The sequence below is a fragment of the Pseudomonas sp. G5001 genome, assembly GCF_013385475.1.
Lineage (GTDB): Bacteria > Pseudomonadota > Gammaproteobacteria > Pseudomonadales > Pseudomonadaceae > Aquipseudomonas.
In genome coordinates this window covers 210,627-268,297 of record NZ_JACAPZ010000017.1, presented here as the reverse complement: position 1 = coordinate 268,297, position 57,671 = coordinate 210,627, and the positions used below count along the sequence as shown (strand labels likewise).

Annotated in this window: 44 protein-coding genes (2 of these 44 cut by a window edge); 18 read left to right on the top strand and 26 right to left on the bottom strand. The window is 62.6% G+C overall.

Going from position 1 to position 57,671, the window contains the following annotated elements:
* From metC to HX805_RS16250, 8 genes are all read left to right on the top strand, one after another.
* On the top strand, nt 1–171 hold the 3' end of the coding sequence (metC, locus tag HX805_RS16285) for a cystathionine beta-lyase (RefSeq protein WP_177117090.1). 2,544 nt of this gene lie to the left of the window's left edge; the window shows 171 of its 2,715 coding nt (coding positions 2,545–2,715); its start codon lies beyond the left edge, outside the window; it ends in the stop codon at nt 169–171.
* Between the two features lie 108 nt (nt 172–279).
* A complete protein-coding gene (gene tpx, locus HX805_RS16280; RefSeq protein ID WP_134326424.1) occupies nt 280–780 on the top strand; it encodes a thiol peroxidase in 501 nt (166 codons plus the stop codon).
* Nucleotides 781–1,010: 230 nt separating this feature from the next.
* Nucleotides 1,011–2,321, top strand: a complete 1,311-nt coding sequence (locus HX805_RS16275) for an MdtA/MuxA family multidrug efflux RND transporter periplasmic adaptor subunit (RefSeq protein WP_003207498.1) — start codon at nt 1,011–1,013, stop codon at nt 2,319–2,321.
* Complete coding sequence (locus tag HX805_RS16270; RefSeq protein ID WP_087692387.1) at nt 2,318–5,419, top strand: MdtB/MuxB family multidrug efflux RND transporter permease subunit; 3,102 nt, start codon at nt 2,318–2,320, stop codon at nt 5,417–5,419. Before HX805_RS16275 ends, HX805_RS16270 begins: the two co-directional genes overlap by 4 nt.
* Nucleotides 5,416–8,523, top strand: a complete 3,108-nt coding sequence (locus HX805_RS16265) for an efflux RND transporter permease subunit (protein WP_003207502.1) — start codon at nt 5,416–5,418, stop codon at nt 8,521–8,523. The genes HX805_RS16270 and HX805_RS16265 overlap by 4 nt, the downstream gene beginning before the upstream one ends.
* Complete coding sequence (locus HX805_RS16260; RefSeq protein WP_003207503.1) at nt 8,520–9,998, top strand: efflux transporter outer membrane subunit; 1,479 nt, start codon at nt 8,520–8,522, stop codon at nt 9,996–9,998. The genes HX805_RS16265 and HX805_RS16260 overlap by 4 nt, the downstream gene beginning before the upstream one ends.
* Before the next feature lie 274 nt (nt 9,999–10,272).
* Complete coding sequence (locus HX805_RS16255; RefSeq protein WP_003207505.1) at nt 10,273–12,366, top strand: bifunctional diguanylate cyclase/phosphodiesterase; 2,094 nt, start codon at nt 10,273–10,275, stop codon at nt 12,364–12,366.
* A 72-nt stretch (nt 12,367–12,438) separates the two neighbouring features.
* A complete protein-coding gene (locus HX805_RS16250) occupies nt 12,439–13,185 on the top strand; it encodes an SDR family oxidoreductase (RefSeq protein WP_008435175.1) in 747 nt (248 codons plus the stop codon).
* A gap of 49 nt (nt 13,186–13,234) precedes the next feature.
* Here the strand turns inward: HX805_RS16250 and HX805_RS16245 are convergent, their stop codons facing one another.
* From HX805_RS16245 to HX805_RS16230, 4 genes are all read right to left on the bottom strand, one after another.
* A complete protein-coding gene (locus HX805_RS16245; RefSeq protein ID WP_008435173.1) occupies nt 13,235–13,606 on the bottom strand; it encodes a hypothetical protein in 372 nt (123 codons plus the stop codon).
* A 188-nt stretch (nt 13,607–13,794) separates the two neighbouring features.
* A complete protein-coding gene (gene mapR / locus HX805_RS16240; protein WP_003207510.1) occupies nt 13,795–15,204 on the bottom strand; it encodes a GntR family transcriptional regulator MpaR in 1,410 nt (469 codons plus the stop codon).
* Between the two features lie 170 nt (nt 15,205–15,374).
* Nucleotides 15,375–16,790, bottom strand: a complete 1,416-nt coding sequence (gene ccoG / locus HX805_RS16235; RefSeq protein WP_177117089.1) for a cytochrome c oxidase accessory protein CcoG — start codon at nt 16,788–16,790, stop codon at nt 15,375–15,377.
* A 184-nt stretch (nt 16,791–16,974) separates the two neighbouring features.
* Nucleotides 16,975–17,214 carry a DUF3203 family protein gene (locus HX805_RS16230; protein WP_003207514.1) on the bottom strand — a complete coding sequence of 80 codons (240 nt, stop codon included), beginning with the start codon at nt 17,212–17,214 and terminating at the stop codon, nt 16,975–16,977.
* A gap of 120 nt (nt 17,215–17,334) precedes the next feature.
* On the opposite strand from HX805_RS16230, the gene HX805_RS16225 reads away from it, so the two are divergent.
* A complete protein-coding gene (locus HX805_RS16225; RefSeq protein WP_087692384.1) occupies nt 17,335–17,829 on the top strand; it encodes an MgtC/SapB family protein in 495 nt (164 codons plus the stop codon).
* 86 nt (nt 17,830–17,915) lie between these two features.
* On the opposite strand, the gene HX805_RS16220 is transcribed toward HX805_RS16225, so the two are convergent.
* Both HX805_RS16220 and HX805_RS16215 read right to left on the bottom strand, forming a co-directional pair.
* Nucleotides 17,916–18,752 (bottom strand): hypothetical protein, encoded by an 837-nt coding sequence (locus HX805_RS16220; RefSeq protein WP_177068294.1) that lies wholly within the window; start codon nt 18,750–18,752, stop codon nt 17,916–17,918.
* Nucleotides 18,753–18,947: 195 nt separating this feature from the next.
* On the bottom strand, nt 18,948–19,106 hold the full coding sequence (locus HX805_RS16215; RefSeq protein ID WP_166742161.1) for a hypothetical protein: 159 nt from the start codon (nt 19,104–19,106) through the stop codon (nt 18,948–18,950).
* A 205-nt stretch (nt 19,107–19,311) separates the two neighbouring features.
* Here HX805_RS16215 and HX805_RS16210 point away from each other — a divergent pair, with 205 nt between their 5' ends.
* The 3 genes from HX805_RS16210 to glgB all read left to right on the top strand — a co-directional run bounded on the left by HX805_RS16210 (nt 19,312) and on the right by glgB (nt 27,055).
* Nucleotides 19,312–21,309 (top strand): alpha-1,4-glucan--maltose-1-phosphate maltosyltransferase, encoded by a 1,998-nt coding sequence (locus tag HX805_RS16210; RefSeq protein WP_177117088.1) that lies wholly within the window; start codon nt 19,312–19,314, stop codon nt 21,307–21,309.
* A gap of 167 nt (nt 21,310–21,476) precedes the next feature.
* The gene (gene treS / locus HX805_RS16205; protein ID WP_177117087.1) at nt 21,477–24,824 is read left to right on the top strand and encodes a maltose alpha-D-glucosyltransferase; all 3,348 of its coding nucleotides are present in this window, start codon (nt 21,477–21,479) and stop codon (nt 24,822–24,824) included.
* Complete coding sequence (gene glgB, locus HX805_RS16200) at nt 24,821–27,055, top strand: 1,4-alpha-glucan branching protein GlgB (protein WP_003207521.1); 2,235 nt, start codon at nt 24,821–24,823, stop codon at nt 27,053–27,055. Before treS ends, glgB begins: the two co-directional genes overlap by 4 nt.
* A 129-nt stretch (nt 27,056–27,184) precedes the next feature.
* Here the strand turns inward: glgB and HX805_RS16195 are convergent, their stop codons facing one another.
* From HX805_RS16195 to HX805_RS16105, 19 genes are all read right to left on the bottom strand, one after another.
* Nucleotides 27,185–29,770 carry an autotransporter outer membrane beta-barrel domain-containing protein gene (locus HX805_RS16195; RefSeq protein ID WP_177117086.1) on the bottom strand — a complete coding sequence of 862 codons (2,586 nt, stop codon included), beginning with the start codon at nt 29,768–29,770 and terminating at the stop codon, nt 27,185–27,187.
* A gap of 95 nt (nt 29,771–29,865) precedes the next feature.
* On the bottom strand, nt 29,866–30,627 hold the full coding sequence (locus HX805_RS16190) for a PIG-L deacetylase family protein (RefSeq protein ID WP_003207524.1): 762 nt from the start codon (nt 30,625–30,627) through the stop codon (nt 29,866–29,868).
* Between the two features lie 187 nt (nt 30,628–30,814).
* The gene (locus HX805_RS16185) at nt 30,815–31,474 is read right to left on the bottom strand and encodes a glycosyltransferase family 2 protein (RefSeq protein ID WP_003207526.1); all 660 of its coding nucleotides are present in this window, start codon (nt 31,472–31,474) and stop codon (nt 30,815–30,817) included.
* Nucleotides 31,471–32,070 (bottom strand): SAM-dependent methyltransferase, encoded by a 600-nt coding sequence (locus HX805_RS16180; protein ID WP_177021957.1) that lies wholly within the window; start codon nt 32,068–32,070, stop codon nt 31,471–31,473. Before HX805_RS16180 ends, HX805_RS16185 begins: the two co-directional genes overlap by 4 nt.
* A complete protein-coding gene (locus tag HX805_RS16175; RefSeq protein ID WP_003207531.1) occupies nt 32,067–32,825 on the bottom strand; it encodes a PIG-L deacetylase family protein in 759 nt (252 codons plus the stop codon). The genes HX805_RS16180 and HX805_RS16175 overlap by 4 nt, the downstream gene beginning before the upstream one ends.
* Nucleotides 32,822–33,820, bottom strand: coding sequence for an acyl-CoA dehydrogenase family protein (locus HX805_RS16170; RefSeq protein ID WP_177117085.1), 999 nt, complete (start codon nt 33,818–33,820; stop codon nt 32,822–32,824). The genes HX805_RS16175 and HX805_RS16170 overlap by 4 nt, the downstream gene beginning before the upstream one ends.
* Nucleotide 33,821: 1 nt before the next feature.
* On the bottom strand, nt 33,822–35,981 hold the full coding sequence (gene glgX / locus HX805_RS16165; RefSeq protein ID WP_003207536.1) for a glycogen debranching protein GlgX: 2,160 nt from the start codon (nt 35,979–35,981) through the stop codon (nt 33,822–33,824).
* A 123-nt stretch (nt 35,982–36,104) separates the two neighbouring features.
* A complete protein-coding gene (locus HX805_RS16160; protein ID WP_003207537.1) occupies nt 36,105–36,371 on the bottom strand; it encodes a DUF2934 domain-containing protein in 267 nt (88 codons plus the stop codon).
* Nucleotides 36,372–36,394: 23 nt separating this feature from the next.
* A complete protein-coding gene (locus tag HX805_RS16155) occupies nt 36,395–39,151 on the bottom strand; it encodes a malto-oligosyltrehalose synthase (protein ID WP_177117084.1) in 2,757 nt (918 codons plus the stop codon).
* Nucleotides 39,148–41,232 carry a 4-alpha-glucanotransferase gene (malQ, locus tag HX805_RS16150; protein WP_177117083.1) on the bottom strand — a complete coding sequence of 695 codons (2,085 nt, stop codon included), beginning with the start codon at nt 41,230–41,232 and terminating at the stop codon, nt 39,148–39,150. The genes HX805_RS16155 and malQ overlap by 4 nt, the downstream gene beginning before the upstream one ends.
* Nucleotides 41,229–42,980, bottom strand: a complete 1,752-nt coding sequence (treZ, locus tag HX805_RS16145) for a malto-oligosyltrehalose trehalohydrolase (RefSeq protein ID WP_177117082.1) — start codon at nt 42,978–42,980, stop codon at nt 41,229–41,231. The genes malQ and treZ overlap by 4 nt, the downstream gene beginning before the upstream one ends.
* A gap of 16 nt (nt 42,981–42,996) precedes the next feature.
* Nucleotides 42,997–44,556, bottom strand: coding sequence for a glycogen synthase GlgA (glgA, locus tag HX805_RS16140; RefSeq protein WP_177117081.1), 1,560 nt, complete (start codon nt 44,554–44,556; stop codon nt 42,997–42,999).
* 439 nt (nt 44,557–44,995) lie between these two features.
* On the bottom strand, nt 44,996–45,949 hold the full coding sequence (locus tag HX805_RS16135; RefSeq protein WP_177117080.1) for a D-2-hydroxyacid dehydrogenase family protein: 954 nt from the start codon (nt 45,947–45,949) through the stop codon (nt 44,996–44,998).
* Nucleotides 45,950–45,975: 26 nt separating this feature from the next.
* On the bottom strand, nt 45,976–46,989 hold the full coding sequence (locus HX805_RS16130; RefSeq protein ID WP_177117079.1) for an alpha/beta fold hydrolase: 1,014 nt from the start codon (nt 46,987–46,989) through the stop codon (nt 45,976–45,978).
* A 55-nt stretch (nt 46,990–47,044) separates the two neighbouring features.
* Complete coding sequence (locus tag HX805_RS16125; RefSeq protein ID WP_177117078.1) at nt 47,045–47,476, bottom strand: YqaA family protein; 432 nt, start codon at nt 47,474–47,476, stop codon at nt 47,045–47,047.
* A 3-nt stretch (nt 47,477–47,479) separates the two neighbouring features.
* On the bottom strand, nt 47,480–47,926 hold the full coding sequence (locus tag HX805_RS16120) for a DUF411 domain-containing protein (protein ID WP_177117077.1): 447 nt from the start codon (nt 47,924–47,926) through the stop codon (nt 47,480–47,482).
* Nucleotides 47,927–48,080: 154 nt separating this feature from the next.
* The gene (locus HX805_RS16115; RefSeq protein ID WP_003207553.1) at nt 48,081–48,536 is read right to left on the bottom strand and encodes an SRPBCC family protein; all 456 of its coding nucleotides are present in this window, start codon (nt 48,534–48,536) and stop codon (nt 48,081–48,083) included.
* 81 nt (nt 48,537–48,617) lie between these two features.
* On the bottom strand, nt 48,618–50,612 hold the full coding sequence (locus tag HX805_RS16110) for a methyl-accepting chemotaxis protein (RefSeq protein ID WP_177081491.1): 1,995 nt from the start codon (nt 50,610–50,612) through the stop codon (nt 48,618–48,620).
* A 165-nt stretch (nt 50,613–50,777) separates the two neighbouring features.
* Nucleotides 50,778–51,773: an aldo/keto reductase gene (locus HX805_RS16105; RefSeq protein WP_102605556.1), complete on the bottom strand. Its 996-nt coding sequence runs from the start codon at nt 51,771–51,773 to the stop codon at nt 50,778–50,780.
* A 118-nt stretch (nt 51,774–51,891) separates the two neighbouring features.
* On the opposite strand from HX805_RS16105, the gene HX805_RS16100 reads away from it, so the two are divergent.
* Nucleotides 51,892–52,809, top strand: a complete 918-nt coding sequence (locus HX805_RS16100) for a LysR family transcriptional regulator (RefSeq protein WP_102605555.1) — start codon at nt 51,892–51,894, stop codon at nt 52,807–52,809.
* Here HX805_RS16100 and HX805_RS16095 read toward each other — a convergent pair.
* On the bottom strand, nt 52,800–53,705 hold the full coding sequence (locus HX805_RS16095) for an AraC family transcriptional regulator (RefSeq protein WP_087692364.1): 906 nt from the start codon (nt 53,703–53,705) through the stop codon (nt 52,800–52,802). The two genes, HX805_RS16100 and HX805_RS16095, sit on opposite strands and share 10 nt — an antisense overlap.
* Nucleotides 53,706–53,807: 102 nt before the next feature.
* Here HX805_RS16095 and HX805_RS16090 point away from each other — a divergent pair, with 102 nt between their 5' ends.
* The 5 genes in view from HX805_RS16090 to HX805_RS16070 are tightly spaced (at most 52 nt apart) and all read left to right on the top strand, a layout consistent with a single transcriptional unit that may run on beyond the window.
* A complete protein-coding gene (locus HX805_RS16090; protein ID WP_003207562.1) occupies nt 53,808–54,368 on the top strand; it encodes a carboxymuconolactone decarboxylase family protein in 561 nt (186 codons plus the stop codon).
* A 52-nt stretch (nt 54,369–54,420) separates the two neighbouring features.
* Nucleotides 54,421–55,482: an acyl-CoA dehydrogenase family protein gene (locus HX805_RS16085; RefSeq protein ID WP_003207563.1), complete on the top strand. Its 1,062-nt coding sequence runs from the start codon at nt 54,421–54,423 to the stop codon at nt 55,480–55,482.
* Nucleotides 55,479–56,282 carry an ABC transporter ATP-binding protein gene (locus tag HX805_RS16080; protein ID WP_003207565.1) on the top strand — a complete coding sequence of 268 codons (804 nt, stop codon included), beginning with the start codon at nt 55,479–55,481 and terminating at the stop codon, nt 56,280–56,282. Before HX805_RS16085 ends, HX805_RS16080 begins: the two co-directional genes overlap by 4 nt.
* Complete coding sequence (locus tag HX805_RS16075; RefSeq protein ID WP_010171568.1) at nt 56,269–57,468, top strand: ABC transporter substrate-binding protein; 1,200 nt, start codon at nt 56,269–56,271, stop codon at nt 57,466–57,468. Before HX805_RS16080 ends, HX805_RS16075 begins: the two co-directional genes overlap by 14 nt.
* Before the next feature lie 14 nt (nt 57,469–57,482).
* Nucleotides 57,483–57,671, top strand: the start of a protein-coding gene (locus HX805_RS16070) for an ABC transporter permease (RefSeq protein WP_172834573.1). It continues 564 nt past the right edge of the window; the window shows 189 of its 753 coding nt (coding positions 1–189); the start codon lies at nt 57,483–57,485; its stop codon lies off the right edge, out of view.

Here is a 57,671-nt window from a genome sequence, read left to right as displayed (position 1 = left end):
GGCGCATCCTGGGGCGGCTTTGAAAGCCTGGTGACCCTGGCCGATACACAGGACCGCCAGAACGCCGCCGACCGTGGATTGAACCCGGTGGTGCGCCTGCATGTGGGGCTGGAGGATGTGGAGGCGTTGATCGAGGACCTGCAGCGCGGGTTCGTGGCGGCGGGGCGTTGAGCCTCGCACCATGACAATTTGCGTCCGCCCATAGGTGCCAATCGAACTTTGTGTTTAACTTCGGCACCTGAAATTCGTTTCACTACCACCACTAGAAGGATTCCGTTCATGGCTCAAGTTACCCTCCGAGGCAACCCTGTCCAGGTCGAAGGCGATTTGCCGAAAGTCGGCGCCAAGGCGCCAGACTTCACCCTGACTGCCGGCGACCTGTCTGACGCGACCCTGGCGACTTTCGCCGGCAAGCGCAAAGTGCTGAACATTTTCCCAAGCGTTGATACCCCGACCTGCGCCACTTCGGTTCGCAAGTTCAACGCCCAGGTCAACGACGTGAACAACACCGTAGTGTTGTGCATCTCCACCGACCTGCCATTTGCCCAGGCGCGTTTCTGCGGTGCCGAAGGCCTGGAAAACGTGAAGAACCTGTCGGACTTCCGTGAGGCAGCCTTTGCTGTCGACTACGGTGTAGCGCTTGCTGATGGCCCGCTCCGCGGCCTGACCGCCCGTGCCGTCGTGGTACTGGACGAGAACGACAACGTGCTGCACAGCGAACTGGTCAGCGAAATTGGCCAAGAGCCGAACTACGAGGCAGCCCTGGCTGTTTTGAAGTAACTGTTACTACGCATTACTGTCGTTTTGCAGTAACACGCGTGATGCAGTATTACGGCCTGGCCTAGTCCAGGCCGTTTTTATTTGTGCTTCAGAGGCTTAGCCAGATAGCGAATGGACTAAGCACAGAAGTTAAAAGTTGTAATCCAAGGTAAATAGCCGGTAAAGGCGCTTTTCTTAACGCGCCCCAGTGCTTATCTTTCAGCCTCCCGAAGAAGAAGCTCTCGCACCCAATGGTTGATCACTCCATGCAATCCACCCCTCGTCACTCCCGCCGCTGGCTGTTCGGCCTCCTTGTGCTGCTGGTCATTGCCGGCCTGTGCTGGAAGTTCTGGCCTGGCACCAGCCACAAGGACAGCGCCGAGAAGAAGCCCGCCGGGCATGCCGGCAAGTCGGGGATGATGCGCCCGGGCTTTGGGGGTTCTACTGGCCCGGTGCCGGTGCGTGTGGCGCCGGCGGTGCTGGGCGAGTTCCCGGTGTACTACAAGGCGCTGGGTACGGTGACGGCACTCAACACCATCAATGTGCGCAGCCGGGTTGGCGGAGAGCTGGTCAAGATCGCCTTTGAAGAGGGGCAGATGGTCAAGGCCGGTGACCTGCTGGCGGAAATCGACCCGCGCAGTTACCAGAATGCCTTGCTCCAGGCCCAGGGCACGTTGCTGCAGAACCAGGCCCAGCTGAAAAACGCCCAGGTCGACGTGCAGCGTTATCGCGACCTGTATGCCCAGGACAGTATCGCCAAGCAGACCCTGGACACCGCCGAAGCGCTGGTGTTGCAGTACCAGGGCACGGTCAAGACCAACCAGGGCGCGGTGGATGACGCCAAGCTCAACCTCGAATTCACCAAGATCCGCGCACCGATTACCGGGCGTGTCGGCCTGCGCCAGGTGGACGTGGGCAACCTCGTCGCCGCCAACGACACCACCTTCCTGGCGGTGATCACCCAGACCCAACCCATCAGCGTGGTCTTCACGTTGCCGGAAAACACCCTGGAAACCGTGCTGGCGCGTTATCACGCCGGCAACAAGCTGCCGGTGGAAGCCTGGGACCGTGGCGATGTCGCGGTGAAAGCCACGGGCGTGCTGCAGAGCCTCGATAACCAGATCGACGTCACCACCGGCACCCTGAAATTCAAGGCGCGGTTCGATAACAAGGACCAGGCGCTGTTCCCCAACCAGTTCGTGAACGTGCACTTGCTGGCCGACACCCTGCACAACGTGGTGCTGGCGCCGTCGGCAGCGATTCAGTTCGGCAATACCGGCACCTTCGTCTACGTGCTCGATGGCGACAAGAAGGTCAAGGTGCGTCCGCTGGTGATCGGTGATTCCGACGGCGACAACACCGTGGTCAAGCAAGGCCTGGCCGCCGGCGACCGCGTGGTGCTGGAAGGCACCGACCGCCTGAAGGACGGCAGTGACATTGAAGTGGTCAACGACAGCACTGAAGTGCCGACCACGCCGACCGAACACCTCCAGGGTCAACCGGCAGCCAAGACGCAACAAGGCCCGGCTGATGCCGCCAAGGCGCAAAAGGGCGGCGCATGAACCTCTCGCGGCTGTTCATCCTTCGCCCGGTAGCCACTACCCTGAGCATGCTGGCCATTGTCCTGGCCGGCGTGATCGCTTATCGCCTGCTGCCGGTCTCGGCCTTGCCCCAGGTGGATTACCCGACCATCCGGGTGATGACCCTGTACCCCGGCGCCAGTCCGGACGTAATGACCAGCGCGGTCACGGCGCCCCTTGAGCGTCAGTTCGGGCAGATGCCCGGCCTGACCCAGATGGCGTCCACCAGCTCCGGCGGCGCCTCGGTGCTGACCCTGCGTTTCAACCTCGACATCAACATGGATGTCGCCGAGCAACAGGTGCAGGCCGCGATCAACGCCGCCACCAACCTGCTGCCCAAGGACCTGCCGGCGCCGCCGGTGTACAACAAGGTCAACCCGGCGGACACCCCGGTGCTGACCCTGGCCATCACCTCCAAGACCATGTTGCTGCCCAAGCTCAATGACCTGGTCGACACGCGCATGGCGCAGAAGATCGCGCAGATCAGCGGCGTCGGCATGGTCAGCATCGCCGGCGGCCAGCGCCAGGCGGTGCGGATCAAGGTCAACCCCGAGGCCCTGGCGGCCAACGGCCTGAACCTGTCGGATGTGCGCACCCTGATCGCCGCCTCCAACGTCAACCAGCCCAAGGGTAACTTTGACGGCCCCACGCGGGTGTCGATGCTCGACGCCAACGACCAGTTGGTCTCGCCCAAGGAATACGCCGAACTGATCCTCGCTTACAACAACGGCGCGCCGTTGCGGCTCAAGGATGTGGCGCAGATCGTCGACGGCGCCGAGAACGAACGCCTCGCGGCCTGGGCCAACGAAAACCAGGCGGTCCTGCTGAACATCCAGCGCCAGCCCGGGGCCAACGTCATCGAGGTGGTGGACCGGATCAAGGCGCTGTTGCCAAGCATCACCGACAACCTGCCGGCGGGCCTGGACGTGACGGTGCTTACCGACCGTACCCAGACCATCCGGGCCTCGGTCAAGGATGTACAACACGAATTGCTGATCGCCATTGCCCTGGTGGTGATGGTGACGTTCCTGTTCCTGCGCCGCTTCAGCGCGACCATCATTCCGTCCATCGCCGTGCCGCTGTCCCTGGTGGGCACCTTCGGCGTGATGTACCTCGCCGGTTTCTCCATCAACAACCTGACGCTGATGGCGCTGACCATCGCCACCGGTTTCGTGGTGGACGACGCCATCGTGATGCTGGAGAACATTTCCCGCTACATCGAGGAAGGCGATACACCGCTCAATGCGGCGCTCAAGGGCGCCAAGCAGATCGGCTTCACCCTGATTTCCCTGACCCTGTCGCTGATCGCGGTATTGATCCCGCTGCTGTTCATGGCGGACGTGGTGGGGCGGCTGTTCCGTGAATTCGCGATCACCCTGGCGGTGGCGATCCTGATTTCCCTGGTGGTGTCCCTGACCCTGACGCCGATGATGTGCGCGCGGTTGCTCAAGCGTGAGCCGAAAGAGGACGAGCAGGGCCGTTTCTACAAGGCCAGCGGCGCCTGGATCGACTGGCTGATCGAGGCCTACGGGCGCAAGTTGCAGTGGGTGCTCAGGCATCAGCCGCTGACCCTGCTGGTGGCCATCGCCACCCTGGGCCTGACCGTGGTGTTGTACATGGTGGTGCCCAAGGGCTTCTTCCCGGTGCAGGACACCGGCGTGATCCAGGGCATTTCCGAAGCGCCACAGTCGATTTCCTTTGCGGCGATGAGCCAGCGCCAGCAGGAACTGGCGAAGATCATCCTCGAAGACCCGGCGGTGGAGAGCCTGTCGTCCTATATCGGGGTAGACGGTGATAACGCCACCCTCAACAGTGGTCGCCTGCTGATCAACCTCAAGCCCCACGGCGAACGGGACCTGAGCGCGGCGCAGATCATCACGCGCCTGCAGCCGCAGTTGGACAAGCTGGTGGGGATTCGCCTGTTCATGCAGCCGGTGCAGGACCTGACCATCGAAGACCGCGTCAGCCGTACCCAGTACCAGTTCAGCATGTCCTCGCCGGACGCCGAGCTGCTGGCCTTGTGGAGTGAAAAGCTGGTACACGCCCTCAGCCAGTTGCCGGAACTCTCCGACGTCGCCAGCGACCTGCAGGACAAGGGCCTGCAGGTGTACCTGGTGATCGACCGTGACGCCGCATCGCGCCTTGGTGTGTCGGTGTCGACCATCACCGACGCGCTGTACGACGCGTTCGGCCAGCGGCAGATATCCACCATCTACACCCAGGCCAGCCAGTACCGCGTGGTATTGCAGGCCCAGTCCGGTGAAACCCTCGGCCCGGACGCCCTGAACCAGATCCATGTGAAAACTACCGACGGTGGCCAGGTGCGGCTGTCGAGCCTGGCCCATGTGGAACAGCGCCAGGCCCAGTTGGCAATCGCGCATATCGGTCAGTTCCCGGCGGTGATGATGTCGTTCAACCTGGCCCCCGGCGTGGCGCTGGGCAAGGGCGTCGACCTGATCAACCAGACCCAGAAAGACATCGGCATGCCGGTGGGCGTGCAGACCCAGTTCCAGGGCGCGGCCCAGGCATTCGAGGCTTCGCTGTCGAGCACCTTGCTGCTGATCCTGGCGGCGGTGGTGACCATGTACATCGTGCTCGGGGTGCTCTACGAGAGCTATATCCACCCGATCACCATCCTCTCGACCCTGCCGTCGGCAGCGGTGGGCGCCTTGCTGGCCTTGCTGCTCAGTGGCAACGACCTGGGGATGATCGCGATCATCGGCATCATCCTGCTGATCGGCATCGTGAAGAAGAACGCGATCATGATGATCGACTTTGCCCTCGACGCTGAGCGCAACCAGGGCCTGGACCCGCAAACCGCGATCTACCAGGCGGCGCTGTTGCGCTTCCGGCCGATCCTGATGACCACCCTGGCGGCGCTGTTCGGTGCCGTGCCGTTGATGCTCGCCACCGGCTCGGGCGCCGAGTTGCGCCAGCCGCTGGGCCTGGTGATGGTGGGCGGGTTGCTGGTGAGCCAGGTGTTGACCCTGTTTACCACCCCGGTGATCTACCTGTATTTCGACCGCCTCGGCCGTCGCTGGCGCAAAGAGCCGGTGCGCCTGGAGCCGGTTGAGTCATGAACCTGTCCGGACCTTTCATTCGCCGGCCGGTAGCCACCATGCTGCTGAGCCTGGCGATCATGCTGCTGGGCGGCGTCAGCTTCAACCTGTTGCCGGTGTCGCCATTGCCGCAGATCGATTTCCCGGTGATCGTGGTGTCGGCCAGCTTGCCGGGGGCCAGCCCCGAGGTGATGGCGTCTACGGTGGCCACGCCGCTGGAGCGTTCCTTCGGCGCGATTGCCGGCATTACCACCATGAGCAGTTCGTCGAGCCAGGGTTCGACCCGGGTGATCCTGGCGTTCGACTCCAATCGCGACATCAACGGCGCGGCGCGGGAAGTGCAGGCGGCGATCAACGCCTCGCGTAACCTGCTGCCCAGTGGCATGCGCAGCATGCCCACCTACAAGAAGATCAACCCGTCCCAGGCGCCCATCATGGTGCTGTCCCTGACCTCGGACGTGTTGCCCAAGGGCCAGCTGTACGACCTGGCCTCGACCATCCTGTCCCAGAGCCTGTCCCAGGTGCCGGGCGTGGGTGAAGTGCAGATCGGCGGCAGCTCGTTGCCCGCCGTGCGTATCGAACTGGAACCCAAGGCCCTCGACCAGTACGGCGTGGCCCTGGACGATGTGCGGAATACCATCGCCAATGCCAACGTGCGCCGGCCCAAGGGTTCGCTGGAGGACAGCCAGCGCAACTGGCAGATCCAGGCCAACGACCAGCTGGAAAAAGCCAAGGACTACGAACCGCTGCTGATCCGCTACCAGAATGGCGCGGCCTTGCGCCTGGGGGATGTGGCGAAGATCAGCGACGGCGTCGAGGACCGCTACAACAGCGGCTTCTTCAACAATGACTCGGCGGTGCTGCTGGTGATCAACCGCCAGTCCGGCGCCAACATCATCGAGACGGTGAAGCAGATCAAGGCACAACTGCCGGCCTTGCAGGCGGTGTTGCCGTCCAGCGTCAAGCTGAACCTGGCCATGGACCGTTCGCCAGTGATCACCGCCACCTTGCACGAAGCCGAGATGACCCTGCTGATTGCCGTGGCCCTGGTGATCCTGGTGGTGTACCTGTTCCTCGGCAACTTCCGCGCCTCGCTGATTCCCACCCTGGCGGTGCCGGTGTCGCTGGTGGGCACGTTTGCAGTGATGTACCTGTTCGGCTTTTCCCTGAACAACCTGTCGCTGATGGCGCTGATCCTCGCCACCGGCCTGGTGGTGGACGATGCCATCGTGGTGCTGGAGAACATTTCCCGGCACATCGACGAGGGTGTGCCGCCGATGAAGGCGGCGTACCTGGGGGCCCAGGAAGTCGGCTTCACCTTGCTGTCGATGAACGTCTCGCTGGTGGCGGTGTTCCTCTCGATCCTGTTCATGGGCGGTATCGTTACCAGCCTGTTCCGCGAGTTTTCCATCACCCTCGCAGCGGCGATCATCGTCTCGCTGGTGGTGTCGCTGACCCTGACCCCGATGCTCTGCGCCCGCTGGCTCAAGCCCCATGTCAAAGGCCAGGAGACAGGCTTGCAGCGCTGGAGCCAGAAGATCAACGACCGCATGGTGGCAGGCTATGCCCGCAGCCTGGACTGGGTGCTGCGCCACAAGCGCCTGACGCTGCTCAGCCTGTTGGTGACCATCGGGGTCAACGTCGCGCTGTATGTGGTGGTGCCGAAAACCTTCATGCCCCAGCAGGACACCGGGCAACTGATCGGCTTTGTGCGTGGCGACGACGGGCTGTCATTCAGTGTGATGCAGCCGAAGATGGAAATCTTCCGCAAGGCGGTCCTGCAGGACCCCGCGGTGTTGAGCGTGGCAGGCTTTATTGGCGGCAACAGCGGCACCAACAACGCGGTGATGCTGGTGCGGCTCAAGCCCATCAGCGAACGCAAGATTTCTGCCCAGGCGGTGATCGAGCGCATGCGCAAGAATGTGCCACTGGTGCCCGGCGGGCGCCTGATGCTGATGGCTGACCAGGACCTGCAATTCGGCGGCGGCCGCGACCAGACCACCTCGCAGTATTCCTACATCCTGCAAAGCGGCGACCTGGCGGCCTTGCGCCTGTGGTACCCGAAAGTGGTTGCCGCGTTGCGTGAGCTGCCGGAGCTGACCGCCATCGATGCCCGTGAAGGACGTGGGGCGGCCCAGGTGACGTTGATTGTCGACCGCGACCAGGCCAAGCGCCTGGGCATTGACATGGACATGGTCACTGCCGTGCTCAACAACGCCTACAGTCAGCGGCAGATTTCCACCATCTACGACAGCCTCAACCAGTACCAGGTGGTGATGGAGGTCAATCCGAAGTACGCCCAGGACCCGATCACCCTCAATCAGATGCAGGTGATCACGTCCACCGGTGCGCGCGTGCCGCTGTCGGCCATCGCTCACTATGAGAACAGCCTGGCGGACGACCGGGTCAGCCATGAAGGCCAGTTCGCCTCGGAAAACATTGCGTTTGATATGTCGCCCGGCGTCACGGTGGAGCAGGGCACGGCCGCCATTGAGCGGGCGATTGCCAAGGTCGGCCTGCCGGAAGAGGTGATCGCGAAGATGGCCGGTACGGCCGACGCCTTCGCCGCCACCCAGAAAGGCCAGCCGTTCATGATCCTCGGTGCACTGGTAGCGGTGTACCTGGTATTGGGGATTCTGTATGAGAGCTATATCCACCCGCTGACCATTCTGTCGACCTTGCCGTCGGCGGGGGTGGGCGCCTTGCTTTCGATTTACCTGCTGGGGGGCGAGTTCAGCCTGATCTCGCTGCTGGGGCTGTTCCTGCTGATCGGGGTGGTGAAGAAAAACGCGATCCTGATGATCGACCTTGCGCTGCAACTGGAACGCAAGGACGGCATGAGCCCGCTGGAATCGATCCGCGCCGCCTGCCTGGTGCGGCTGCGCCCGATCCTGATGACCACGCTGGCGGCGATTCTTGGCGCCGTGCCGCTACTGCTCAGCACGGCCGAAGGCGCGGAAATGCGCCAGCCTCTGGGCCTGACGATTATCGGCGGGCTGGTGTTCAGCCAGATCCTGACCCTCTACACCACGCCTGTGGTTTACCTTTATCTCGACCGCCTGCGCCACCGTTTCAACGGTTGGCGCGGAGTGCGTACCGATGCTGCCCTGGACACTGCGCTATGACCGATTCAACGTTTCCCACCGTGCAACGTCTGGCGATGACTCGCGGCTCAAAGCTGCTGAGCCTGGCCCTGTGCGGCGTGATGCTCAGCGCCTGCGCCGTCGGCCCGGACTACAAACGCCCCGAATTGACCGAGCCTGCCCAGTACAAAGAGGCGCAGGGCTGGCGCCAGGCCGCGCCCAGCGACTCGCTGGCCCGGGGCGCCTGGTGGGAGCTGTACGGCGACAAACAACTGAATGAGCTGGTAGAAAAACTCAACAGCTCCAACCAGACCGTGGCCCAGGCCGAGGCGCGTTATCGCCAGGCCGCCTCGCAGGTGCGCAGTGCCCGTGGGGCGTTCTTCCCCACGGTTGACCTGAGTGCCTCGAAAAGCCGGGCCAGCCAGGGTACCGGTAGCAGTAACGCCAGCCTCAGCAGCTCCAGCAGCGGTATTCGCGACACCCTCAACACCCAGTTGGGCGTGAGCTGGGAAGCCGATATCTGGGGCAAACTGCGCCGGGGCCTGGAAGCCAATGAAGCCAGCGCCGAAGCCAGCGCGGCGGATCTTGCGGCGATGCGCCTGAGCCAGCAATCGGAACTGGTGCAGGATTACCTGCAACTGCGGGTCATGGACGAACAGACCCGTTTGCTGCAGGCCACGGTGGACACCTACCAGCGCTCCCTGCAGATGACCCAGAACCAATACCGCGCCGGTGTCTCGGGCAAGGACGCCATCGCCCAGGCCCAGACCCAGCTGAAAAGCACCCAGGCCAGCATGATCGACCTGATCTGGCAGCGGGCGCAGCTGGAAAACGCAATTGCCGTGCTGATCGGTGTGCCGCCGGCCAACTTCAACCTGGCGGTGAGCAAGGACATTCCGGCGCTGCCGCAGATTCCGGTGAGCCTGCCGTCGCAACTGCTGGAGCGCCGCCCGGATATCGCCCAGGCGGAGCGCTCGGTGATCGCGGCCAATGCCAACATCGGCGTGGCCAAGACCGCTTACTACCCGGACCTGACCCTGAGCCTGGCCGGCGGCTATTCCAGCAGCACCTACGCCGACTGGATCAGCCTGCCGAACCGCTTCTGGTCGGTGGGGCCGAAACTCGCCATGACCCTGTTCGACGGGGGCCAGCGTTCGGCCGAAGTTGACCGCGCCGAGGCGTCCTACGATGAAACCGTGGCCAAGTACCGCCAGACCGTACTCGATGGGTTCCGTGAGGTGGAAAACTACATGGTCCAGCTCAAGGTCCTGGAAGACGAGGCGGTCGTGAGTAACGAGGCCCTCGAAGCGGCCCGGGAATCCCTGCGCCTGACCCAGAACCAGTACAAGGCCGGGTTGATCGCCTATCTCGATGTGGTCACCGTGCAAGCCACTGCCCTGAGCAACGAGCGTACGGTGCTGACCCTGCTGCAAACCCGGCTGGTTGCCAGTGTGCAACTGATCGCTGCACTGGGCGGTGGTTGGGATGGCCAAATGCAGCTGAGCGACAAGAAGTAAACCCCGCTCTGGCTGGTGTACGGGCTTGTGTGGGAGCGGGCTTGCTCGCGAAAACGGTGGGTCAGTCAACTGTGTATGAACTGACCCGCCGCTTTCGCGAGCAAGCCCGCTCCCACAAGGGTTCTGCGGTGTTTTTGAGCCAGCAGATTGGCGTCAAATTTTGAATGATGGCTATACGACAATATTTCAGGTGTACAAGATTTATTCTCGCTACAATCCCTGACTTTTCAGCCCGGCACGGATGCCGTTCGGCCCATAGGTCACGAGAAGTCCCATGCTCACCGGTAGTTATTCCCCCGCCCTGGTCCTGATTTCCCTGTTCGTCGCGATCCTCGCATCCTATACGGCGTTGGACCTGACCGGCCGCATCGCCACTGCCAGGGGCCGCGCGGTGTACCTGTGGATGGGCGGCGGCGCGCTGGCGATGGGCGTGGGGATCTGGTCGATGCACTTTATCGGCATGCTCGCCTTCCGCCTGCCCATCAGCCTCGGCTATGACGTCGGCATCACGGCGCTGTCGTTGTTGATCGCGATCCTGTCCAGCGGTTTTGCCTTGTGGCTGGTGAGCCAGCCGCGTTTGCCGGCGTGGCAACTGGCATTTGGCGCATTGATCATGGGCGCCGGCATCAGCGCCATGCACTACACCGGCATGGCCGCCATGCGCATGACCCCCGGCATCGACTACGACCCCACGCTGTTCACCGCCTCGTTGCTGATTGCCGTGGGTGCGTCGGCGGCGGCGTTGTGGATTGCCTTCAACCTGCGGCGCAACACGCCGTATGTGCGGTTGGCCCGAGGCGGGGCGGCGATGGTGATGGGCGTGGCGATTGTCGGCATGCACTACACCGGCATGGCCGCCGCGCGTTTCGCCGATGGCAGCTTCTGCGGCGCGGCCCTGGACGGCTTGAGTGGCAAGGGCCTGGATAACCTGGTGCTGGTTACCACCCTGGCAGTGTTGATCATCGCGCTGCTGACCTCCCTGGCCGATGCCCGCCTGGAAGCCCGCACCGCGGTGTTGGCCGACTCCCTGACCCAGGCCAACCAGGAACTCACCCACCTGGCCCTGCACGACATGCTCACCGGCTTGCCCAATCGCACCCTGCTCGCCGACCGGATCCAGCAGGCGATACAGCGGGTGAACGAAGAGGGCGGCTGCTTCGCGCTGATGTTTATCGACCTGGACGGCTTCAAGCCGGTGAATGACGCTTTTGGTCACCACATGGGCGACCAGCTGTTGCAGCAAGTTGGCCTGCGCCTGCGCGAAGACTTGCGCAGCCAGGACACCCTGGCCCGCATCGGCGGTGACGAGTTTGTATTGCTGGTGCAATTGGGCCAGCCCGACGATGCGTTGCGCCTGGCCGAGCGCCAGGTGGGCATGATCAACCAGGCCTTCCACGTCGCCGAGCATGAGCTGAAAATCTCCGCCAGCATCGGCATCGCACTGTTCCCCGGCAACGGCGCCACGCCCCAGGAACTGCTGATGAACGCCGACGCGGCGATGTATCACGCCAAGGGCATGGGCAAGAACGGCTACAGCTTTTTCGACGTGTCGATGAACACCAATGCGCGCAAGCAACTGCAACTGCTGCAGGACTTGCGCAATGCCGTGGAGCACGAGCAGTTCCGGCTTTATTACCAGCCCAAGTTCGACGCCATCAGCGGCCGCCCGGTCGGTGCCGAGGCGCTGCTGCGCTGGGAGCACCCGCAACAAGGCCTGTTGTTGCCGGACAAGTTTATCGAGCTGGCGGAAAAGACCGGGCTGATCATCCCCATCGGCGAATGGGTACTCAACGAAGCCTGCCGCCAGATGCAGGTGTGGTATGCCCAGGGCTATCACGACTGGCGCATTGCCGTGAACCTGTCGGCGTTGCAGTTCTGCCACGCCGGGCTGGTCAAGAGTGTCGCCGCTGCCCTGGAACGCCACCGCTTGCCAGCCAACAGCCTGACCCTGGAAATCACCGAAACCACCGCCATGAGCGATGCCGACGCGAGCATGACGGTGTTGCAGAAGCTTTCGGACATGGGCGTCGACCTGTCCATCGACGACTTCGGTACCGGCTATTCGAGCCTGATGTACCTCAAGCGCCTGCCGGCCAATGAGTTGAAGATCGACCGGGGATTTGTGCGTGACCTGGAGCACGACAGCGACGATGCCGCCATCGTCTCGGCCATCGTCGCCCTCGGTCAGGCCCTGGGCCTGCGCATTGTGGCCGAGGGTGTAGAGACCGACTCACAGCAGAGCTTCCTCACCCGGCTGGGCTGCGATTCGCTTCAGGGGTATTTGCTGGGGCATCCGTTGCCGGCCGAGGGTTTCATGGCCGACATCCAGCGCGCCGAGCAGGTGGTGAGTGTGCATTCGGTGATGTGAGCCCATGCAAAACCTGCAGGGCGCAGGTAGTATTGGATCCATCAGCTCACGTTGAACCAGGAGACCTTACACATGGACAAAGTCGTCGTCATCACCGGTGGCAGTCGTGGGATCGGCGCCGCCACGGCGCTGCTGGCCGCCGCCCAGGGCTATCGCATCTGTATCAATTACCAGGCCGATGAAGACGCCGCCCACCGCGTACTTGAGCAAGTGCGTGCCCTCGGCGCCCAGGCGATTGCCGTGCGGGCTGATGTCAGCATTGAAGACGAAGTGATTGGCCTGTTCCACCGGGTCGATACCGAATTGGGCCGGGTGACGGCACTGGTCAACAACGCAGGTACCGTCGGGCACAAGTCGCGGGTCGATGAGATGTCCGAGTTCCGCATCCTGAAGACCCTCAGGACCAATGTGTTGGGGCCGATCCTGTGTGCCAAGCATGCGCTGCTGCGCATGTCGCCCAAGCATGGCGGGCAGGGCGGCAGCATCGTCAACGTTTCATCGGCCGCCGCCCGGTTGGGCTCGCCGGGGGAATATGTGGATTACGCCGCGTCCAAGGGCGCGCTGGATACCTTCACTCTCGGGCTCTCCAAGGAAGTGGCGGGCGAGGGGATCCGGGTCAATGGCGTGCGTCCCGGGTTTATTTTCACCGACTTCCACGCCCTGAGCGGCGACCCGGATCGGGTCAGCAAGCTTGAACCGGGCATCCCCATGGCCCGTGGCGGGCGTGCAGAGGAAGTCGCGGAAGGGATTATCTGGCTGCTCTCGGACAAGGCGTCCTATGCGACGGGAACCTTTCTTGACCTGGCGGGCGGTCGGTAGTTTTGTACCGCCTGTGGCGAGGGGCACGCCGCTCGCCACAGCCCAGGTATCAGGCGCCGCGCAGCGCTTCATAGCCCCTGAGGGAAAACGCCTTGAGCAGGCTGGCCTCCGAGTCTGGATGAATGGCGTAGCCGTGATTCGAAAAACCGTCCAGGACACCGTTGCGGCTATGGCTGGCGCTTAATTTGAGATCGTCCACGTTGTCGATAAATCGCAGTACCTTATCCAGGTTGTAGGTGGCGTCGGCGCGAGAGTCCGGGTCTTGGTTGGCCGCGCTCCAGTCACCCACCTGGCGCTTCAGGTCATCGCTCACTTCGTAGTGGTCGCGGTTATCCAGGAAGTTCTTCAGCACAGGGCTTTGTTCGGTAATCTGGTCACTCGATCGATGATCTCCCGCGGGGCGCCCGGTAGCGCCTGTCATTTCGCGCACCTGTTGCTGCTCTGCGGCACGCATATAGTGGGGGGGAACGGGAAGGGGTCGCAGGCCGGCAGCTGAAGAAATAGTCATAAGGCATCTCTGATGTGAACCAAGTGAATGCGCTCTTTCTATCGTAAGAAATAGCGCACTCCTGTGTGGTTCTTAGCCCGGCTACGGTTCCCATCCGTAGGTTAAAACGACCGCACAATCTTCCCCAGCGTCTCCATCGCCTTCTCACACGACTCATCCCACGGGCTGCCGTAGTTCAAGCGAATGCAGTTCCTGAAGCGCTGTGTCGGCGAGAAGATCGGTCCCGGTGCGATGCTGATGCCCTGGGCCAGCGCCATCTGGAACAACTTCAACGAGTCGGTCTGCTCCGGCAATTCCAGCCACAGGAAGTACCCGCCGGCAGGCTGGCTGACCCGTGTCTGCGCCGGGAAATAGCGCGCGATGGCGGCGAGCATGGCGCTTTGCTGTTCTTCCAGCGCGTAACGCAATTTACGCAGATGCCGGTCGTACCCGCCGTGTTGCAGGTAATCGGCAATCGCCGCCTGGGCGGGCATCGAGGCACACAGCGACGTCATCAATTTCAGCCGCTCGATCTTCTGCGCATAACGTCCGGCGGCGACCCAGCCGATGCGGTAGCCCGGAGCCAGGCTCTTGGCGAACGAGCCGCAATGCATCACCAGACCTTCGGTGTCGAACGCCTTCGCCGGTTTGGGCGCCTGTTGACCGTAGTACAACTCGGCGTACACGTCGTCTTCGATCAGCGGCACCTGGTGGCTGCGCAGTAACTCCACCAGTTCCTGTTTCCGGGCCTCGGGCATGGTTGCGCCCATCGGGTTCTGGAAACTGGTCATGCACCAGCAGGCCTTGATCGGGTAACGCTCCAGGCTTTGCGCCAGCACCTTGAGGTCGATGCCATCGCGTGGGTGTACGGGGATTTCCACCGCCTTGAGTTTCAGGCGCTCGAGGATTTGCAGGCTGGCGTAGAACGCCGGTGCTTCGATGGCCACCAGGTCGCCCGGCTCGGTCACGGCTTGCAGGCACAGGTTCAGTGCTTCAAGGGCGCCGTTGGTGATCAACAGTTCTTCCATGGGCAGCATCAGCCCGCCCACCATGTAGCGCAAGGCAATTTGCCGGCGCAGTTGCGGGTTGCCCGGCGACATGTCGGTGACCACCATGCGCGGGTCCATTTCCCGGCTGGCGCTGGCCAGGGAACGGGCCAGGCGTTGCAGCGGGAACAGCGTCGGGCTGGGGAAGGCCGAGCCGAAGGGCACGGTTTGCGGGTCCTTGATGGAATCGAGCACCGAGAACACCAATTCGCTGACGTCCACCTCGGTGGACTCGTGCACATGGGCACTCACCACCGGCTCGGAAAACGGGCTGGGCGCATGGGTGTTGACGAAGTACCCGGAGCGCGGCCGGGCGCGGATCAGCCCGCGTCGCTCCAGCAGGTAGTACGCCTGGAACACCGTGGACGGGCTGACACCGTAGGTCTGGCTGGCATAACGCACCGAAGGCACGCGCTGGCCGGGCCCGAGCACGCCGGAGCGGATCAGTTCTGCGATGTCGTCGGCGAATTTTTCGTAGCGTTTCATTGGGGCTCAGTGCTTTGAACAGATTTTGCTGATTGAACACAGATCAAACGGTGGGAGCGGGCTTGCTCGCGAAAGCAATCTTTCAGTTGATGTATCCATTGACTGGCACACCGCTTTCGCGAGCAAGCCCGCTCCCACATTTGATCTCCAGTGTTGCTGAAAGCTTGGGCTCAGCGATTCAATGGCGCCACAAACCGGCTGTCCGCCGCGCTGTAAATCCACGGCTCATCCACATCCGAGACCTTGAAGTGGATCGTCTGCGAACTGCTGGCCGGCTTCTCTGCGGTCATCGCCACCGACACCGGCACATCGGTAATCTCACCTGGTGCCAGGCTGATCTCGGTCTTGCCCTGCAGCTGGAAGCCGTCGCCGTCCATCAGCTCCAGGCGGTAATCCTGGCGCTGCTGGGTCTTGTTGATGACCTTGAGGCTGTAGATGTTCTCGATCAAGCCGTCACTGTTCTCGCGGAACATCCCCCGGTCCTTGGTCACGTCCAGCGACACCATCGGGCGTTCCACCAGCGCCACCACCAGCGCGCCGATCATCACCAGCAGCACGGCACTGTAGCCGATCAGGCGTGGCCTGAGCAGATGGGTCTTGCCACCTTGCAACTGATGCTCCGAGGTGTAGCTGACCAGGCCGCGGGCATAGCCCATTTTATCCATGATCGAATCACAGGCATCGATACACGCGGCGCAGCCGATGCATTCCATTTGCAGGCCGTCACGGATGTCGATGCCGGTGGGGCATACCTGCACGCACAGCTGGCAGTCGATGCAATCACCCAGGCCGACGTCCGCCGGTTGCACGTCTCGTTTGCGCGGGCCACGGTTCTCGCCGCGGGCTACGTCGTAGGAAATGGTCAGGGTGTCCTTGTCGAACATCACACTCTGGAACCGCGCATACGGGCACATATGCATGCACACCGCTTCCCGCAGCCAGCCGGCGTTGATGTAGGTGGCGCCGGTGAAGAACAGCACCCAGAACAGGCTTACGCCACCCATCTGCCAGGTCAGCAGCTCCTCGGCCAGCGGCCGGATCGGCGTGAAGTAGCCGACAAATGTCAGCCCGGTCAGCACGCTGATCCCCAGCCACAGCGTGTGCTTGGCCGAGCGCCGCGCCAGCTTGTCCAGGCTCCAGGGCGCAGCTTGCAGCTTGATGCGTTGGTTTCGCTCGCCTTCAGTGACCTTTTCGCACCACATGAACAACCAGGTAAACGAGCTTTGCGGGCAGGTATAGCCACACCACACACGCCCTGCGAATACGGTGATGGCGAACAGGCCGAACGCGCAGATGATCAACAGCGCCGACAGCAGGATGAAATCCTGGGGCCAGAACGTGGCACCGAAGATGTGGAATTTGCTTTCAGCCAGGTCCCATAACACCGCCTGCCGTCCGCCCCAGTTCAGCCACACGGTGCCGAAAAATGCCAGGAACAGAAAGCCTGCGCCTGCCACGCGCAAGGTACGGAACAGGCCGGTAAAACTGCGGGTGTGAATCAGGTTGTCGCTGGATTTGGCCTTCATCTTCTTTGGATGTGCAGGCTCAAACACTTCTACGGTTCGGACGGGGATTCTATCGCTCATGGTCTTTCGCTCATCAGCCTCCATCAGGCAGATGAACTATGACCGGCGCTCTGTTTGCATAACAGACTCAGGTATGGCGATAAAAAGCGGATCAGATGGGCCGCCCGTGCATGCCTGCGACAATGTGCTGCACCCGGTGGTGCGCGGGGTGCAGCGCTTTTGAGGCGGGGCTGATCCAGGTCAATCAAATCACCGAATCACCGTCGGTAGCTTTCAAGTGCTTACGGCCGTCTTTGGCACCCGCTACGGTCAATGCGTCGGCTTCGGCTTCGGTGATATAGGTGCGGTCACCGTTCAGCTTCACGAACGACATGGATTTCTCGCTGTCGGTTTCGACCGTGACATGGGTGGCTTCCAGTTGTTTCTCGTGGCCGTCCACATCGACGGTGAAGAAACATTGCTGACCTTCGATACGTACGGGCATATCGATCTCCTTTTTGTGGGCTATTACTGATTAGGGTGGGATGCGCAGGCAATGGTTCTGCGCAACTGACTGACGGTCGATGCTGTCCATGTTCTATCGACCCCCAACAAGGAAACGTCCATGGACGCCTGGTGGCATGAAGTCTGGGTAACCCTGCAAGCGGAATTTGCCGATATCGGCGATGCCCGGCAACTCACGCAAATCACCGTTCGGCTGCTGATTGCCGCGATATTGGGCGGGATCCTGGGTTACGAGCGCGAACAGAAAGGCAAGGCCGCCGGGGTACGCACCCACATGCTCGTGGCCCTGGGCGCCGCGCTGTTCGTGTTGGTGCCGAGCATGTCCGGCTCCCAGGCAGACGCCATGAGCCGTGTGCTGCAGGGCGTGATAGCGGGTATCGGCTTTCTTGGTGCTGGCACCATCCTCAAGGGCAAGGAAGACGAAGAGGGTCAGCACGTCAAAGGGCTGACCACCGCCGCCGGCTTGTGGATGACCGCCGCCATTGGGGTGGCGGCGGGAATGGGGCGGGAATCCACGGCGGTACTCAGCACGTTGTTGGCTTTGGCGGTGTTCAGTGTGATGCCAAGAATCGTCAGGCTATTGGAAAAGAATTAGTCGCCGTATTTTTCATCAGGTCGCGCGTGAATGGGCTGACAGCGTGATATCGAGGCGTGTGCAACTTCACGCTCCTGCTGGACTGATCACTGTACCGGAATGGTGATTTGATCTTCTTTGTGATACGCGAATATGCGTTGGTCTTGAGCGAGCAAGTCAACACGAACCACCGGAAGCAGGCGCTGCGTATAGCCGTAATACTCGCGCTGAAGTTTCTTGGCCGCATCTCTTCCTGGCAAGTTGGCAGCGTTATAGAAGAAAGCCTGGAAGGGGACTTTATCAATCTCGGACACTGTCCAGGCTGAGGTGACGACTTCATTCCAATCTTCAATATAGTTTGCCGGCATCAGTTTTCTGACAGTGATGCTTAGAGAAAACTGCTGCGCCGATCCACGAAACGCACACATAAAAAAATAAGCCGGTTTGACTTTGTTGAAGTGGGCCAGCCAGGTGGGGCCATCCACCACGCCTTGCTCATCGCAGTGCCGGCTCCATTCACGCTGGTAGCCTGGCAGCTCCCTGGAAGTTTCGCCGCATCCATCCGGGCGGTCACCTGTCGCACCATTGGTGGGAAAAGAGCAGCGCACGCTGATTGGGCCCGCTGCGGTGGAGGGCAATGCCGACATTATTACGCCAGCGTCCCGTGCAAACAGCTTCCTGATACCCAGGTCGGCTCGCAGGTAAGAGAATGCGGCGGCATTGCGCTCAAGCTCGCCGGGCGATGCTATGAGGCTGTCAGTGACGCGAATAAGCACCCCATTGCAGTGATACAGGGCCAGGCCATCGGCACACTGAGCAGCGGTGTCCTGGTAGCGGTTGTTTAATTTGCTTGCGATTTCCGTATCGAGCGGGCCGGAGGGTTCGGTGGTGCAGGCGGTCAAGGTGCAAAGGGAAAGCAGCAGGTAGGCGGCTGTTCTTTTCATGAGGTATCTCCGAGAGGTTTTATTGTTCTGTTGTTCGCGCGTCGCACACTTAGATCATGGGCGGCGTTCGTCTCGGCTGATACTGTCGGTTTTGACAGTTCTTTATAATTTTTTGTGAATGAAGTTGCAGCTTATAGATTCAAGTAAACGCGGAAGCCTGAAGCTTCCGCTTTTTACTTCCTGTGATCGGTCTCTTCAGACAATCACCGGCGGCATGGTCGTCGGTGGTTCCTCCACCGGTGGTGGCTGTGTGCCTGGCGGTTCCTGCTCGGGAACCGGGTCGGGTTCGGTCGGCGGTAATGTGGGCTTATCTATATTGGGATCAGGCGTTTCAGCCGGAATAGGGATATTCATCGGTATGGCCTCCTTTGTGCTTTGCTCTATCGGTGGACAATCGCGTGGTGGATTTGATTCCCCGCCCGATGGCGGGATATCCGCCTGAACTTTTCACTCGTCGGCATGCTCGGAACCTAGACGGCCCTGCTCAGGGAGAGTGGCGTCGTTTCAGAATTTGAATCAAGCACAAGAGCGTCCACTGGGCGTTAAGGGGAGATGCTCGATGACTGCTGAAACACTGACTCAAGACGATTCAACCTCCACATTACCGCTGTCCCAGGCACTGTTGCTGCCAAGGATCGCGATTGAAAGCACGACCCCGGTGATCGATGGCGGCGAGTTCGCCGTCAAGGCTGTGGTTGGCCAGCGCGTGCAGGTTGCCAGCAAGGTGTTCGCTGATGGCCACGACAAGCTTGCGGTGATGATCCGCTGGCGCCCGCGCAGTGAAGAAAGCTGGCACAGCGTGGTGATGACCGATGTCGGCAACAACGGCTGGGAAGGCGCATTCACCGTGACCGCCCAGGGCCCGCATGAGTATTGCATCGAAGCCTGGATCGACACGTTTGCCAGCTTTCGCTACGAACTGAGCAAGAAACACGAGGCCGGGGTGCCGGTCAGCCTGGAGTTGCAGGAAGGTCGCAGCCAGGTCCTGCAAGCCGCCGAGCGCAGTGACAATGAGCTGCGTGACCGCTTGATGTTGCTGCACCACGAACTCTCCGGTTTGCTGGAAACCGAGCAGGTCGCGTTGTTCCTGCACGAAGACAGTGCACACCTGATGACCCAGGCCGATCACCGCGCCTATTTGAGCATCAGCCCGGTGTATCCGATTGATGTAGAGCGCGAGGCTGCGCAATTTGCCAGCTGGTACGAGTTGTTTCCCCGCTCGATCACCGACGATCCCGCGCGCCATGGCACATTCAACGATGTGCACTCACGGCTGTCGATGATCCACGACATGGGCTTTGACGTGCTGTACTTCCCGCCGATCCATCCGATCGGTCGCAGCCACCGCAAGGGCAAGAACAATTCCCTGACCGCCGGGCCGGACGACCCGGGCAGCCCGTATGCCATCGGCAGCGAAGAGGGCGGCCACGAGGCGATCCATTCGCAGTTGGGCACCCGTGAAGATTTCCGCAACCTGGTCAAGGCCGCCGCCGACCATGGCCTGGAAATTGCCCTGGATTTTGCCATCCAGTGCTCCCAGGACCACCCGTGGCTCAAACAGCATCCGGGCTGGTTCAACTGGCGGCCCGACGGCACGATCAAATACGCCGAGAACCCGCCGAAGAAATACCAGGACATCGTCAACGTCGACTTCTATGCGGCCGACGCGATTCCCAGCCTGTGGGTCGAGTTGCGCGACATCGTGGTCGGTTGGGTGGAAGAGGGCGTGAAGACCTTTCGCGTCGACAACCCCCACACCAAGCCGCTGCCGTTCTGGCAATGGCTGATCAGCGATGTGCGTTCTAAATACCCTGAAGTGATCTTCCTCGCCGAAGCCTTCACCACCCCGGCGATGATGGCGCGCCTGGGCAAGGTTGGTTACTCCCAGAGCTACACCTACTTCACCTGGCGCAACACCAAGGCCGAGTTGAGCGAGTACCTGAGCGAACTGAACGAGTCGCCGTGGCGCGAGTGCTTCCGGCCAAACTTCTTCGTCAACACCCCGGACATCAACCCCGGCTTCCTGCATGAATCCGGCCGCGCCGGCTTCTTGATCCGCGCCGCGTTGGCCACCATGGGCTCAGGCCTGTGGGGCATGTACTCGGGTTTTGAACTGTGCGAAGCGGCACCGGTGCCGGGCAAGGAAGAGTACCTGGACTCGGAGAAGTACGAGATCCGCCCGCGAGACTTCACGGCGCCGGGCAACATCATTGCCGAGATCGCCCAGCTCAACCGCATCCGCCGGCAGAACCCGGCCTTGCAGACGCACCTGGGGCTCAAACTCTACAACGCGTGGAACGAAAACATCCTGTACTTCGGCAAACGCAGCGAGGATGGCAGCAACTTTATCCTGGTGGCCGTGAGTCTCGACCCGTTCAACGCCCAGGAGGCCAATTTCGAGTTGCCGCTGTGGGAGCTGGGCTTGCCGGACGATGCCCAGACCCAGGGCGAAGACCTGATGACCGGCCACCGCTGGACCTGGTACGGCAAGACCCAGTGGATGCGCATCGAACCGTGGCATCAGCCATTCGGCATCTGGCGCATTACCGTTTCCTGAAGCTGATCTCCAATCCAAAGGAGATCAAATGTGGGAGCTGGCTTGCCTGCGATAGCGGTGTGTCAGTGCAGATAATACTGGCTGATCCACCGCTATCGCAGGCAAGCCCGCTCCCACATTGACCGAGTTCCTTCAGGCAGAATTTTTCGAATTCCCAGGAGTTTCCAATGGCGAAGAAACCCAAGGCTGCCACCTTTATCAAAGATCCGCTCTGGTACAAAGACGCGGTGATTTATCAGGTTCACGTCAAATCGTATTTCGACTCCAACAACGACGGCATCGGTGATTTTCCCGGGCTGATCGCCAAACTCGACTACATCGCCGACCTTGGTGTGAACACCATCTGGCTACTACCGTTCTACCCCTCGCCACGCCGTGACGATGGCTACGACATCGCCGAATACCGCGGCGTGCACAGCGACTACGGGACCATGGCCGACGCCAAGCGCTTTATCGCCGAAGCCCATAAACGCGGGCTGCGAGTGATCACCGAGCTGGTGATCAACCACACCTCCGACCAGCACCCCTGGTTCCAGCGCGCCCGCAAGGCCAAGCCCGGCTCGGCGGCGCGGGATTTCTACGTATGGTCCGATGACGATCAGAAATACGACGGCACCCGGATCATTTTCCTCGACACCGAAAAGTCCAACTGGACCTGGGACCCGGTCGCCGGCCAATACTTCTGGCACCGCTTTTACTCCCACCAGCCGGACCTCAACTTCGATAACCCGCAGGTCATGAAAGCCGTCCTGTCGGTGATGCGCTACTGGCTCGACATGGGCATCGACGGCCTGCGCCTGGACGCCATTCCGTACCTGATCGAGCGCGACGGCACCAACAACGAAAACCTCCCCGAAACCCACGACGTGCTCAAGCAGATCCGCGCCGAGATCGACGCCAACTACCCCGACCGCATGCTCCTGGCCGAAGCCAACCAATGGCCGGAAGACACCCAGCTGTACTTCGGGGACAAAAAGGGCGACGACGGCGACGAGTGCCACATGGCGTTCCACTTCCCGCTGATGCCGCGCATGTACATGGCGCTGGCCCAGGAAGACCGTTTCCCGATCACCGACATCCTGCGCCAGACCCCGGAGATCCCGGCCAATTGCCAATGGGCAATCTTCCTGCGCAACCACGATGAACTGACCCTGGAAATGGTCACCGACAAAGAGCGCGACTACCTCTGGAACTATTACGCTGCCGACCGCCGTGCACGTATCAACCTGGGGATTCGCCGCCGCCTGGCGCCGCTGATGGAACGCGACCGCCGGCGCATCGAGCTGCTCAACAGCCTGCTGTTGTCGATGCCGGGCACGCCGACCCTGTATTACGGCGATGAAATCGGCATGGGCGACAACATCTACCTCGGTGACCGCGACGGGGTGCGTACGCCGATGCAATGGTCCATCGACCGCAACGGCGGCTTCTCCCGCGCCGACCCGGCCAGCCTGGTATTGCCGCCAATCATGGACCCGCAATACGGCTACCAGTCGGTCAACGTCGAAACCCAGACCCAGGACCCGCACTCGTTGCTGAACTGGACGCGGCGCATGCTCGCGGTGCGTAAACAGTCCAAGGCGTTCGGTCGCGGCAGCCTGAAAATGCTCTCGCCCAGCAACCGCCGCATCCTGGCGTATACCCGCGAATACGCAGGCGCCGATGGCAAGAATGAAATCATCCTGTGCGTGGCCAACGTGTCCCGCAGTGCCCAGGCCGCAGAACTGGACCTCTCGGCGTTTGCCGGCATGGTTCCGGTGGAGATGCTCGGTGGCAATGCCTTCCCACCGATTGGCCAGCTGAATTTCCTGCTGACCCTGGCGCCGTATGGCTTCTACTGGTTCGTGCTGGCGGCGGAAAACCAGATGCCAAGCTGGCACGTGGAACCGGCACAAAGCATCCCGGACTTCACCACCCTGGTGCTGAAGAAACGCATGGAAGAATTGCTCGAAGCACCGTGCCGCACCACCCTGGAACAGAATGCGTTGCCGGCGTGGCTGCCCAAGCGCCGCTGGTTTGCCAGCAAGGATACGGCAATCGACAGCGTGCACATCGCTTATGGCGTGCGCTTCGGCGACCCGCAGCATCCGGTGCTGCTCAGTGAAATCGAAGTCACCAGCGCCGGCCAGGTCAGCCGCTATCAACTACCGTTCGGCTTCCTTGGCGAAGACCAGTTCACCAGCGCCTTGCCGCAACAACTCGCGCTTGCCCGTGTACGGCGAGTGCGTCAGGTAGGTTTGGTGACCGATGCCTTCAGCCTCGACACTTATATCCGCGGCGTGATCCAAGGCCTGCAGGCCAAAACCGTCCTCGACTCCACCGATGGCGAGATTCGCTTCGAGCCCACGGCGCAACTGGCCGAGCTGGAATTGAACGACGAGTCGGAAGTGCGCTACCTCGCGGCGGAGCAGTCCAACAGTTCCGTGGTGGTGGGCGGCAGCCTGGTGCTCAAGCTGATCCGAAAAGTCAGCGCCGGGGTTCACCCCGAGCTGGAAATGGGCGCCTACCTGACCGAGGCCGGCTACGAGCATATCTCGCCGCTGCTGGGCTCGGTGATCCGCCACGACGCCGATGGCCAGGACAACCTGCTGATGATCGCCCAGGGTTACCTGAGCAACCAGGGCGACGCGTGGGGCTGGACCCAGAATAACCTGGAGCGAGCGATTCGCGACGAACTGGCCGAAGCCATGTCCGAGCAGGAACAGCACTACAACGCCCTTGGCGAGCTGGCGGATTTCGCCGGCTTGCTCGGCCAGCGCCTGGGCGAGATGCACCTGGTGCTGGCGGCGCCCACCACTAACAAGGCGTTCAAGCCCGAGGTCACAACCCTCAAGGACAGCCAGGGCTGGGCCAGGCACGTGGGCGCACAAATCGACCACGCCTTGCAGTTGCTCAAACAGCATCAAACCAAGTTGAACCCTGCCGATCAGGCGTTGGTCAGTGCTTTACTGGAGCAGAAAAAGGCCATCGCCAGTCACGTTCAGGACCTGGCGAAAGCCACGGTGGGCGGGTTGCGCATTCGCGTGCACGGCGACCTGCACCTGGGCCAGGTACTGGTGGTCAAGGGCGATGCCTACCTCATCGACTTCGAGGGCGAACCGGCGCGGCCGTTGCCTGAGCGTCGCGGCAAACACAGCCCGTACAAGGATGTGAGCGGGGTGCTGCGCTCGTTTGATTACGCGGCGGCCATGGCGGTGAATGTGCAGGGCGTCGACCAGTCGCCCGAGGCCAATGCGTCCCGGCAACGTGTGGCGGATCGCTACTTGCATGAGGCCAGGCAGGCATTTATCCAGGCCTATCACGCTGCCACGACTACACTGGCCCATGACTGGCAGGATGCCAAAGGCCAGGACGCAGCGCTGGCGTTGTTCAGCCTGGAGAAGGCCGCGTACGAAGTGGCCTACGAAGCAGAGAATCGCCCGAGCTGGTTGCCGGTGCCGTTGCAAGGTTTGCACGGGCTGCTCAGCGGGTTGAAACCAATATCGAAAACTGCACGCGGTGGGGAGACGTCATGAGTTTTACAAGCAAAGAACCGCTGCAGGAAAAGTTGAGTGTGATGCCCAAGCCTGCTGATATCGAAGCCCTGGTGCGGGCCGAGCACCATGATCCATTCTCGATCCTGGGTCCCCATGACGACGAGCAGGGCGGCCAGTTCATTCGCGCCTTCCTGCCGGAAGCGCTGAGTGTCCAGGTCCTGGCCCGCGACAGCGGCGAGCACATCGGCAGCCTCGATGCGACCCAGGTGCCGGGCTTGTTTGTCGGGCATTTCGGCAGCCGTCAGGCGTACTTGCTGAAGATCCAGTGGGCCGGTGGCGAACAGATCACCGAAGACCCTTACAGCTTCCAGCAACTGCTGCTGGGGGAGATGGACCTGTATCTGTTTGCCGAAGGCAATCACCGCGACCTGAGCAGTTGCCTCGGGGCACAAGTGACCAGCGTCGACGGCGTCCAGGGCGTGCGTTTTGCGGTATGGGCACCGAATGCCCGCCGGGTCTCGGTGGTGGGCGACTTCAATATCTGGGACGGGCGCCGTCATCCGATGCGCCTGCGCCATCCGTCCGGTGTGTGGGAGATTTTCATCCCGCGCCTGCAACCCGGCGCGGCCTACAAGTATGAAATCCTCGGTGCCCACGGCATTCTGCCGCTCAAGGCCGACCCCATGGCCCTGGCCACGCAGTTGCCGCCGGATACTGCGTCCAAGGTCGCTTCGCCGCTGCAGGTCGACTGGCAGGACCACGACTGGATGCAATCGCGCAGCGAGCGGCAAAAGCCCAGCGCACCCTTGTCGATCTACGAGTTGCATGCCGGTTCCTGGCAGTGCGAGCTGGATGAAGTCGGCGAGGTGTCCCGCCAGTACAGTTGGCGCGAGCTGACCGAGCGGTTGATCCCTTATGTACAGCAGTTGGGCTTCACCCATATCGAACTGATGCCGATCATGGAGCACCCGTTCGGCGGCTCATGGGGTTATCAGGCGCTGTCGCAATTTGCCCCGACGGCACGTTTCGGCTCGCCGGAGGATTTCGCGTTTTTCGTCAACGCCTGCCATCAGGCCGACATCGGCGTGATCCTGGATTGGGTGCCGGCGCATTTCCCCACCGATACCCACGGCCTGGCGCAATTCGACGGCACCGCGCTGTACGAATACGCCAACCCGCTGGAAGGCTTCCACCAGGATTGGGACACCCTGATCTACAACCTCGGCCGCACCGAAGTCCACGGCTTCATGCTGGCGTCGGCGTTGCACTGGCTCAAGCATTTCCATATCGATGGCCTGCGGGTGGATGCGGTGGCCTCGATGCTGTACCGCGACTATTCGCGCAAGGCCGGTGAATGGGTACCCAACCGCCACGGCGGGCGGGAAAACCTCGAGGCCATCGACTTCCTGCGCCACCTCAACGATGTCGTTGCCCTTGAGGCTCCCGGCGCGCTGGTGATCGCCGAGGAGTCCACCGCATGGCCGGGCGTAAGCCAGCCGACCCAACAGGGCGGCCTGGGCTTCAACTACAAGTGGAACATGGGCTGGATGCACGATTCGCTGCACTACATCCAGCAGGACCCGGTGTACCGTGCCCATCACCACAACGAGCTGAGTTTCGGCCTGGTGTATGCCTGGTCCGAGCGTTTTATCCTGCCGATTTCCCACGATGAAGTGGTGCACGGCAAACACTCGTTGATCGACAAGATGCCCGGCGACCGCTGGCAGAAATTTGCCAACCTGCGGGCATACCTGAGCTTCATGTGGATGCACCCGGGCAAGAAGCTGCTGTTCATGGGCTGCGAGTTCGGCCAATGGCGCGAGTGGAACCACGATCAGCAACTGGACTGGTACCTGCTGCAATACCCCGAACACCGGGGCGTGCAGAAACTGGTGGGCGACCTGAACCGCCTGTACCGCGAAGAGCCGGCGCTGCATGACCAGGACGACGCACCACAGGGCTTCCAGTGGTTGATTGGGGATGACGCGATCAACAGCGTCTACGCCTGGTTGCGCTGGAGCAAGGATGGCAGGCCGGTGCTGGTGGTGGCCAACTTCACGCCGGTGCCGCGTGAGGCCTACAAGGTCGGCGTGCCGTTTGCCGGGCGCTGGAGCGAGGTGATCAACAGCGATGCCGACACCTATGCCGGTTCCAACTTCGGCAACGGTGGCGGGGCGTTTACGGAGGAGGAGCCCAGGCATGGGCAGCCGTTGTCGCTGTCGTTGAACCTGCCGCCATTGGGCGTGCTGATCCTGCGACCGGACGCCTGACTTCCAGCCGATGAAGACCCCATGTGGGAGCGGGCTTGCTCGCGAATGCGCAGTACCAGTGCCAGATTTTTTGGCTGACACACTGCATTCGCGAGCAGGCCCGCTCCCACAGTGGGGATGTGTTGTGGCTTAGAAGTCGACCCTTATGCCAATCGTGCCTTTGCGCCCATTCAGCTGATTACTGTCCAGATTGCTGTTGTACCCCACCTCGCCATACACACTGACCGTGCTCGATACCTGCATCGTTGCCCCGGCGCTGACGTCCAGCGTGGTGGATTTCTGTTCGGTATGGATGTTCGTACTGTCATTGAACGTGATGGTGTTATTCCCGGCGCTGGCGTGCCACACGTTGGTACGCACATAAGGCAGCAGGGGCATGCCGCTCACGCTGTAGCTGCCCTTGAGGCGGACACCGAGACGGGTGACGACGTTAGTGTCGGCGTGGAATGAGACCTCTGAGATTCCGTCATTCTGGCTGTCCACATAGCTTCGATCGACAATCACCTGGGCCTGCGGCTCAACCTCCCACTGTTCAGACACCGCAAACGGCATTCCCACCTCCACAGACCCCAGCACGTTGTGGCCCTTGGTTGGGAGTTTGACGCCTCGGTCGGATTCACTGTGGCCATCGAACCGTGTACCCATCAGCACGACATCGATATAGGCGCGGTTGGCGCCGATGAGCGTCCAATACGCGCCCAGGCTGTCGCCGCGCAGGGTGGTGTTGCCGGCGTCCTTGCCCTGAAAACCGCCATTGAAGCCCGCCACATTGCCGGTCAGGCGGCTGTGGCCGACAAAGAAGCCGAAGCGTTGGGTCAGGCCAGCGTCGTTGGTCCAGGCATACAGGTCAGTGCCAACCTGGAAACCGGACAGGGAGCTGTCCAGCGACGGGCTGACGGTGCCGGCGAATGATTGCCGCGTGCTGCTGCCATACACCCGGCCCCAACCGGCCGCTAAAGCGCCAGGTTGACGTTGCAGGCTTTGATCGCCCGTGCGTTCGTGGTAGGTGCCCAGCATGCCCTGGACCATCTGCTGCACGGCGGGAAACAACACGGCATATACCGGGACTTCCGGGCGATAGATGGGTATGGGGTCTTCTCCCGGGAAAATCCCCGGGAGGTCCGGCGTGCCATCGGCGGGGACGGGGGGGAGAATGCCCACTGGGTCGTCAGGATCCTCAGGGTTGGGCAGCGGCGGCGCCACCACCGAGGACCGCAGGAACCAGTTTTGCCCGGTGCCCGGCGTTACGCCTCCTTTGAACAGGTAGTACTCATAGGCGCCTGCGGAAACGGATCCACCGCGGAGGGTAAACGCCAGGTCGCTGCTCGTGGCACCGTTAAGCGCCTCAACCACCTGGATGCCGTTCTGCAGCGTCATGGCGCCGGGGCCGGCAAGGTTGGTGACGGTGATGGTAGTGCCGCCTTGCAGCGTGCCCTGGCTGACTACCAGCTTGTCACTGGCCGAGCCGTCGGCGCCGAGTACCGATTGCAGCGCCAGTTCGCCACCATTGCCGGTGTAGTTGCCGTTGACCGTCAGGCTGTCGGTGGCGCTGGAACTGCCGGTGGTCATGTCGATCAGGCCGCCGTTGTTCAGGTTGGCTGGTTGCCCGGCCGTGAAGGGGCTGATGCTGCCCTGTGTTACCTGCAGGGCGGCGCTGCCAAAAATATTCAGGGTACCGGTGGCCGTAGCGCTGTCACCGAGCTTGAAGTCGCCGCCCAGGGTCAGGCGCGAATTGTTGTCCAGGTTGACGGTTTCCCAGTTGACATAGCGGGTTGGCGTGGCGGATCGGGTGTTGTCGAAGGTCAGGGTGTCGTTACCCAAACCACCGTCCAGAAGTGGTGTGGAGGCCAGGGTGGTTTCGGTCAGGTTGAGCAGGAAACCCCTGTCAGCGCCATCACCCATGAGGATTTCCTTATGGATCAGACCGCCGCCTTCCCAAGTGAACTCATCGTTGCCAAAGCTGGCGAGGATCTGCCCACTTATTTCCCCTCCGCTGACGTTGATGATGTCGTCGCCGCCGCTGACGCTGATGTTGCCACCAACCGTTCCTCCGGAAACCAGGATGGTGTCGTTTCCGAAGCCAGTAACGAGGTTGCCGATGATCGCTCCACCCCGCAGGTCAAACAGGTTGTTGTCGAGCTTCATGTCGACCCGTCCGATGCTGCCACCGGTCATCAGCGCTACATCTCCATCTTCAAAGGCGCCGACAATCCTGCCACTGCTCATGGTGAACTCGTCACGGCCGTCGCCCTGAGCCAGTGAGGCGACGGTGCCACCGCTCTGGAAGTACTGGTCTACCCCGTCACCCTGGGAGATTGCACCGGAGCTGCCGCCGCTGATTTGCGCAATATCACCGCCCGCGCCTTGAGTCACCGTGCCGGAGATATTGCCATTGAACAGTTGGAAAATATTTCTTCCGTCACCTTGATTGATCGCACCGTTGATCGCGCCGGAATCCATCGTGACCCGATCATCTCCCGCGCCATAAGTCACGTTGCCGACGATGATGCCGGTGCCGCCGATGGGGAACTCAAGGATGTTGCTTCCTTGTAAATCCGTCAGCGCGCCAGCACTGCCATCGCTGCACAGGGTGGTGTCGTTGCCTGCGGTTATGACCAACGTACAGGCGGCCTGCGCGGGGAGAGGCCAATTGAGCAACAGCGTCGTCACGCTGCAGACGCTCAGATACGTCACTGATGAAAACCGCGTGCTCATGATTCGCCCTCCCTGCAAGCCGGTGTTCCAAGCTAGCCACACAGAGAGAGCGTTCGCTACTGTCAGAAGTTACAGGTATAGACGAGTGGGTGCGCCTACAAAAACACAATCTCATAGGGCTCGCGCATGCGCTCCAGCAGCACCTGCGCCAGGATCGGCGCCAGGCCGATTTCCGGGTCGCCTGCCAGTTGGCTGGCATAGGCGTGGGCGGCGTGCAGCTTGCGGGCGACGCTCCAGGTGTCGAGCCGCACCTTGCGCGCGCGCTGCCAGGGGATGGCGGCGGTTTCCCGAAGCGGCCAGTGCCACGCCCAGATCGGCAGTTCGTGCAAGCGCACGCCCTTGACTGCGCAGGCTTTGGCAGCGGCACGGCCGACGGCGTCGTGGTCGTCATTGCCGTCGTTGCGCCAGGTGGTGAACACCACGTCGCCGGGTTGCAGGTAGCGCGCAATGAACTGGCTCATTTGCTGTTCCCGCGCGGCCAGGGCGTTGTCGGCGAAACCGCCGCGGATCCATTTCAGGCTGTGCAGGGGCACGCCCAGGCGGCGCAGGGCTTCGACACTTTCCTGGGGCCGCACCACGCTTAAGCGTTTGGCCGGCCACACGGCAGACCCCGGATGGCTGGCGCTGCCGTCGGTGATGGAGATCAGTTGCAGGGAGTATTCAAGGGTGCTGAGCAATTGCAGCAGACCGCCGCAGGCGATCACTTCATCGCCGGGATGCGGGGCGATGATCACCACGCGGGCGCCCTTGGGCACCAGGGTTGCGGGGTTGATGGCAGGGATTTGCGCGAGTTGCGGGGCGCTGTTCCAGATTTGCGCGGGGCCCCGGCGGTTGTCACTTAACAGTGCAGGCTTCATGGGTGTCACGTCCTTGTTTATCGGTGGTGCAGGCCGTACCCCGTTGACGGGACGGCTCTTGTGGTACGCGAGCGTCAGGTACTGCACGCTCGCGGCGCGACGGCGTTCCAACCCTGGATTGCCGTGCAAGGAATAGTGATGATAGTTATGAATCGCCGCTTTAACACCGCCGGGTGTCGCAATTTTTTCAGGAGGCCTGCATCAGGCTCTTCAGGTAATCACCGAAGCCGCCCTGGGCGCGACAATCCAGGCGGGCACTGGTAATCACCTGGGGCGAGTGGCTCCAGGCAATGGAAGCCCCGCAGCGCTCCAACTGGCGCACCAGCTCCACGTCTTCATGGCAGGGCAGGGGCTCGAAACCGCCGGCCCGCACGTAGGCGCCGGCACTGACGCCCAGGTTGGCGCCGTGGATATGCCGATGCCCGTCCCGGGCGGTGTAGGCCTGGTGATAGCGGATCTGCGCCGCCGGGTCGAAGCCCTCGCTCCACGCGTCCACCGTCACCGTGCCGCACACCGCATCCACGCCCAGGGCCAGTTGCGCCACCAGCCAATCGGGAGCGACGCGGCTGTCGGCGTCGGTGCAGGAAATCCACCGCGCGCCGTTGTTGAGCAGGTGCCGCGCACCCACGCCGCGCACGTGGCCCACGTTTCGCGCCTGCACTTCCAGGCTGTGCACCTGGTATTCGCGGGCGATCATGGCGCTGCGGTCGCTGCAGCTGTCGAGCACTGTCAGAATCTGCACCTCTTCACCCAGCAGGCCCGGATGACTGGCGGCGACCATCGCAGCTTTCAGGCATTCGGGCAGCAGTTTTTCTTCGTTATGCACGGGTATCAGGATGCCGATCATCGCAGTCCCTCCAGGGTCGCAACCGTGGTGCCGTCGCGGCTCCACAAATCCAGTAGAAAATCGCTTTCGTGATGTTGCGCCAGATGTGGCATGCCCAGGCGCTGGTCGAGGCGCACATGCACCTGTTCGGCGGTCTGCGGGCAGCCTTCGATGATCGGGCGCCAGTGGCAGGCGAGGATTTGTCCGTCAGGCGTCAGGGAGGCGAGCGCGCGATCGATCAGCCCATCGAAATCCTTCGGGTCCAGGTAGTAGCAAAGCTCGCTGAGCACGATCAGCTCGAAGGTTTCGCTGGGCCATTGCTGCGGCAGGCGGCTCTGCTGCACGGTGGCATGGCTGAAACCCCGCAGCCGCGCCTGTGCGAGGCTGACCGCCGCTTGTGCCGTGTCACAGCAGAGCAGGCGGTCACAGCGCGGGGCCAGCTCGAAGCTCAGTTCGCCATTGGCGCAGCCGGGTTCAAAGATCGAGGCATAGCGCGGCCGGGTCAGCAGCGCCAGGGTCAGGGCTCGCTTGCGCTGTTCATACCAGCGTTGCCGAAAGGCCCAAGGGTCGTCGTTGCCGGCAAACAGCTCGTCGAAATAGGGCGTGGCGACACTCATACGAACACCACTTCAAAAGGTTGCAGCAGGCGCTCCAGCACATAGGGCGCGAGCACCGGCGGCAGGCCGATCTGCGGGTCGCCTTCCAACTGGCTGGCGAAGGCATGGATGGCGTGCCGTTTACGGGCCACGGCTTCAGGTGTCAGGGGGATTTTACGAGCGCGATCCCAGGGCACCTGGCTGTCTTCCGGGGTTGCCCAATGCCAGGTCCACACGGGCAGCTCGAGCAAGGTTGCGCCCACAGCACGGGTCGCCTTGGCACTGGCACGGCCCACGGCCTCGTGGTCGCAATGACCGTCTTCGCGCCAGGTGGTGAAGACCACGTCGCCGGGCTTGAGGTAACGCTCGATGAAGCGGCTCAGGTCTTCTTCACCTGCGGCGACCTGGCTGTCGCTGAACCCGGCCCGCAACCATTTCAGGCTGTGCAACGGCAATCCCAGCCGGTGCAGGGCCTGCGCCGACTCTTGCGGCCGCACCACGCTCAGGCGTTCCACCGGCCAGCGGCGCGAGCCGGGATGACTGGCGCTGCCGTCGGTGACGGAGATCAGCAGGATAGGGCGATCCAGCGCGGCAAGGCCTTGCAGCAGGCCGCCGCAGCCAAGGACTTCGTCATCCGGATGTGGCGCGATGATCACGGCGCGGCTGCCTTCAGGCACCAGTTCGGCAATGTCTACGCAAGGCAGCTCGGCCAGTCGCGACGAGCTTTGCCACACATGCAAGGGCGTGCCCTGGCCGACGATTGGATTGATCTTCATAGTTCCCATCTCCCTGGGCGCTCATCGGCGACTTGTTGACCAAGGGCGGCCAGGTCGCGCTCGGCATGACTTTGCCGCAGGTACACCGGCAAGTCGGCCATCAACTGGGCAAAATGCGGGTCCTTGCAATACGGCCCGGCGCCCAGTGCTCGGCCGACATGGTGAATCACCTGGTCGACGGTTTCTTCGATACAGGCCCGTGCCTGTTGTGCCAGCAGCCGGGCATCTGCCTTGGGCTGCCGGTCGATATGGGTGGCGCTGTCGCGCAGCACACAGGCCGCGCTGTGCAAGGCACTGTCGACGCTGCCAAGGTGCGCCAGGGCGTGGGGCTCCGGGCGTTTTGCGCACTGCTCGCGCAAGGCCTCCGCCAGGCGTTGTGCCGCGCCGTACCAGCAGGCGGCGATGCCGATGCCGCCTTGCCAGAAGCCCGGGCGCGCCAAATAGTCCCCAGGCTTGCCGATGGCCAGGCCAACGGCGTCGTGGAAAAGCACTTCAACGCTGCCGGTAGCGGCCATGCCCACGGCGGCCCAGCCCTCATCGGTGACGGTTACGCCGGGCTGGTGCATTTGCACTGCAACCAGTTGCTGGCGATCCTCTTCATCCCACGCCGTGAGCAACCCGTGGCTGACCACCGCCGCGCCCGAGCACCAGGCCTTGCGGCCCTCCAGCCGCATACGTTGGCCGTCACGCCGGATCCGCACCTTGGCGGTGGGCGGCTCGGCCGCCCACATGCCCCACGTGCTGCCAACCGGCGGCAAGGGGCTGTCGAGTTCAGCGATGATCGCCAGGGCGTCCGTGTGGCCTTCAAACAACTTGCACAACCGCAGGTCATGGCCGGCGACTTGCGCCAGCCGGCTGAAGCGTTCCAACGTTTGTCCGCTGCCCGGCAAGGGCAACTGGTCCAGGCCTTCCTCCACCAAAGCCCTCAGCGCAGCGCCAAGGGCCTGGGTGTCCGGGTAATCCCGGTAGCCGCGAAGAAACTCATGCAAGGCCATGTCACACCTCGTCCTCATGCTGCAATTCAAACAGCAGCAGCGAACGCCCGGTGACCGCGTATTCGTGATCGAAATCGAAGCGTTCCTGGCCACGCACTGCCGGCTGGTTGGTGTCGAGCATGCAGGTCCAGAAGCCGCCATCCGGCACCGGTGGCAGGCGGAAATTGACCATGTCGTGGTGTGCATTGACCACCAGCAACAACGTGGCATCGGCCCCCGGGCGGCGAATCCCGGTTTCCTGGGCGCGGCCATCCATCAGCATGCCCAGGCAACGGCCATGGCTGTCCTGCCATTGCTCGATGGTCATTTCATCGCCGCTCGGCGCGAGCCAGGTGACGTCCTTGACCCCGATATCTTCGTTGTAGTCGCCCACCAGGAAGCGCCCGCGACGCAGGATCGGGTACGCCAGGCGCAACTTGATCAGGCGCTTGACGAACTTGAGCAGGGCCTTGCCGTCTTCATCCAGTTCCCAATTGATCCAGCCGATCTCGCTGTCCTGGCAGTAGGCGTTGTTGTTGCCGTGCTGGGTCCGGGCGAACTCGTCACCGGCTACCAGCATTGGCGTGCCCTGGGCCAGCAGCAGGGTGGCGAAGAAATTACGCATCTGGCGCAGGCGCAGCGCGTTGATTTCCGGGTCGTCGGTAGGACCTTCGACACCGTGGTTCCACGACAGGTTGTTGTTGCTGCCGTCCTGGTTGTTCTCGTCGTTGGCTTCGTTGTGTTTGTCGTTGTAGGACACCAGGTCGTGCAGGGTGAAACCGTCGTGGGCGGTGATGAAGTTCACCGAGCTGTAAGGCCGGCGGCCGCGCTGGTTGAACATCTCGCCCGAGGCGGTCATGCGTCCGGCGAAGTCGGCCAGTTGGCCGTCATCACCTTTCCAGAACGAGCGCACGGTGTCGCGGAAACGGTCGTTCCATTCCACCCAGCCCGGCGGGAAACCGCCGACCTGATAGCCGCCGGGGCCACAGTCCCAAGGCTCGGCAATCATTTTCACCTGGCGCAGCACCGGGTCCTGGCGGCAGGCCACGAGGAAGCTGTGGCGCTCGTCGAAACCGTCGCGGTAGCGGCCAAGGATGGTCGCCAGGTCGAAGCGGAAGCCGTCGACATGCATCTCGGTCGCCCAGTAGCGCAACGAGTCGGTGACCATTTGCAGCACGCACGGGTGGCTCAGGTCGAGGGTGTTGCCGGTGCCGGAATCGTTGATGTAGAAGCGCTTGTCATCGGGCATCAGGCGGTAGTACGAGGCGTTGTCGATGCCGCGCATGGACAGCGTCGGGCCTTGCTCGTTGCCTTCGGCGGTGTGGTTGTAGACCACGTCCAGGATCACTTCCAGCTTGGCTTCGTGCAGGTGCGCGACCATTTCCTTGAACTCGGCGATCTTGCCGCTGGCCAGGTAGCGCGGGTCCGGGGCGAAGAAGGCGATGCTGTTGTAGCCCCAGTAGTTGGTCATGCCTTTTTGCAGCAGGTGCTGGTCGTTGACGAAGGCGTGCACCGGCAGCAACTCGACCGATGACACACCCAACTGGCGAATGTGCTTGAGCACATCGTCGACCATCAGCCCGGCGCAGGTGCCGCGCACTTCCTCAGGCACCGAAGGGTGGCGCATGGTGATGCCGCGCAGGTGGGTTTCATAAATGATCGTGCGATCCCACGGCGTGCGCACTGGCTGGTCGTTGCCCCAGGTGTGGGCCGGGTCGATGACTTTGCACTTGGGCACGAAGGGCGCGCTGTCGCGTTCGTCGAAACTGAGGTCGGCGTCCGGATGGCCGATGGTGTAGCCAAACAGGGCCTCGGACCATTTGAGCTCGCCCACCAGCTGTTTGGCGTAGGGGTCGATCAGCAATTTGTTGTGGTTGAAGCGATGACCGTTGGCCGGGTCATAGGGACCGTACACGCGGTAGCCGTAGATCAGCCCGGGGTGGGCGTCGGGCAGGTAGCCGTGGAAGGTCTCGTCGGTGTATTCCGGCAGTTCGATGCGCTCCAGCTCGACTTCGCCGCTGTCGTCGAAGATGCACAGTTCGACTTTGGTGGCGTTGGCCGAGAACAGCGCAAAGTTGACCCCCAGACCGTCCCAGGTCGCGCCGAGAGGGAAGGGCAAACCTTCACGAATCCGCGACGGCTCGTTTTCCGGCGTCGAGTTGGGCTTGTTGGGTTTGCTCATTGAGATGCTCCTGCAAAAGGGTTTTTCCGGGCCGAACGGGGCCATTCCGGCGTGATGCCGGGTAGATATCGGTAGTTGGATAGCCTCCTGCGGTGCGGGCGCACCTGCAGGAGGATCTTTGGGTCAGGGTGCCTTGGGCTTCTTCGCAGCAGGCTTCTTCGCCGCCGGCACTGCGCTTGGCTTGGCTGCCGGTTTGGGCGCTGCCGCTGCGGGCTTGGCTTTTGGCTTGGCCTTGGCGGCGGCCTTCGGTGCCTTGGATGGCGTCAGCGCTTCGGCTTCCGCCAGTTTGCGCGCCATTTCCCAGTGTCGTGCGTCCTCGCCATGGGGTTTACCTTCAGATTCCCAGATCTGATGTGCCAGTTCGCGGATGCGTTTGTCTTCAGTACTCATCGCAATGCTCCTCACAGAAAATTTCAGCTTTCTTGATCATCAGGATTGATAAAGACATTGACCGGGAAATCCCCCAGGGCAGCGCTGATCATGAGCTCCTTGTTTGGTGTGACTGCGCCTGTTCGGAAAAGTCCCTTCCAATTTTGGGTTGGAGCGGCGAACGGTAATCGGACCCGGGTATCGCCCCAAATCTGCGCGTTGATCAGGGGATACACACCGTTTTCAAGCAGCCGGTGAGGCCAGCGTGGCACCACCACCAGCAGCTGTTTGCCCTGGTATTCGCGGTAGAAAGCGACCACCCGCTCGGCGTGTTCGCCCACCACTTCCAGAGGCTCGTACGTGCCCTGGCGAAACAGTTGCGGATGCGCCTTGCGCAACCCCAGGACCTGGCTGATCAACGCCTGTTTTATACGCCCGTCATGCCAGTTGAACATCAGCTCGCCGATGTCCGGCGGCGTGTGCAGCCCCTGTCGCCGTGCGGGGTAGTCCACCGGGCGGCGGTTGTCAGGGTCTACCAATGTGAAGTCCCAGAACTCATCACCCTGGTACAGGTCCGGCACGCCCGGCACGGTGAGGCGAAGCAAGGATTGCGCCAGCCCGTTGAGCGCGCCGGCCGGGGCGATGGCCTGGGCGGCCTCGCCGATGGCATCGCGCAGGGTCTTGCCGGCGTCCTCCAGCAGCAGCCGTGACAGGAACGCTTCGACACCTTGCTCATACAACTCGTTGGGTGCGCTCCAGCTGCTGTTGAGCTTGGCTTCACGCAGGGCTTTTTGCTGCCACTGCCACAGGCGCTGGTGATAGCCCGCCAGGCCCTCGGTATCGTCGCGGTGCAGGTCCAGCGGCCAACTGCCCAGCAGCACCTGATAGAGGATCAGTTCGTCACCCGCGGAAGGCGTGTTGGCATCGCTGCGCAGGCGGGCGGCGAGGGGGCGCCATTGCTCCACCTGCTCGGCATACCAGTCGGCGGCCTCGCTGAGCACCGCCAGGCGCGTACGGGTATCTTCGCCGCGCTTGTGGTCGTGGGTGGCGGTGGCCAGCAGATTGTCGGGGAAGGTACGCAGTCGTTGCTGGTTGACCGCGTGGAAGTCTTCCAGCGGGGCGCTGAATTGTTCGGTGCTGAAACCCACGTCATTGCGCGACAACAACACACCCGAGCGGTAGAACGCAGTGTCTTCCACGGCCTTGGCCGCCGCCGGCGAGGTCAGTTGCTGGAAGCGTACGCAGGCGTGCTTGAGCATCTTGCGTTTGCGGCCCAGGGGGCGGTCGCGCCAGGGTTGGCCGCCGAGCCATTTTTCCAGGTAGTCGAGCACCGGCCAGTCGCCTTCGCTCAAGGTGCTGCGGGCACCGGCCAGGGCTTGCAGGAAAAACACGTCATCCAGTTCGCTGCGGCCCCGGGCGCTGATGTAGGTGCGGTACACCGGGAAATGCACGATCAATTCCTGCAACGCGCGGCGAATTGCACCCAGGGTCAGGTCGCGGCTCATCACATCGTCCCGAGCCACTTGCAGCAGGGCCTGGGCCACACTTTCAAAATCCCCGGCCAGGGAACCGTTGAGGATCTGCTGCCGGGCCAGCCAGGCTTCTTCGATAAATGAAGACGGGCGCTCGGTGTGGCGGGTCCATAACTCGGCCAGGGGTTCGAAACCCTTCGGGTCATGTTGCAGCAATGACAGCTGGTTCATGAATTCGTAGCCGGTGGTGCCGTCCACGCGCCAGTCTTCACGCAAGGTTTCGCCTTCGCCGAGGATCTTCTCGACGAAGATCGGCAAGTGCCGCCCACTCGCCAGCGAGTCCACCCGGCGGCGCAGCTTGCGGCAGTAACCGCGCGGGTCGGCGAGGCCGTCGATGTGGTCGATGCGCAGGCCGTCGATCAGGCCTTCGCTGATCAGTTGGAAGATCTTGCCGTGGGTCGCTTCGAACACCGCGCTGCGTTCAACCCGCAGGCCGCCCAGCTCGTTGACGTCGAAGAACCGCCGCCAGTTGATATCGTCCGCTGCCGTGCGCCAGCTGGCCAGGCGATAGCTTTGTTGTTCCAGCAGGTGGTGCAGGCGGGCGAAACCTTCGGGCTGGCGGGCGTCGTAGAGGTCGAGGTTCGCTTCGATGGCCTTCAGGGTTTCGGGGTCGCGGGCGGCCTCGATCAGTTCCTGTTTCAGCGCGGCGGCCTGGGGATAGGCGTCCGGCTGGTAGGCCAGGCTGCTGAAGCGATCGGCCAGTGACTTGACGGGCACCAGCTCGCCGTATTCCCGCGGGCAGATCGGGAAGCGATGTTCGTAATGCTCGACGTAGAAGCTGCCGTGCAGCGGGTCGAAGCGCAGCGGCAGGGCACCCGACTGCAGGGCTTCGCCGTAGTCGCTGCCAAGGAACGGCATCAGCAGTTGGCCCTTGAGCAGCGGGTCTGGCGAGTGCCATTGAATGTCGAAGAATTCGCTGTAGGGACTCAGTCGACCCCATTCCAGCAAGTCCAGCCACCACAGATTATCGGCACCGCCGACGGCCATGTGGTTGGACACGATATCGAGGATCAGCCCCATGTCATGTTCGCGCAACGCCGCAACCAATCGCCGCAGCGCCGGTTCGCCGCCCAGCTCGGGATTGACGGTGGTGGGATCGACCACGTCATAGCCGTGCATCGAACCGGCGCGGGCGCTCAGCAATGGCGAGGCGTAGAGGTGGCTGATGCCCAGCTCGGCGAAGTACGGCACCAGCGGCACGGCGTCGTCGAGGGTGAAGCCCTTATGAAATTGCAGGCGCTGGGTAGCCCGAAGCGTCAATGCTTTCATCGGTCACGCTCTTGGGCCTGGATGCGCGCCACGGCCATCAACTCAAGGCGGCGGGCGGCGTTTTCATCATCGAGCAGGGTGGCGGCATCGCCCGACAGGCGGCGGCGCCAGTTCGGGTGGGTATCGGTGGTGCCGGGCAGGTTGGATTGTTCCTCGACCCCCAGGGCGTCCTCCAGCGGCAGCAATACCAAGGGTGCGCGGGTGTGGCCCAGGTAGCGCACGCTGGCGTCGATGACGTGGTCGGTTTCGTTGCGCACTTCGTCGATGAAGTTCTGCGGGTCCTGGCTCAAGGCCTGGCGCAGTGCCTGGCGTTCCCGCAGGCGGTGTTCGCTCCATTGCTCGACGGTGGGTGCATCGATCAGGCCCAACTGGACATTCCAGTCGATATCGCGGCTGTGCCACCAACCGTTGAGGGTCGGCAGGTCGTGGGTGCTGGTGGTGGCCAGCGCGTTGTCCGGCCAATCGAGGATCGGCTTGAACTGGCCGCCGTGGTCTTGTTCGAACAGCAGCACGCGCATCCCAAGGATTGAGCGCGCGATGAGTTTTTCCCGCAGGCCGTCGGGTACGGTGCCGAGGTCTTCACCGAGGACGATGGCCTGGTGGCGGCTCGACTCCAGGGCCAACAGCCGCAGCAGGTCATCCACCGGGTAATACAGGTAGGCGCCGTCCCGTGGCGAGGCGTCCATCGGGATCACCCACAGGCGTTGCAGGCCCATCACATGGTCGATGCGCAAGCCGCCGGCGTGGGCGAAGTTGGCCCGCAGCATTTCGATAAACGCGCGAAAGCCGTTGCGCTTGAGGCCTTCAGGGGAAAACGCGGAGATACCCCAGCCCTGGCCGGCACGGTTGAGGATGTCAGGTGGCGCACCCACGGTCAGTTCCGCCAACAGTTCATCTTGGCGGCTCCAGGCCTGGCTGCCGCCGCCGTCGGCGCCCACTGCGAGGTCGGCGATCAGGCCGACACCCATGCCGCTGCCGCGCGCCGCTTGTTGCGCGCGTTCCAGGCACCGAGCAATCAGCCATTGGCTGAAGGCGTAGAAGCCGATTTCGTCCCGATTGGCTTCGGCAAACTGCACCAGGGCCGGGCTTTGCGGGCTGTGCCAGTCCTCTGGCCAGTGGCGCCAGTCGAGGCTCTCGCCGTTGGCCGCGCGTTCGGCTTGTACGGCTTCGAAGCGGCAGTGGTTTTCCAGGGCTTCACCGCCAGCCTGGCGGAAGCTCAGGAAGTCGGCATGTTGCGGGTGGTCGCCCTGGCGGAAGTCGTCATACAGGGTGCGCAACAGGCGCTGCTTGGCTTTGGCCGCGGCCGGCCAGTCGATCAGGCTTTGTTGCTCAAGGTCATTCAATTCGTCGGCCAGCCCGCTGGCCTCGATGGCAGTTTGCACCGCACGTTCGCCGAGGATGCAGCCGGGGGACGCGTACAGACTGTTGAGGAACAGGCGGCTGGACGGGGAATAGGGGCTGAAGCGCTCGGTGTCGGCGCTGAACATCGCGTGCATCGGGCTGATGGCCAGGGCGTCGGCGCCGCGTTCGGCGGCGGCGCGGGCCAGTTGTTCCAGGGCCTGGGTATCGCCAAAGCCGCCGTCGCCGCTGCGGCGCAGGGAATACAGCTGGGCGCTCAGGCCCCAGGCGCGGGCGGTCTGGGTGTCGACCGCTTCTGCAACGGTGTAGCAATGCGTCGGTGCCACGGCCAGGGTGAAATGCTGGTCGGCAATATGCACTTGTTGGTAGCCGACCGGAATCGAGCCGGGCAACACCGCGTTCTCGTCAAGGCTCAGGTCCAGCACGCTGGAATCTTCGAGGTGAATCTGGCACGGCGTACCGGGGGCGAAGTAGCGCGCCAGGTCCAGGCCGGCGCCGCTGTCGACGGTCATCAGGGGCGGCAGGTGCTTGTCTTGTTGCACGCGTTCGAGGTCCAGCAGGCTGGCTTCGATCTCGGCGTCGCTGTCGGCCGGGTGGCCCAGGCCTTTGAGCACGGCGCGCAGGGCGTCGGGCTTTACATGTTGCGGGCGGCCATTCGCGTCGATCCAATCGACGGCCAGGCCCGCTCGGCTGGCGAGTATTTCCAATTGCGCGTCGCTCAAGGGTGCTCTCCAACAGGGGAATGGGTGAGGCTGACGCGGGCGCTGAGGGGAGCCAATTGTTCGGCCCCGCTGGCCTGCGTCACAAATAGGAGGTGCTCGGCAGCCGGGTAGTTCAGAGAATCGGCGCTCAGGTTGAGGTCGATCTGCAACAGGCTGCCATTGCCCAGGCGCCAGCGCGCCGTGACCGCGCCCTCTGCCAGCACGTGCGCACCCAGGGCCATGCTGCCGGGCAGGTGCGGCACGATATGTTGGTGGCGCAGGCTCAGCAGGTGCCGGTAGAGCTGCGAGTCGCCGCAGTCGGCGAGGGCGGGTGCCGAGCGGCGGAAGGTCTGCAGGGAGTTGGGGTCGGGAATGCGTTCGCGGCGTTCGGGGTCGCTGAACGCGGCAAAGTCGGCAAACTCGTTGCGCCGGCCTTCACGTACCGCCTCGGCCAGTTCGCCGTGATGGTCGGTGAAGAACAGGAACGGCTCCTCGGCGTTGACTTCATCGCCCATGAACATCAGCGGGATCATCGGCGACATCAGCAGCAAGGTCGTCGCGGCGCTCAGGGCCTGGGGCGAACACAGTTGATGCAGGCGTTCGCCCAGGGCGCGGTTGCCGATCTGGTCGTGGTTCTGCAGGAACAGCACAAAGGCGCTGGGCGGCAGGTGCCCGCTGGGCTCGCCGCGCGTGTGGCCGTGGCGCGTGGTGTGGCCCTGGTAGATAAATCCTTCGCTCAGGCAGCGCGCCAGTTTTCCCGTGGGGTCCTGGGCGAAATCGCTGTAGTAGGCGTCGGTTTCGCCGGTGAGCAGCACGTGCAGGGCGTTGTGGCCGTCATCGTTCCACTGGGCGTCGAAACCGCTTTCCAGCAGGCTGGCCTGGTTGAATTCGTTTTCCAGCACCAGCCACACATGCCGCCCCGTGTCGACTTGCTGGCGTACTTTTTGCGCCAGCTCCTGCAGAAATTCGGGATCGTTGATGGCGTGCACGGCGTCCAGGCGCAGGCCGTCGAAGCGGTATTCCAGCAGCCACATCAGGGCGTTGTCGATGAAGAAATCCCGGACCTCCCGGCGATCAAAGTCGATGCCCGCGCCCCAGGGCGTGTGCACGTCTTCGCGAAAGAAACCCTTGGCGTAGGTGCCGAGGTAGTTGCCGTCGGGGCCGAAGTGGTTGTAGACCACATCGAGGATTACCGCGAGGCCATAGTGGTGCGCACTGTCGATCAGCTGTTTGAGCTGCTCGGGCGAACCGTAGGAGGATTGGGGAGCGTAGGGCAGGACACCGTCGTAACCCCAGTTACGTTCGCCGGGGAATTGCGCGATGGGCATCAGCTCAATGGCGGTGACCCCCAGTTCGGCGAGGCGCGGCAGTTGTTTCTCGACCTCGGCGTAGCCCCCCAGTACGCCCATGTGTATCTCGTAGATCACCGCTTCGTGCCACGGCCGGCCTTGCCAGTGGCTTTGGCGCCACTGATAGGCCAGGGGGTCGACCACCACGCTGAAGCCGTGAACGTCCGTGGCCTGTGCCCGGGAAGCCGGGTCGGGAACGTCCTGTTCGCCGTCGATGTTGTAGCGGTAGCGGGTGCCCGGCGGGCATTGCAGCTGCACCACAAACCAGCCATCGGCCTGGGGCAGCATCGCTACCGATTTTCCTTCCTCAAATTCAACGCTGACATAAAACGCGTCTGGCGCCCATAACGCGAAGCGGGTGTGTTCCGCATCCAGCATGATCGCGCCGTGGGGCCAGGTTTCCAGAGTCCGTGACGGCATCTATGAAGACCTCTTTTTACTGTTTCCCCGATCTTCCCAGCGCTTTCGCTACCAGTTTCTCATAAAGTTCGGCATAGGGTTCCACTGCCTGGCACCAGTTGAACGGTGCGGCCATAGCCCGGCAACGCATGGCGTTGAGCAAGCCTGGGAAGGCGAAGACCTTGAACGCGCGGCTCAGGGCCGCTTCGTAGCTTTCGACAGTGGATTCGTTGAACAGGAAGCCGGTGACGCCATCCTCAATGGTGTCGGCCAGGCCGCCGGTGTTGCGTGCAACCGGCAACGAGCCGAAGCGCTGGGCGTACATCTGGCTCAGGCCGCAGGGTTCGTAACGGGATGGCATCAACAGGAAGTCGCTGCCGGCGAACATGCGGCGCGCGTCGGTCTCGTTAAAGCCGATGCGCACGCCGATCTGGCCGGGAAAGCGCAGGGCCAGGGCACGCATGGCTTGTTCTTCTTCCGGCTCACCACGACCGATGATCGCGATCTGGCCGCCATTTTCGACGATGAAACTGGCGACCGCCTCGGTCAGGTCCAGGCCTTTCTGGTAGACCAGGCGCGATACCACGGCGAACAGCGGGCCGGTGGAGTCGTGCAAGCCAAACAGGTTGCGCACATGGGCGGCGTTCTGTGCCTTGCCTTCCCAGTCACCAATGTTGAAAGGGTGGGTCAGGTGCGGGTCGGTGGACGACTCCCAGCTTTCATCAATGCCGTTGGGAATGCCGCTGAGCAAGCCTTGCTGGGTCTTGCTGGCGAGGAAGCCATCCAGACCGCAGCCAAATTCGGGGGTGGTGATTTCCTGGGCGTAGGTGGCGCTGACCGTGGTGATATGGCTGGAATACGCCATGCCGGCCTTGAGGAATGACAGCTTGCCGTAGAACTCCATGCCTTCTTGCTGCAAGGCGTGTTCGGGAATCCCCAGTTCCGGGCACGAGGCGAGGCTGACCACGCCCTGGTAGGCGAGGTTATGAATGGTGAACAGCGTTGGAGTGCGTGACCCACGCCAGTGCATATAGGCTGGCGCCAGGCCTGCTGGCCAGTCATGGGCGTGCACCAGGTCCGGGCACCAGTGGATCTGCGCCAGGTTGGCGGCAATATCGGCGGCGGCCAGGCCCAGGCGGGCGAAGCGGATATGGTTGTCGGGCCAGTCGCGGCCGTTGTTGGCGCCGTAGGGCGTACCTTCGCGCTCGTAAAGCTCGGGGCAGATCAGCACGTAGATAACCAGGCCGTCCTTGAGGTCCATGCGCCCGATCTTGCACGGTGGCAGCGCGGCGTGGCCCCCCAGCTCACCGATGATATGAATCGGGTTGTCGCTGTCCAGCACCTGCGGGTAGCCGGGGATCAGCACGCGCACATCGTGCAGGTGCGCCATGGCGCGGGGCAGTGCGGCGGAAACGTCGCCCAGGCCGCCGGTTTTCACCAGGTCGGCCAGTTCGGAAGTGACAAACAGCACTTTTTTGCGATTGGGATTCACACGTGGGACCGGCCGCACCGTGTTGGGAAGGTCGGCCAATGAGGTCGGCCCGCCAACCGGCTGACTAAAACGCTCTCCCTGAGTATCTACAGCGGCACTGATCATAGTTCTCTCCCGAGTTTTGGTCGGCTGATGGCATATGGCAATCAGCGAAGGTTGACCGCGTCCTGCGGCCAGGCGCACAAGCGCTACACAGACTGGCAAGCCTTATGCCAGTTGTGCTGGAGTCTTAAATAGAGTGGATGGACGGGCGTTCGGTGGGAACCGTCAGCACTCGCCTTACCTTAAACCTGACCTGTGGCAGAGTTGGAAAGTTTCGATTTTTTGCGGGGTTTTTGTTTTGGATCGGACCCATCGGTCATGAGTCTAGGACAGATCCCAGAGCCCGTGGGGTCTGTGGGGTATTTTTGTAGGACAAATTTTTTTCATGAGCCCGGTAGCAGCTGTCGAGCGCGCTCCGGTTCAGGATCGGCAGTGCGCCCGACGCAGCCTCGCTGAGGCTCGACAGCTGCTACGGGGGGGAGTGGGAGGTGAAATGTGTGCACTAGCTTAGTGCGCGAACGGGCACTCCTTTGGCCCACGCTTGGATGTCTTCGATCATCTGCTGGTAGAACTGGCGGTAGTTCTGCTCGCTGACGTACCCCACATGAGGGGTGGCCAATACGTTGGGCAACTGGCGGAATGGATGCCCGGCTGGCAGCGGCTCCTGGGCGTACACGTCCAGTGCTGCGCCCGCCAGCCGGCCATTGGCCAGGGCGTCAATCAAGGCGGCCTCATCGACAATCGGCCCGCGTGCCGTGTTCACCAGATGCGCTGTAGGTTTCATCCAGCCCAACGCCTCAGCGTCCACCAGCCCGCGGCTGCGGTCGCTGAGCACCAGGTGAATCGACAACACGTCCGCCTGTTCAAACAACTCGCGCTTGCTGACCCAGGTCACGCCGCTTTCGGCAGCGCGCTCTGGGGTAAGGTTTTCGCTCCAGGCAATCACGCGCATGCCGAACGCCTGGCCAAATTTGGCGACCTTCTGGCCAATGCTGCCCAGCCCGAGAATCCCCAGGGTCTTGCCGTACAAATCGCCGCCCAGGCCCACTTGCCAACCCCCGGCGCGCAGGGAATTGGCTTCGGCCAGCAGGTTGCGGGTGGAGGCCATGATCAGCGCCCAAGTCAGTTCCGGGGCGGCGTGCTTGTAACTGTCAGTGCCGCCTACCTGGATACCCAGGGCCTTGGCCGCAGGAATGTCGATGGCGGCGTTGCGCATGCCGCCGGTCACCAGCAACTTGAGCCTGGGCAAGCCTTGCAACAGAACCCGGTCGAAGGTGGTGCGTTCGCGCATCACGCAGATCACCTCGAACCCCTGCAAACGCTCGATCAACGTGGCGGTGTCCGCCGGGTAATCGTGGAGGAAGTGCACCTGGCCGACCGACGCCAGGACTGACCAGTCCACCACGCCACTGGCCACATTCTGCCAATCATCAATCACTGCGATCTGTACCGACATTCACGCATGCCTCGAAAAAGGTTGGATTAAAGGGCGTTCAGCCCTTGCAACAGTGCCTTGTGAAACTGTGCCGGCTCTTCCATTTGCGGTGCATGGCCCAGACCCGGGAATTCCACCAGGGTGGCGTGGGGAATCAGCTTGGCCACTTTCTTGCCCAGCACCGCGTAGTTGCCGAGCTTCGCCTTGACCGCCGGTGGCGCCAGGTCTTTGCCAATGGCGGTGTTGTCGGAAGTGCCGATCAGCAGCAGGGTGGGCATCTGCAGGTCCTTGAACTCGTAGTACACCGGCTGGGTGAAGATCATGTCGTAAATCAGCGCCGAGTTCCACGCCACCTGGGTGTGGCCGGGGCCTTTGTTCATGCCGGCGAGCATATCGACCCAGCGGTCGTATTCAGGCTTCCAGCGGCCGACGTAGTAGGTGTCGAGCTCGTATTTGCGGATGCCTTCGGCGGTCAGTTTCAACTCGCGCTCGTACCATTGGTCAACGCTGCGGTAGGGCACGCCGATGGCCTTCCAGTCTTCCAGGCCAATCGGGTTTACGAGGGCAAGTTGTTCGGTTTGCTGCGGATAGAGCAGGGCGTAGCGTGTGGCAAGCATGCCGCCAGTGGAATGGCCGAGCAGGGTAGCCTTCTGAATACCAAGTTTTTCCAGGAGTTGATGGGTGTTGATCGCCAGTTGCTGGAAGCTGTACTGGTAATTGTCCGGCTTGCTGGAGGTGCAGAAACCGATCTGGTCGGGAGCGATCACCCGGTAGCCGGCGTCGCTCAGGGCCTTGATCGATTCATCCCAGGTGGCGCCGCAGAAGTTCTTGCCGTGCATCAGCACGATGCTGCGCCCGTTGGCCTTGCCCTTGGCCGGCACGTCCATGTAGCCCATCTGCAGGGATTTGCCCTGGGACTGGAAGGTGAAGTGCTCTACCGGGTACGGGTATTGGAAGCCTTGCAGCTCGGGGCCGTAGGTCGGACCTTCTTCGGCGGCGAAGGCGGGCAGGGCGCTGCCGAGCAACAGGCTGGCGACGCACAGAGAGCGGATCTTGGACATGGTTAGAGCTCCGGGAACAGTGCCCGGATGCTGTGGCGAGGGGATTAACGGGAGATTAAATCCAGTGCAGGGTGAGCATGGCCAGTACCCCGTAGCGCGCCCCTTTGGCCAGGGTCACCAGCACCAGGAACCGCCAGAACGGTTCGCGCATGACCCCGGCCACCAGGGTCAGCGGGTCGCCAATGATCGGCACCCAACTGAGCAGCAACGACCAATGGCCCCAGCGCTGGTAGTGGGTACGGGCCTTTTCCAGGTGCCTGGGGCTGACCGGAAACCAGCGTCGATCCTTGAAGCGCTCGACCGAGCGGCCCAGCAGCCAGTTGACCACCGAGCCCAATACGTTGCCGGCCGTTGCAACCCCGAGCAGCAACCACAGGCTGTAGTGCCCGCTGATCAACAGCCCCACCAGCACCGCCTCCGATTGCATCGGCAACAGCGTGGCGGCGCCGAAGGCGGCGAAAAACAGTCCCAGGTAACCGGCAAGCATCAATCAGCGTGCCGGATAGTCAGCCACTACCACGTCTTCGCCATCGCGAGTCAGGCCGATGACCTGATAGGCATCGCTGCTGCCGTCCATCTCCATGCCAGGCGAGCCCATGGGCATGCCTGGCGCCGCAATGCCCAGCAAGTCGTCGCGCTTGCGCAGGGCCAAGACCTGGTCGGCTGGCACATGGCCTTCGACGAACTTGCCGTCGATCACGCCGGTATGGCAAGACGCCAGGCGCGGCGCCACGCCCAGGCGTTGCTTGACCTCGCTCATGTTGCTTTCCACATGGTCGTTGACCTTGAACCCGTTGCTCTCCAGGTGGGCAATCCACTTTTTGCAGCAACCGCAGTTGGCATCACGGTGCACGTCAATCGGGATCAGCTCGGCAGCCTGGGCCAGGGTGCTGATGAGCAGCGCCGCCAGCACGGCCAGTCGTAGGGTAGTTTTCATCATCATCTCGTCAGATAAAGGGCAACAGCCGGGCATTCTCCGCGCTTTTTAAAAAAGGGTTTCCCGGGAGTGTTACGAGGTTTTACGAAAAACCGACAGCACCAGAATAACCGCCTGGTGCTGTCGGAAAACTGAGAGGGAAATGACGGTTTTGTCAGGCTGGCGGGGATTCCAGGCGCTGCTTGAGCTGATCAAGGGCCTGGTTGGACAGTGCGATCATGCGCTCATGCAGGGTGGTCAGTTGCAGTTCGGTTTCATAGGTGAGGATGCGCTTGAACAGCGTGCCGTTGCCCTGTACTTGCAGCAGATAATGAATACAGCCATCGACCGCCAATGAGGTGAACGCGGTCTTGAACTCCCGCGGTCGCTGCGCAATCTGCACGCGATAGCTCATGGGAACCCGCACACCCAGCAGGTCGATGGTTTCAGTGAAACGATGACCGGCAGGCAATGAGCCGGCGATACCGGTGTCGGCGCCCAGGGATGTCGGATGCCATTCATGCCAGCGATCCGGTTGGGTAACGTAGTCGTAAACATCGTCGATAGAGGCTTGTATATAGCGTTCCTGACTGATCCGCTCCAGACGGATCGGGTGCTCAACTGCGTGCATGACACACCTCCTGTGTGGCGGAGCGAACTGTCAGAATAGTCCGGCTCCCGCGCATTGCACGGGAGCTTTCAGGCTATTTTTTCAACGCACCTTGAAGCGACCCATCAATGCAATAACCCGGCCATTGGCATCCAGCAGGCTCTGGGTGTTGTGCTCCGTGGCGTGGCCGCTTTGCACCAGCTCTTCGACCATGTGGCGGATGTGCACCATGCTGCGGTTGATTTCCTCGGTCACTGCGCTTTGCTGTTCGGCGGCGGTGGCGATCTGGGTGCTGAGGTTGTTGATATGGCTGACGGAGCCGGCCATCTCGTCCAATCCTGTGTTCACCCGGGCCGTGGCGTCAGCCGCAGACTGGCAGCTGGCCTGGGTGGCTTCCATGGCCGTCACCGAGGAACTCACGCCCGTGGTCAGGCGCGCCAGCATCTCATTGATCTGCGAGGTGCTGGCCTGGGTGCGGGCGGCGAGGGCGCGGACTTCGTCGGCCACCACCGCAAAACCCCGGCCTTGTTCGCCGGCCCGGGCGGCTTCGATGGCCGCGTTGAGTGCCAGCAGGTTGGTCTGGCCGGCGATGGCGCCGATCACGCCGAGGGTTTCGGTGATGCGGGCGGCATCCTGGCGCATGTTTTCCACGGTGTGGGTGGCGCTGGAGACCTCGCCGATCAACGCGCTGACGCTGCGGGAAGCTTCCCCGACCACCACCCGCGAACGGTCGGCGTGCTCATTGGCGCGCTGGGTGAACGCAGCCGTTTCGGCGGCGTTCTCGGCCACGGTGTCGGCGGTGGAACTCATCTCGGTGATGGCCGTGACGGTCTGGTCGGTTTCCGAGGCATGGCGCACCAGGATCTGGTTGGTCTGGGCCGACGTCTGCTGCAATTGCGCCAGGCTCGACGACATGGCGCCGGTGGCCAGGGTCACTTCTCCGATCATGTTTTGCAGGTAGACGATAAAGCGGTTCACCGAATGGCCAATCGCCCCCAGTTCATCCTCGGCGCGGATGGTGATGCGCCGGGTCAGGTCGGCATCGCCGTTGGACAGTGCGTCGATATTGGTCTTCAGCGCGGTCATCCGGTGCACCAGCTGGCGGATGGCGTACACCGCCAACAGCACCAACAGCAGGATCATCGGGATTTGCAGCATCGCCAATGTGCCCAGTACGTCATCACGTTGGGCGGTGATCAGCGAAGTCGGCAGCGCAGTAGCGAGGAACCACGGCGTGCCCTCGATCGGGCGCATGAAGAACGTGCTGGCCACGCCCTGGTTGTCGAACTCGCTGCGTTGCAGGGTTTGATCACGATGGGCCAGGCCGGCGCTGACTTGGGCGGCAAAGGCCGAGGTGCCGGTCAATTCGCTGATGTTCTTCAACACCACGGGGCCGCTGATGCGCGTGCTGTTGCTGATGATCTTGCCGTCGCCTTCGACGATCAGCATTTGCCCGCCGAGGTCTTTTTCCTTGCTGGCCACCAGGTCGTTGAAGAAGCCCAGGGTCACGTCGATGGTGGCGACGCCATAGGCTGCGCCGTCACGCTGGATCGCCATCGCGCAGTTGGTGCGTGGCTCCTGGCTGGCGTCATCCTTGTAGGCCGCCGCCCAGGCGCACTGGCCGCGGGGCGAAGCGAGGCCGCCCTTGTACCAGCTCTGGTCGTAGTAGTTGGGGGCCGCGTCGCTGTTCCAGAAGGTATTCACCGCCAGCTTGCCCGAGGCATCGCGGTGCCAGAAGGTGCTGTGCTTGTTGCGTCCCGGGGTGCGTTGGTTGGGCAGGGGCCAGATGCCGCCGCCGAACACTTTCAATTCGCCGTACTGGTCCACCAGGCCTGGCAGCACCTTGTCGATGGCGTCGCTGTCCAGCAGCGTGATGGTTTGGGTGATGCTGCGTTGCTGGGCCTGAACCTTGTTCAGTTCGCCCTGGATCTGCTCGGCCACTTCGGCAATGCGATTGAGGGCCACCTGTTCTTCGGTGTGGCGCAGCTTGGGGGCCACCAACTGTCCGATGCCCACCACCGTCAAGACGAATAACAACAGGACGAACAGCACCAGGAACAGGGTGTAGCGGGCTTGGATAGAGCGCAATGAGGGCATGGGGTCGTCCTTACGAAGCGTTTATTGTGCGACGCGGCTTTGTTAGAGCTTCGAAGGGCTATCGGCTTGGGACGGGCGAGCTTGAGGCACTATCGTGCAAGAAAACCCAGGGCAGGGATTTAAGGCGCGGAGCTGGCGAGCCAGCCCCGATCCGGCGTGGCAGGATTATTTGTCCAGCATCTGCATGACCGCTTCCGGGTAGCGCAGCCCGGCTGTGGCGTTGGCCGGGAAGATGGCCTCCAGCGCCGCCAACTCGGTCGGGCTGAGCTTGACCTCCAGTGCCGCGACGTTCTCTTCCAGGTATTTGCGTTGCTTGGTCCCCGGGATCGGGATCAGGTAATCCCCTTGCGCCAGCACCCAGGCCAACGCCAGTTGCCCGGCGGTCACGCCCTTGTCGGCGGCCAGGGCTTGTACCTGTTTCACCAGCAGCAGGTTCTTCGCGAAGTTTTCACCCTGGAAACGCGGGCTGAACCGGCGATAGTCATCCGCCGCAAAGTCATCCGGGCTTTTCAGCGCGCCGGTCAGGAAGCCGCGGCCCAGTGGGCTGTAGGGCACAAACGCGATTCCCAGGCGTTGGCAGGCCGCGAGGCAACCGTTGTCTTCCTGGTCGCGGCTCCATAACGAATATTCGCTTTGCAGGGCGCTGATGGGATGCACCTTGTGAGCGCGCTCCAGGGTAGCCGCCGACGCTTCACTCAAGCCCAGGTAACGCACCTTGCCTTGCTTGACCAACTCGGCCATGGCGCCAACGGTTTCTTCAATCGCCACTTCGGGGTCGATGCGGTGCTGGTAATACAGGTCCAGGGTTTCCACGCCCAGGCGCTTCAAGGTGCCGTCGATGGCCTCGCGAATGTATTCCGGGCGGCCGTTGACGCCACGCAGTGCCGGGTTCGCCGGGTCGCGCACGATGCCGAACTTGCTGGCGAGGAACACCTGGTCGCGCTTGCCGGCGATGGCCTTGCCAATCAGTTCTTCGTTGGTATGGGGGCCGTACATGTCGGCGGTGTCCAGCAGGTTGATCCCCAGCTCCAGGGCGCGGTGCAGAGTGGCGATGGCTTCGGTGGTATCGGTGCCGGTGGTGTAGAAATCGGTCATGCCCATGCAGCCGAGGCCGATGGCGGACACCTGGGGACCATTTTTACCGAGTTGACGTGTGTGCATGGGTCCAGCTCCTGTGTGGGAAGGCCTCCATTGTTGCCCTCGACAAAAGCGGGATAAACCGGCTAAAACCGCTATCACTATTATGAAATTCTAAATAATCCCTGAAGGAAACCGGCCCGTGGACCGTTTTAATGCGATGCGAGTGTTCGTACGGATTGTCGAACTGGGCGGGTTTGCCAAGGCGGCTGACAGCCTGCAACTGCCGCGTGCCTCGGTGACCATCCTGATCAAGCAACTGGAGGCGCACCTGGGGGTGCAACTGTTGCAGCGCACCACGCGCCAGGTCAGCCCGACCCTGGACGGCGCCGCTTACTACCAGCGTTGCGTGAGCCTGTTGGCGGACCTTGAGGAAACCGAGGCGGTGTTCTCCACCAGCCGGCGCAACCCGCGCGGCACGTTGCGCATTGATATGCCGTCGGGGATCGGGCGCTTCCTGGTAATTCCGGCAATGCCCGAGTTCACCACGCGTTACCCGCAGATCGATCTGGAAATCGGCCTCAATGACCGCCCGGTGGACCTGATCCGCGAAGGCGTGGATTGCGTGTTGCGCGGCGGCCTGGCGCTGGACGAGTCGCTGGTGGCCCGGCCGCTGGCGATGATGGATCAGGTGACCTGCGCCAGCCCCGGCTACTTGCAGCGGTTCGGCGTGCCATCGACGCTGGATGAGTTGGCCGGCCATCAAGTGGTGGAGTATTTCTCCAGCACCAGCGGCAAACGCTATGGCCTGGAGTTTCAGATCGGCAGCGACATCCGCTTGGTCGACCTGCCCAAGCAAGTGGCGGTCAACAGTGCCGATGGTTACCTGGCGGCCTGTGAGGCGGGTTACGGCCTGGTACAGACGCCGTACTACCACGCCGTTCGCCAGTTGGAAGCGGGCACGCTGGTGGAGGTGCTGGCGCATCAGCCGCCGCCCAGGTTACCGCTGACGGCGCTGTACCCGCCGCATCGCCAGCTGTCGCAACGGGTGCGGGTGTTTGTCGATTGGCTGGTGGAGTTGTGTGCCCGGCCGGGCAATGGGTTGCAGCGTCAACCTTGAGCCTTGCGGTAGGCGCCGGGCTGGAAGCCGGTGACCTTATGGAAGGCCCGGGTAAACGCCGCCACCGATTGATAACCCACGGCGAGGGACACGTCCGCTACGGTCTGGTCCTGCTTGAACAGTTGGCAGGCGTGGCGCACACGCATCATCAGCAGCACTTGCCCCGGCGACTGCCCGCACAGTTCATTGAAGCGCTTGAAGAACGCCGAGCGCGACAGGCCGGTGCAGGCCGCCATGCTTTCCAGGGTCCAGGGCTCGGCCGGGCGTGCGATCAACTGCTCCAGCAGGTTGGCAAATGCCGGTTGCCGAGCCAGCGCCGCCAGGCCGCCGAGGTCGGTGTTGTCCAGCACTTGCTGGCGCAGCACATACAGGAACAGCAGGTGGCAGAGGCGCTCCAGCAGGGCGGGCGAGGGCGCCGGCGTGCGCTCGCATTCCTGCAGGATCAGTTCGAACAGGTTGCGCGCGGCGGTCAGCGATGGGTCACCGGCCCGCAGGATGATCCAGGCGGGCAGGGTGTCGACAATCATCGCCGACAGCCCGGACTGGAAGTGAAAGAACCCGCACACCAGGCCCACGCCGTCACTGGCTTGGCTGTCCAGTGGCAGCATCGGTTTGCGCGGGCATTCCTGGGCGCCGGTGGCGGTGCCATCGCTGGACAAGCGGTACGCCAGGTCCCGCAGCAGGAAGACTGCATCGCCGTTGTTCAATGGGTAAGGGGTCGAGTCGCCGTCGATGTGCATCCAGCATTGCCCTTGCACCACCAGATGAAAACTCGCGCTTGCCAGGCCATGGGTGCTGGCGTGCCAGTCGCCGCAGTAACGCCCGACGTGAAACAGGCTGGTGTTGAGTTCAAGGCTATCTAATAACCAATCGACGAGTGAACTGGACGAATTCATCTAACGGAAAGACTCTAGAGCAAGTAATCGCTACTTTAGACTATTGAGCGGATTTTTTATAACCAACAGACTTGGTACACGAATCCATGAGGAGACCACTCCATGTCCCGCGTACCGATGCTAACCCTGGAAACCGCTCCTGAGGCGGCCAAGCCCTTTCTGGAAAATGCCCTGAAGGGTTCCGGGTTCATCCCCAATCTGTTGGCGGTGCTGGCCAACGCCCCGGCAGCCCTGGAAACCTACATCACCGTGTCGGGCCTGAACGCCAAGTCTGACCTGAGCCTGGCCGACCGCGAAGTGGTGCAACTGATTGCCGCCACCAATCACGGTTGCGATTTCTGCGTCGCCGGGCACACTGCCGTAGCGCGCAACAAGGCCAAGCTGCCGGAAGACGTGATCGACGCCCTGCGCCAGCGCGGCGAACTGCCCAACGAGCGTTATGAGACACTGGCCGCGTTCACCCGTGAAGTGATCGCCACCCGCGGTGATGTCAGCGACGCCGGCTACACCGCGTTCCGTGAGGCAGGCTACACCGACGGTCATGCCCTTGAGGTTATTCTGGGTGTGAGCCTGGCCACCCTGTGCAACTTCGCCAACGTGTTTGCCCGTACCCCGTTGAATCCGGAACTGGCGCAATACCGTTGGGAAAAACCGGCTAGCTGAAGGCGCGCAAGCGTTCGCGATGGTAAACATGCTGCAACAAGGAGAAACATGAATGCTTGACCCAATCTTGAGCCGTTGGCTCGATGTTCAAGCGCAGGCCCTGGATGTGGGCAGTTGCGATCCGCAGGAAGTGCTGCCACGGCTGGCAGAGGCCAATGTATTACGTATCGGTGTGCCCAAGGACCTCGGTGGCCTGGGCGGCGATGTCACCGGCGCGGTGGAAGCTATCGCCGACGTAGCGAGCCATTCCCTGGCGTCGGCGTTTGTGTGCTGGGGCCAACGCTCGTTTATCGAATACCTGCTGCAAAGCCCGAACCAGCGCCTGCGCGAGCAACTGCTGCCGGACCTGCTGAGCGGCAAGCTGGCCGGGGCGACCGGGCTGTCCAACGCGATGAAGTTTTTGTCTGGCATCGAGTCGCTGCAAATCAGCGCCGAGCCGACCGACGACGGCTGGAACCTCAATGGCCGCCTGCACTGGGTGACCAACCTGCGCAAGAACGGGTTTGTGGTGGCTGCCGCCATCGAGCATGCCCAGGGCGGCGCGCCGTTTATCCTGGCGATCCCGGACTCGGTGTCCGGCCTGCAACGTTCCCGCGACCTGGAACTGCTGGGCCTGCAATCGAGCAATACCGCGGCCCTCGGCTTTGAAGCCGTGGAGCTGAGCCGCGACTGGTTGTTGCATGAGGATGCACGCAAGTTCCTGCCGGCCGTGCGCCCGGCGTTTCTGGGCTTGCAATGCGGCATGTCCATCGGCCTGGCGCGGCGCTCGCTGGCGGAGGTGGCCAATCACCTGGGCTCCAGCCGCACCGTATTGCGTGAAGAGCTGGAAGTGTTGCGTACCTCCTTGGAACAGGCGGTCAACGACCTGAAGAAAGGCCTGCTGGCCGGCCGCTTCGGCACTGAGCCGGTACCGTTGTTCCGCCTGCGCATCGCCCTCGCGGAAATCGCTGCCAGCGCTGTGCAACTGGAGCTGCAAGCCAGCGGCGGCAAGGCCTACCTGACGGCCCACGGCAGCGGTTTTGCCCGGCGCTGGCGCGAGTCGGCATTTGTGCCGATCGTGACCCCGAGCCTGGTGCAGTTGCGCACCGAGTTGAACCGTCAGGCCAATCTATGAGCCAGGCGGTATTGCACGCCCAGGGAATTTGCCTGGGCTATGCGGGCAATTCGGTGCTGGAAGGTTTCGACCTGCAATTGCAGCCCGGCGAAGTGGTGTCGATCCTCGGCCCCAGCGGCGTTGGCAAGTCCAGCCTGCTGCGGGTGCTCGCCGGTTTGCAAGCGCCCCAGGGCGGCAGCATCCGCCTGTTGGGCGAGCCGTTGAATGGCCCGCACCCGCGGGTGGCGGTGGCGTTCCAGGACCCCAGCCTGCTGCCGTGGCTGAGCCTGGAAAAGAACGTCGCCTTCGGCCTGGACTTTGCCCGCCAGCCGCACCTCAGCCCTGAAGAACGTCGCAGCCGGGTCGACCATGCGATCCACGCCGTAGGCCTGGAACACGCCCGCCAGCAATTCCCGGCGGCGCTGTCCGGCGGCATGGCCCAGCGCACGGCGCTGGCGCGTTGCCTGGCCCGCCAGCCGCAGGTATTGCTGCTGGACGAGCCCTTCGGTGCCCTGGATGAAGTGACCCGTGCCGACATGCAGCACCTGCTGCTCAAGGTCAATCGCGAGCAAGGTTCGGCGGCGGTGCTGATCACCCACGATATCGACGAAGCGCTGCTGTTGTCCGACCGGATTCTGCTACTGGGTAACCGCCCGGCGCGGACCCTCGGCGAATGGCGCATCGACTTGCCGCAACCGCGGGAAGAACAGGTGGAAGCCATCGGCACCCTGCGCATCGAGATTCTCAAAACCCTACGGCGGGCGAGCCGCACTGACCCCCAACCCCCTGAACTGCTGGAGCCTTGCCATGTGTCTGGATGACCTCACTCACTCGCGCCGTGACTTTCTCAAACTCTCGGCCGTGCTCAGTGCCGCCGGAGCCTTGCCACTGCTGAGCAGCTTGCAGGCCCGGGCGGCCAGTGAGCCGGACGCACCGGTACGCATCGGCTATTTGCCGATCACCGACGCCACGCCGTTGCTGGTGGCCCACAACAATGGCCTGTTCGAGGCCGAAGGCATCAAGGCCGAGCGCCCGGTGCTGCTGCGCAGTTGGGCCCAGGTGATCGAGGCGTTCATTTCCGGGCAGGTCAACGTGATTCACCTGCTGTCGCCGATGACCGTATGGGCGCGGTATGGCAGCAAGGTCCCGGCCAAGGTCGTGGCCTGGAACCATGTGGGTGGCTCGGGTTTGACCGTATCCCCAGGCATTACCGATGTGAAGCAACTGGGCGGCAAGTCGGTGGCGATTCCGTTCTGGTACTCGATCCACAACGTGGTGGTGCAGCAGCTGTTCCGCGACAACGGCCTGACCCCGGTGGCCCGCGCCGCCGGGAGTGCGATTGCCGCCAACGAGGTCAACCTGATCGTGTTGCCGCCCTCGGACATGCCGCCGGCCCTGGCCAGCAAGCGCATCGACGGCTACATCGTCGCCGAGCCGTTCAACGCCCTGGCGGAAAACCTCAACGTGGGCCGGGTGCAGCGCTTTACCGGCGACGTGTGGCGCAACCATGCGTGCTGCGTGGTGTTCATGCACGAGCATGACCTGACCAACCGCCCGGAATGGTCGCAGAAGGTGGTGAATGCAATCGTCAAGGCCCAGGTCTGGACCCGCGACAACCGTGAAGAGGCGGTGAAGCTGCTGTCCAAGGACGGCGAGAACCGCTACACCCCGCATGCCGAACCAGTGCTGCGCAAAGTCCTGGCGCCGGCTGCCAGCGACCGTGCGGCTTACCTGGCTGACGGCGCGATCCAGCACGCCAACTGGGATGAGCATCGCATCGACTTCCAGCCGTATCCATTCCCCAGCTACACCGAGGAGCTGGTACGCCGCCTGAAAGACACGCTCATCGAGGGCGACAAGAAATTCCTCGCCGACCTGGACCCCGCGTTTGTCGCCAAGGACCTGGTGGACGACCGCTTCGTGCGCAATGCGATCGCGGCGGTGGGCGGCATGAAGACCTTCGGCTTGCCTGAGGGCTTTGAGCGAAACGAGGAGATTGGCGTTTGAACAACGGCAAAACCTTGGGGTTGCCGGGCTGGTTGCTTGGCTTGAGCGGGTTGGCGGGGTTGTTGTTGCTCTGGTGGCTGGGGGTGAAGGTCTTTGGCAGCGCGGACGGTTTGTCTGCGCGGTTTTCGCTGTCGGCGACCCTCGCCAGCCTGTGGGAGTTGCTGGGCCGCAGCGAGCTGTACCTGAACATAGCCGTGAGCCTC

What these genes read in the sequence shown, in the direction of transcription:
- tpx (WP_134326424.1), top strand. Translation starts at nt 280, where the DNA reads ATGGCTCAAGTTACCCTCCGAGGCAACCCTGTCCAGGTCGAAGGCGAT.
- HX805_RS16275 (WP_003207498.1), top strand. Translation starts at nt 1,011, where the DNA reads ATGGTTGATCACTCCATGCAATCCACCCCTCGTCACTCCCGCCGCTGG.
- HX805_RS16270 (WP_087692387.1), top strand. Translation starts at nt 2,318, where the DNA reads ATGAACCTCTCGCGGCTGTTCATCCTTCGCCCGGTAGCCACTACCCTG.
- HX805_RS16265 (WP_003207502.1), top strand. Translation starts at nt 5,416, where the DNA reads ATGAACCTGTCCGGACCTTTCATTCGCCGGCCGGTAGCCACCATGCTG.
- HX805_RS16260 (WP_003207503.1), top strand. Translation starts at nt 8,520, where the DNA reads ATGACCGATTCAACGTTTCCCACCGTGCAACGTCTGGCGATGACTCGC.
- HX805_RS16255 (WP_003207505.1), top strand. Translation starts at nt 10,273, where the DNA reads ATGCTCACCGGTAGTTATTCCCCCGCCCTGGTCCTGATTTCCCTGTTC.
- HX805_RS16250 (WP_008435175.1), top strand. Translation starts at nt 12,439, where the DNA reads ATGGACAAAGTCGTCGTCATCACCGGTGGCAGTCGTGGGATCGGCGCC.
- HX805_RS16245 (WP_008435173.1), bottom strand. Translation starts at nt 13,606, where the DNA reads ATGACAGGCGCTACCGGGCGCCCCGCGGGAGATCATCGATCGAGTGAC.
- mapR (WP_003207510.1), bottom strand. Translation starts at nt 15,204, where the DNA reads ATGAAACGCTACGAAAAATTCGCCGACGACATCGCAGAACTGATCCGC.
- ccoG (WP_177117089.1), bottom strand. Translation starts at nt 16,790, where the DNA reads ATGAGCGATAGAATCCCCGTCCGAACCGTAGAAGTGTTTGAGCCTGCA.
- HX805_RS16230 (WP_003207514.1), bottom strand. Translation starts at nt 17,214, where the DNA reads ATGCCCGTACGTATCGAAGGTCAGCAATGTTTCTTCACCGTCGATGTG.
- HX805_RS16225 (WP_087692384.1), top strand. Translation starts at nt 17,335, where the DNA reads ATGGACGCCTGGTGGCATGAAGTCTGGGTAACCCTGCAAGCGGAATTT.
- HX805_RS16220 (WP_177068294.1), bottom strand. Translation starts at nt 18,752, where the DNA reads ATGAAAAGAACAGCCGCCTACCTGCTGCTTTCCCTTTGCACCTTGACC.
- HX805_RS16215 (WP_166742161.1), bottom strand. Translation starts at nt 19,106, where the DNA reads ATGAATATCCCTATTCCGGCTGAAACGCCTGATCCCAATATAGATAAG.
- HX805_RS16210 (WP_177117088.1), top strand. Translation starts at nt 19,312, where the DNA reads ATGACTGCTGAAACACTGACTCAAGACGATTCAACCTCCACATTACCG.
- treS (WP_177117087.1), top strand. Translation starts at nt 21,477, where the DNA reads ATGGCGAAGAAACCCAAGGCTGCCACCTTTATCAAAGATCCGCTCTGG.
- glgB (WP_003207521.1), top strand. Translation starts at nt 24,821, where the DNA reads ATGAGTTTTACAAGCAAAGAACCGCTGCAGGAAAAGTTGAGTGTGATG.
- HX805_RS16195 (WP_177117086.1), bottom strand. Translation starts at nt 29,770, where the DNA reads ATGAGCACGCGGTTTTCATCAGTGACGTATCTGAGCGTCTGCAGCGTG.
- HX805_RS16190 (WP_003207524.1), bottom strand. Translation starts at nt 30,627, where the DNA reads ATGAAGCCTGCACTGTTAAGTGACAACCGCCGGGGCCCCGCGCAAATC.
- HX805_RS16185 (WP_003207526.1), bottom strand. Translation starts at nt 31,474, where the DNA reads ATGATCGGCATCCTGATACCCGTGCATAACGAAGAAAAACTGCTGCCC.
- HX805_RS16180 (WP_177021957.1), bottom strand. Translation starts at nt 32,070, where the DNA reads ATGAGTGTCGCCACGCCCTATTTCGACGAGCTGTTTGCCGGCAACGAC.
- HX805_RS16175 (WP_003207531.1), bottom strand. Translation starts at nt 32,825, where the DNA reads ATGAAGATCAATCCAATCGTCGGCCAGGGCACGCCCTTGCATGTGTGG.
- HX805_RS16170 (WP_177117085.1), bottom strand. Translation starts at nt 33,820, where the DNA reads ATGGCCTTGCATGAGTTTCTTCGCGGCTACCGGGATTACCCGGACACC.
- glgX (WP_003207536.1), bottom strand. Translation starts at nt 35,981, where the DNA reads ATGAGCAAACCCAACAAGCCCAACTCGACGCCGGAAAACGAGCCGTCG.
- HX805_RS16160 (WP_003207537.1), bottom strand. Translation starts at nt 36,371, where the DNA reads ATGAGTACTGAAGACAAACGCATCCGCGAACTGGCACATCAGATCTGG.
- HX805_RS16155 (WP_177117084.1), bottom strand. Translation starts at nt 39,151, where the DNA reads ATGAAAGCATTGACGCTTCGGGCTACCCAGCGCCTGCAATTTCATAAG.
- treZ (WP_177117082.1), bottom strand. Translation starts at nt 42,980, where the DNA reads ATGCCGTCACGGACTCTGGAAACCTGGCCCCACGGCGCGATCATGCTG.
- glgA (WP_177117081.1), bottom strand. Translation starts at nt 44,556, where the DNA reads ATGATCAGTGCCGCTGTAGATACTCAGGGAGAGCGTTTTAGTCAGCCG.
- HX805_RS16135 (WP_177117080.1), bottom strand. Translation starts at nt 45,949, where the DNA reads ATGTCGGTACAGATCGCAGTGATTGATGATTGGCAGAATGTGGCCAGT.
- HX805_RS16130 (WP_177117079.1), bottom strand. Translation starts at nt 46,989, where the DNA reads ATGTCCAAGATCCGCTCTCTGTGCGTCGCCAGCCTGTTGCTCGGCAGC.
- HX805_RS16125 (WP_177117078.1), bottom strand. Translation starts at nt 47,476, where the DNA reads ATGCTTGCCGGTTACCTGGGACTGTTTTTCGCCGCCTTCGGCGCCGCC.
- HX805_RS16120 (WP_177117077.1), bottom strand. Translation starts at nt 47,926, where the DNA reads ATGAAAACTACCCTACGACTGGCCGTGCTGGCGGCGCTGCTCATCAGC.
- HX805_RS16115 (WP_003207553.1), bottom strand. Translation starts at nt 48,536, where the DNA reads ATGCACGCAGTTGAGCACCCGATCCGTCTGGAGCGGATCAGTCAGGAA.
- HX805_RS16110 (WP_177081491.1), bottom strand. Translation starts at nt 50,612, where the DNA reads ATGCCCTCATTGCGCTCTATCCAAGCCCGCTACACCCTGTTCCTGGTG.
- HX805_RS16105 (WP_102605556.1), bottom strand. Translation starts at nt 51,773, where the DNA reads ATGCACACACGTCAACTCGGTAAAAATGGTCCCCAGGTGTCCGCCATC.
- HX805_RS16095 (WP_087692364.1), bottom strand. Translation starts at nt 53,705, where the DNA reads ATGAATTCGTCCAGTTCACTCGTCGATTGGTTATTAGATAGCCTTGAA.
- HX805_RS16090 (WP_003207562.1), top strand. Translation starts at nt 53,808, where the DNA reads ATGTCCCGCGTACCGATGCTAACCCTGGAAACCGCTCCTGAGGCGGCC.
- HX805_RS16085 (WP_003207563.1), top strand. Translation starts at nt 54,421, where the DNA reads ATGCTTGACCCAATCTTGAGCCGTTGGCTCGATGTTCAAGCGCAGGCC.
- HX805_RS16080 (WP_003207565.1), top strand. Translation starts at nt 55,479, where the DNA reads ATGAGCCAGGCGGTATTGCACGCCCAGGGAATTTGCCTGGGCTATGCG.
- HX805_RS16075 (WP_010171568.1), top strand. Translation starts at nt 56,269, where the DNA reads ATGTGTCTGGATGACCTCACTCACTCGCGCCGTGACTTTCTCAAACTC.